The organism is Gemmobacter megaterium, assembly GCF_900156815.1.
GTDB lineage: Bacteria > Pseudomonadota > Alphaproteobacteria > Rhodobacterales > Rhodobacteraceae > Wagnerdoeblera > Wagnerdoeblera megaterium.
In genome coordinates this window covers 56,860-97,258 of record NZ_FTOT01000008.1, presented here as the reverse complement: position 1 = coordinate 97,258, position 40,399 = coordinate 56,860, and the positions used below count along the sequence as shown (strand labels likewise).

At 62.9% G+C, this 40,399-nt stretch carries 43 protein-coding genes and 1 pseudogene (1 of these 44 cut by a window edge); 31 read left to right on the top strand and 13 right to left on the bottom strand.

The window, feature by feature from the left end; translation table 11 throughout:
* Positions 1-155 precede the first annotated feature (155 nt).
* The 12 genes from BW970_RS16775 to BW970_RS16730 all read right to left on the bottom strand — a co-directional run bounded on the left by BW970_RS16775 (position 156) and on the right by BW970_RS16730 (position 6,181).
* On the bottom strand, positions 156-416 hold the full coding sequence (locus tag BW970_RS16775; RefSeq protein ID WP_076533616.1) for a hypothetical protein: 261 nt from the start codon (positions 414-416) through the stop codon (positions 156-158).
* A complete protein-coding gene (locus tag BW970_RS20790) occupies positions 417-572 on the bottom strand; it encodes a hypothetical protein (RefSeq protein ID WP_159441458.1) in 156 nt (51 codons plus the stop codon). It lies immediately after the preceding gene.
* Between the two features lie 2 nt (positions 573-574).
* Positions 575-829, bottom strand: a complete 255-nt coding sequence (locus BW970_RS16770) for a DUF2312 domain-containing protein (protein ID WP_076533614.1) — start codon at positions 827-829, stop codon at positions 575-577.
* Positions 830-844: 15 nt separating this feature from the next.
* Positions 845-1,129, bottom strand: a complete 285-nt coding sequence (locus tag BW970_RS16765; protein WP_076533612.1) for a hypothetical protein — start codon at positions 1,127-1,129, stop codon at positions 845-847.
* A complete protein-coding gene (locus BW970_RS16760; protein WP_076533610.1) occupies positions 1,116-1,487 on the bottom strand; it encodes an HNH endonuclease in 372 nt (123 codons plus the stop codon). Before BW970_RS16760 ends, BW970_RS16765 begins: the two co-directional genes overlap by 14 nt.
* 55 nt (positions 1,488-1,542) lie before the next feature.
* A complete protein-coding gene (locus BW970_RS16755; RefSeq protein ID WP_076533608.1) occupies positions 1,543-2,703 on the bottom strand; it encodes a recombinase family protein in 1,161 nt (386 codons plus the stop codon).
* Positions 2,700-2,978 (bottom strand): hypothetical protein, encoded by a 279-nt coding sequence (locus tag BW970_RS16750; protein WP_076533606.1) that lies wholly within the window; start codon positions 2,976-2,978, stop codon positions 2,700-2,702. Before BW970_RS16750 ends, BW970_RS16755 begins: the two co-directional genes overlap by 4 nt.
* Entirely contained in the window at positions 2,975-3,739 is a 765-nt protein-coding gene (locus BW970_RS16745) for a hypothetical protein (RefSeq protein WP_076533604.1), read from the bottom strand. Before BW970_RS16745 ends, BW970_RS16750 begins: the two co-directional genes overlap by 4 nt.
* Positions 3,730-4,107, bottom strand: a complete 378-nt coding sequence (locus BW970_RS16740) for a hypothetical protein (protein WP_076533602.1) — start codon at positions 4,105-4,107, stop codon at positions 3,730-3,732. The genes BW970_RS16745 and BW970_RS16740 overlap by 10 nt, the downstream gene beginning before the upstream one ends.
* Entirely contained in the window at positions 4,107-4,514 is a 408-nt protein-coding gene (locus BW970_RS16735; RefSeq protein ID WP_076533599.1) for a hypothetical protein, read from the bottom strand. The genes BW970_RS16740 and BW970_RS16735 overlap by 1 nt, the downstream gene beginning before the upstream one ends.
* Before the next feature lie 314 nt (positions 4,515-4,828).
* The gene (locus tag BW970_RS20610) at positions 4,829-5,410 is read right to left on the bottom strand and encodes a hypothetical protein (RefSeq protein WP_144038994.1); all 582 of its coding nucleotides are present in this window, start codon (positions 5,408-5,410) and stop codon (positions 4,829-4,831) included.
* A gap of 162 nt (positions 5,411-5,572) precedes the next feature.
* Entirely contained in the window at positions 5,573-6,181 is a 609-nt protein-coding gene (locus tag BW970_RS16730) for an XRE family transcriptional regulator (protein ID WP_076533597.1), read from the bottom strand.
* 92 nt (positions 6,182-6,273) lie between these two features.
* On the opposite strand from BW970_RS16730, the gene BW970_RS16725 reads away from it, so the two are divergent.
* From BW970_RS16725 to BW970_RS16610, 24 genes and pseudogenes are all read left to right on the top strand, one after another.
* The gene (locus tag BW970_RS16725) at positions 6,274-6,525 is read left to right on the top strand and encodes a helix-turn-helix domain-containing protein (protein ID WP_144038993.1); all 252 of its coding nucleotides are present in this window, start codon (positions 6,274-6,276) and stop codon (positions 6,523-6,525) included.
* Entirely contained in the window at positions 6,522-6,773 is a 252-nt protein-coding gene (locus tag BW970_RS16720) for a hypothetical protein (RefSeq protein ID WP_076533592.1), read from the top strand. The genes BW970_RS16725 and BW970_RS16720 overlap by 4 nt, the downstream gene beginning before the upstream one ends.
* 119 nt (positions 6,774-6,892) lie before the next feature.
* Positions 6,893-7,123: a hypothetical protein gene (locus BW970_RS16715; RefSeq protein WP_076533589.1), complete on the top strand. Its 231-nt coding sequence runs from the start codon at positions 6,893-6,895 to the stop codon at positions 7,121-7,123.
* A 12-nt stretch (positions 7,124-7,135) separates the two neighbouring features.
* Positions 7,136-7,411, top strand: coding sequence for a hypothetical protein (locus BW970_RS16710; protein WP_076533587.1), 276 nt, complete (start codon positions 7,136-7,138; stop codon positions 7,409-7,411).
* Positions 7,408-7,944: pseudogene (locus BW970_RS21350) on the top strand (DNA cytosine methyltransferase); the annotation flags it as partial. The gene BW970_RS16710 and the pseudogene BW970_RS21350, both read left to right, overlap by 4 nt.
* Positions 7,945-7,969: 25 nt before the next feature.
* Positions 7,970-8,482, top strand: coding sequence for a hypothetical protein (locus BW970_RS21135; RefSeq protein WP_234978504.1), 513 nt, complete (start codon positions 7,970-7,972; stop codon positions 8,480-8,482).
* Between the two features lie 34 nt (positions 8,483-8,516).
* Positions 8,517-8,882, top strand: coding sequence for a hypothetical protein (locus BW970_RS16700; protein WP_076533582.1), 366 nt, complete (start codon positions 8,517-8,519; stop codon positions 8,880-8,882).
* A gap of 76 nt (positions 8,883-8,958) precedes the next feature.
* Complete coding sequence (locus BW970_RS16695) at positions 8,959-9,948, top strand: DUF1376 domain-containing protein (RefSeq protein WP_076533579.1); 990 nt, start codon at positions 8,959-8,961, stop codon at positions 9,946-9,948.
* On the top strand, positions 9,945-10,199 hold the full coding sequence (locus BW970_RS20785) for a hypothetical protein (protein WP_076533577.1): 255 nt from the start codon (positions 9,945-9,947) through the stop codon (positions 10,197-10,199). Before BW970_RS16695 ends, BW970_RS20785 begins: the two co-directional genes overlap by 4 nt.
* Positions 10,196-10,783 carry an MT-A70 family methyltransferase gene (locus tag BW970_RS16685; RefSeq protein WP_076533575.1) on the top strand — a complete coding sequence of 196 codons (588 nt, stop codon included), beginning with the start codon at positions 10,196-10,198 and terminating at the stop codon, positions 10,781-10,783. Before BW970_RS20785 ends, BW970_RS16685 begins: the two co-directional genes overlap by 4 nt.
* Positions 10,784-10,797: 14 nt before the next feature.
* Positions 10,798-11,133, top strand: coding sequence for a hypothetical protein (locus BW970_RS16680; RefSeq protein ID WP_144038992.1), 336 nt, complete (start codon positions 10,798-10,800; stop codon positions 11,131-11,133).
* Positions 11,134-11,138: 5 nt separating this feature from the next.
* Complete coding sequence (locus BW970_RS16675) at positions 11,139-11,384, top strand: hypothetical protein (RefSeq protein WP_076533569.1); 246 nt, start codon at positions 11,139-11,141, stop codon at positions 11,382-11,384.
* A gap of 126 nt (positions 11,385-11,510) precedes the next feature.
* Positions 11,511-12,071, top strand: a complete 561-nt coding sequence (locus tag BW970_RS16670; RefSeq protein ID WP_159441457.1) for an HNH endonuclease — start codon at positions 11,511-11,513, stop codon at positions 12,069-12,071.
* Positions 12,068-12,445, top strand: coding sequence for a hypothetical protein (locus BW970_RS16665; RefSeq protein WP_159441456.1), 378 nt, complete (start codon positions 12,068-12,070; stop codon positions 12,443-12,445). The genes BW970_RS16670 and BW970_RS16665 overlap by 4 nt, the downstream gene beginning before the upstream one ends.
* Positions 12,442-13,851, top strand: coding sequence for a terminase large subunit domain-containing protein (locus BW970_RS16660; protein WP_076533567.1), 1,410 nt, complete (start codon positions 12,442-12,444; stop codon positions 13,849-13,851). The genes BW970_RS16665 and BW970_RS16660 overlap by 4 nt, the downstream gene beginning before the upstream one ends.
* Complete coding sequence (locus BW970_RS16655; RefSeq protein ID WP_076533564.1) at positions 13,848-14,345, top strand: hypothetical protein; 498 nt, start codon at positions 13,848-13,850, stop codon at positions 14,343-14,345. Before BW970_RS16660 ends, BW970_RS16655 begins: the two co-directional genes overlap by 4 nt.
* Positions 14,338-16,596 (top strand): portal protein, encoded by a 2,259-nt coding sequence (locus BW970_RS16650; protein WP_144038991.1) that lies wholly within the window; start codon positions 14,338-14,340, stop codon positions 16,594-16,596. The genes BW970_RS16655 and BW970_RS16650 overlap by 8 nt, the downstream gene beginning before the upstream one ends.
* Positions 16,593-17,486 carry a hypothetical protein gene (locus tag BW970_RS16645; protein WP_076533559.1) on the top strand — a complete coding sequence of 298 codons (894 nt, stop codon included), beginning with the start codon at positions 16,593-16,595 and terminating at the stop codon, positions 17,484-17,486. Before BW970_RS16650 ends, BW970_RS16645 begins: the two co-directional genes overlap by 4 nt.
* Positions 17,487-17,755: 269 nt before the next feature.
* Positions 17,756-18,850, top strand: coding sequence for a N4-gp56 family major capsid protein (locus BW970_RS16635; protein ID WP_076533554.1), 1,095 nt, complete (start codon positions 17,756-17,758; stop codon positions 18,848-18,850).
* A 68-nt stretch (positions 18,851-18,918) separates the two neighbouring features.
* On the top strand, positions 18,919-19,362 hold the full coding sequence (locus BW970_RS16630; protein ID WP_076533551.1) for a hypothetical protein: 444 nt from the start codon (positions 18,919-18,921) through the stop codon (positions 19,360-19,362).
* 59 nt (positions 19,363-19,421) lie between these two features.
* Entirely contained in the window at positions 19,422-19,826 is a 405-nt protein-coding gene (locus BW970_RS16625; RefSeq protein WP_076533548.1) for a hypothetical protein, read from the top strand.
* A 41-nt stretch (positions 19,827-19,867) separates the two neighbouring features.
* Positions 19,868-20,587 carry a phage adaptor protein gene (locus tag BW970_RS16620; RefSeq protein ID WP_076533545.1) on the top strand — a complete coding sequence of 240 codons (720 nt, stop codon included), beginning with the start codon at positions 19,868-19,870 and terminating at the stop codon, positions 20,585-20,587.
* Between the two features lie 16 nt (positions 20,588-20,603).
* Positions 20,604-21,269 carry a phage adaptor protein gene (locus BW970_RS16615; protein WP_076533542.1) on the top strand — a complete coding sequence of 222 codons (666 nt, stop codon included), beginning with the start codon at positions 20,604-20,606 and terminating at the stop codon, positions 21,267-21,269.
* Between the two features lie 3 nt (positions 21,270-21,272).
* Positions 21,273-23,975 carry a hypothetical protein gene (locus tag BW970_RS16610; RefSeq protein ID WP_076533540.1) on the top strand — a complete coding sequence of 901 codons (2,703 nt, stop codon included), beginning with the start codon at positions 21,273-21,275 and terminating at the stop codon, positions 23,973-23,975.
* 218 nt (positions 23,976-24,193) lie between these two features.
* Here BW970_RS16610 and BW970_RS20600 read toward each other — a convergent pair whose 3' ends face one another.
* On the bottom strand, positions 24,194-25,171 hold the full coding sequence (locus BW970_RS20600) for a hypothetical protein (RefSeq protein WP_144038990.1): 978 nt from the start codon (positions 25,169-25,171) through the stop codon (positions 24,194-24,196).
* 51 nt (positions 25,172-25,222) lie between these two features.
* Here BW970_RS20600 and BW970_RS16605 point away from each other — a divergent pair, with 51 nt between their 5' ends.
* The 7 genes from BW970_RS16605 to BW970_RS16575 form a co-directional block, all read left to right on the top strand.
* A complete protein-coding gene (locus BW970_RS16605) occupies positions 25,223-29,437 on the top strand; it encodes a hypothetical protein (RefSeq protein ID WP_144038989.1) in 4,215 nt (1,404 codons plus the stop codon).
* Positions 29,438-29,563: 126 nt separating this feature from the next.
* Positions 29,564-30,778 carry a phage tail fiber protein gene (locus BW970_RS16600; RefSeq protein WP_076533536.1) on the top strand — a complete coding sequence of 405 codons (1,215 nt, stop codon included), beginning with the start codon at positions 29,564-29,566 and terminating at the stop codon, positions 30,776-30,778.
* Positions 30,778-31,236 (top strand): GNAT family N-acetyltransferase, encoded by a 459-nt coding sequence (locus BW970_RS16595; RefSeq protein WP_083701337.1) that lies wholly within the window; start codon positions 30,778-30,780, stop codon positions 31,234-31,236. Before BW970_RS16600 ends, BW970_RS16595 begins: the two co-directional genes overlap by 1 nt.
* Positions 31,237-31,277: 41 nt before the next feature.
* Positions 31,278-32,204, top strand: a complete 927-nt coding sequence (locus BW970_RS16590) for a tail fiber domain-containing protein (RefSeq protein WP_076533532.1) — start codon at positions 31,278-31,280, stop codon at positions 32,202-32,204.
* Entirely contained in the window at positions 32,201-32,929 is a 729-nt protein-coding gene (locus tag BW970_RS16585; RefSeq protein ID WP_076533531.1) for a hypothetical protein, read from the top strand. The genes BW970_RS16590 and BW970_RS16585 overlap by 4 nt, the downstream gene beginning before the upstream one ends.
* Positions 32,930-33,534: 605 nt before the next feature.
* Complete coding sequence (locus BW970_RS16580) at positions 33,535-34,941, top strand: hypothetical protein (protein WP_144038988.1); 1,407 nt, start codon at positions 33,535-33,537, stop codon at positions 34,939-34,941.
* A gap of 96 nt (positions 34,942-35,037) precedes the next feature.
* A protein-coding gene (locus BW970_RS16575; protein WP_076533527.1) for a PLxRFG domain-containing protein crosses the window boundary here: on the top strand, positions 35,038-40,399 show its 5' portion. Its footprint extends 9,290 nt past the window's final position; only the first 5,362 of its 14,652 coding nucleotides appear in the window; its start codon is at positions 35,038-35,040; the stop codon falls past the right edge of the window.

Below are 40,399 nucleotides of genomic sequence, written 5' to 3'. Positions count from 1 at the left end.
CCTTTCTGAGGCTCGGGACCGGGAGCCCGGTCGCGGTGCTGGTCTCTCCGGTCCGCACCGTCATGGGACGGTGATCGGCTGGATTGACCGGCGTGGTGGTCACAGGGCCTTGGGCCAGGGAATGTGCGCCGATCTGGACGCAGCGGATCGGGCCGTCACGCATTGGCGACCCCCACCTGCACGGCAACGATCTTTGAGCCCGGCCGCAACTGCGACAACAGTTTGACCATGCAATCACAATCCACGTTCTGGCAGGTCGATACGACCTGGAGACCTTGCACCAACATGGCATTGAAGGCGGCCATGTTGCGGGTTTCCGTCACCGTTCTGACATTCAGAATGCCGTCGATCACGGCAGCGTAGCCCGTGGCGGTGCTGGCGAGTCTCTGCGAAAGGGAGGCGGCAAGATCTGCCATCTACAACTCCTGAACCTTGAGGGTGGTGGCGCCGGTCGTCTTGGCAAAACCCCTGACAACCTGTTCCGCGCGTGCTTTGGCGACCGCTTCATTCGCGGCATGGACCGTCACCTTGACGACGATCACCTGCTTCACGGTGGCGAGGTACTTGGGCATGGTCAGCCCATCCCGAGGGCGGCCCGGTACATATCCAGAACCGCTTCTTCCTCAGCGATGTCGTCGGGCTTGCGTTTGCGCAAGGCGATGACCTTCTTCATCACCTTCGTGTCGTAGCCCCGGCCCTTGGCCTCGGCGAACAGTTCCTTCTCCTGTTCGGCAATGTCCTTCTTTTCGGCGGCCAGTTGTTCGGCACGTTCGATGAACTGGCGCAGTTCGTCGGCGGTCACCGCATAGGCATCGGTCGGATTGCTCATCACTGCGGCTCCTGCTTACGCCCAGCGGGGCGCGGATTGGGGTTCAAGGGAAACTTCCTGATCCTCACCGATCAGGGGCACGTCGATGGCGTTGGGCGTCTCGGACCGGAAGCGTCCAATCCACCCCTTGCCCCGCGCAATGCTGATCACTGTTTGCCGGGGAAAACCGAGTGCATCGGCCACGCTCTGGAAGGACTGCCCCCAGCCGCGCGACTGGCAGTGCGCCCAGATCAAGTAGGCCTTGGTCATCATCAGCGGCGACATTTTCAATGGACGGCGCCGTGTCTCATGCCCGCGCATTGGGGGCTCCTTTCTGTCGAATAAGCACCGTGCCGTTCAGGCACTTCTTGAACCGGCTCGTCCTGGAGCCCGGAACGATGCGCCTTGGCGGCCTGAACTGGCCGGTGTGTTTCAGGTTGACGCGCTTTGCCTTGGCGATGTGGGTCACATCGGCCCGTGTCTTGGCGGCGTGGCACGAGGCATGGGCCGGTCGGACATTCGACCATTCGTCTGCCCCGCCAAGCGCGAGGGGAACCACATGCTCGACCTCCATGCGGTCGGTATCGAGGTCGATGGGTTCACCGCAGATATGGCAGACGCCAGCATGGGCCTCATAGAGTCGCGCCCGCTGCGCCTTGGTCCAGTTCCGCCGTTTCATCGGAATGCTCTCTGCTACGCGAGGGTGTGGCCCGGCCCGAAGGCCGGGCGGCGGATCAAGCCGAGGCCTCGATGTCCTCGGCCTTGCGGATCAGTGCGCGGTAGCCTTCGGCAGAGGTGCGCCGCAGATTTTCAAGCGACGGCTCATGCAGACTGACCGCCTCCTGCAAGCCAACGGCATCAACATCGGCAAGGAACTGGCGCGCGATGGGCGTGGAGAGGAAGTCCGGCTCGTTGCTCCGTTCACCCTGGAACAGGCCACCTTGGGCCATCGAGTCCTGCGGCTGGGGGCCATCCAGCGCCGTCGCCAGCTTGGCGTGAAGGTTCGGAAATGCCCGACGCATCAGGTCGATCTGTTCAGAATAGGTCGAACGCACCACGTCCGGCCCGGCCTGTGCCAGTTCGGCCAGCATCAGATCCAGCAGGCCCTGCATCTGGGCCTCGGTCGGCCCTTCGGGTTCCTTCTGCCTTACGGCTTCGGCAGGCGCGGGCTTTTCGGATGCCGTGCGTTGCTGACGTGCAAATTCCTTCTGGATCTCGTGCCTGCTGCGCCGCGGGGGATCGGCCTCGACCGCCTCCTCGGCCTTTGCTTCAACGGGTGGTTCCTTGTTGGCCTCGACCACGGGCGCATCATTCGGTGACACGTCGCGCATGGTCTCGAGTTCATTCTCGACCTGCATGGGCACGCCAATCATCACCTCCGGGCAGTAGAGGCGGATCAGGAACGCGGCACTGCGATAGCGCAGCATCTGCTCCGGCATGGACTGGTACTTGGGATTTTTCGTCCAGCCCTCGGCCTTGGCCATCGCCATGTCGCAGGTGATCTGAACCCGCGTGCCGGTGGCCTTGAGGATGCCGAAGGCGGTGACGGACAAGCTTTCGCCTTTCCCGGTCACTTCCCAATCAATGGGATCGCGGAACACGCCGTGCTGGTTGGCCTTGCCGATCATGTAAGAGGTCGACCAGCCCGGCTTTCCACCCACGAAATAGATTTGCTGGGCGACCGTCAGCGGATCCTCGTTCAGCCGGTTCGCCATGTTCAGCACCAGCACTGCGTTGGCGGTGGCAGGATCCAGCCCGCCTTTGCGCAGGTGTTCGGGGAACAAGGGGGACAGGGCAAACATCCTGCCGATCCGCTGCATGTGCTCGAATTTCTGGACGTCCATGAGCAGCGACAGCGCAGGATTCTGCGGCGCCGCAATGAGGGCGGTGTTCATTCTTCGGATTCCTTGTTGAAGGCTTGAAGCCGCTCGAAGTCGAGCAGCAGGAGTTCGTTGCCATCGATCGGCACAAGACGGACGATGCAGTAGCGGATTGCGCGCCTGTCCGTGCTGATCCGCTCCACTTGCTCCATGCAGGACCGGAACGACGAGTCGCAGCCCTCACGCTCCAGCAGGATCGGCGCCTGACCGGCGTATTCGACAATCACGCCATAGACGCCTTCCTCGCGCCGCGCGTAGGTGTCGATGGTGATCGTGCGACCGAGGCTCATGCGGCCACCGCCGTTTCCCGAATGCTCACCCCGAACAGGGCAGCATTCGCCTCGGTGATTTCACCCGACCGCACATCGGCATTGGCCAGCGATTGCAGAACGTCCAGCACCTTCGGATGATCGGCGTAGCGCAAGAACAGCGCACGGGCGTTGGTGATTTCCGCGCTGCGCACCTTCCGGGTACTGACTGTGCGCCCGGCGCCGGTGGCACTGCCAACCGAGACCTTCACCTGTTTCGCGGCCCGCTTCTCGGCCTTGGCCGCTTCCTTGGCCAGCCGTTCGGCCTCGATTTCAGCGTCGATGTTGCCAGTAGCGGCTGCCTGCGCGGCTGCGTCCTCGGCGGCTTTGCGTGCGGCCTCGGCCTCTGCCGCCTTACGCGCCTTTTCGGCCTCGGCCTCGGCCTTCTTCTTGTCCAGCCAGCCTTGCATGACGACAAGCATCGCTTTGGCTGCCCGTTCAAGACGCTCCTCAAGCGGGCTGAACGCCGCCACAACTGCCTTACCCGCCTCGTCATGCGGTGCCTTGTCAGCCTTCTTTTGCGCCTCGACCTGCTTTTTGAGGCCGCGCAAACCGGCGATCAGGTCTGAAAGGTGCTGGGCATTCTCCTCGCTGGTGATTTCCCCTGCCGCGCGCACCTCGTTGCAGGTCGCCATGAACTTCTCAACGCGGGCTGCCAGATCGGCGTGCTTGTCAGGGTCGTATGGCGGGGGGTTATTGTGTCCGGGCGCGGCGGGCGCGCGGCCTTCTTCGATCACATCCATCGGATGGGCTCCTTTGTCAGGTCCAGGGGTTTTTGGGAATCGGCCATGCCCGGCACGATGCTTTGCCGGTACAGCAGTGCCTCGTAATCCGACCGCGTGATCGGAGTCAGATAGGTCCAGTGGCGGGCCGGATCGTCCAGCTTGCCATCCACATCGGCCACGAGGATTTCCGGCCCGAGCAGTTCGCCGGTATCCATCTCGATTTCGCGCCGCACGAAGATGCGCACCGGCACCCACGGGCCGCCCTTGACGAGACGGCGCTTGAACCATCCGCATTCAGGAAGGCCATCATGGATCGGAGGGGCCTCACCGGCGACGGCAGCGCGATGCCAAGCGTAAAGCTCCGCCGCAGGGCTGGGTTGCCGCATCACCATTCCGCAGCACCCGCAGCAATCTGCAATTCCACTGCACGGGTCGTCACGTCGACAGACACCCAGCCCATGCCGAAAATCAGGAGAGCAAGCGTGCCCCCCGCCAGCCCCGCCGCCAATGGGGCGACAATGCCAGTGCTGGTATCGAGATCCGCCGCAATCGCGCTGATCGTCTCCGGTTCATCCTGAACCTCGACAAAGGGCGCCTCGCGCTGCTCCTTGCGGATCTCGATCTGGACTGCCTTGACCACGGTATCGGCAAACTGCCCGGCCTTCACCGGGCCGAACCGCCGAACAATCCATGCGCCAAGGGCATAGGCCATGCCGTGCGGGCTTGCGCCAAGGCCATCCAGCGCGTGTTCCAGCATCACCGTGCCGGGCTGAACATGGTGGCGGTGCAACATTCCCTGTCCTCCACAATGGGGTCAGGCGATATGTCGCATATGGCGACATTAGACGTCAAGGAAAATGTCGCCATCTGCGACATTGATGCTCGAATCAGATAGCCCCGCCGAAGCGGGGCTGCTGCATTTCGATCACGCATGTGCTAGCTCAGACCCAGATCAGGAGGCCAAAATGGACCATGACGAAATCAGGTCGAAGGCGTTCGACAAGTCAGACGGTAGCGAAGGATGGCGCATCCGACGCGATGGCAACGTCGAGTTTCACGATCTTCTAAGATCAAGTGCTGCCGGTGCGGGGCATCACAGCCAGACTTCTACGGATAGATCGGCGGAGGTAGGCCCTCAATGATCTGAAGGTAGTGGTTGAGCCTACTGTTGTAGTCCCAAGATGCACCGCAATCTCCATCAAGCTCGAACGTCTCGTTTTCGACGCCAGCCAAGCAGGATCTCGTGTCATTCATGGTGCGAATAGCCCATCTCCTCGCCGTCTCCACGTTTCTCTGGCGAGGCCGCTTCTTCGTATCATCGTCGGCGGACTGGCGCACTTGCGGCACTTCAGGCACCGGTTTGGGCTTTGGATCAATCACATCAGCTATCCGATATGCTTCTTTTATGACAGCCTCGCACTTGGCGCTGTCCCCAATTTTCGCGCAGATTGCCCCGGCCAGATCGTGGCCAAGTGCCACAGAAGCCTCAAGTTCTCTGCCTGAAACTTCCGAAATGCAAAGTATCGACTTACGATCTTCCGCTCCAGCCAGTGATGCAATGGCCAGAAGAACATTGACTGGAACGTAGTAAGTCACTGCAATCCTGTTAATTTCACCACGCAGCGGCGGCAGCGCACTGTCATCCAAAACGTCGACAGCAAAGACGTTGCCCCCCGACCGTCGCCGCATTGACCGGCACAAGCCGTTGTCACCATACTTCTGAAGTAAACCCTGAAGCGATCCGTGAGATGGGGCAGTGAGTATATCTGAAATTGCACCTGCGAAGACCGGAGGTGGCGATACCAGTGCAAATGAGACCGCTGTAGCCGCAGCGCAAAAGTGCCGCCTCATTCATATCCTCTCTACAAGCTCTGCTGGCAGCGCAAACCGCACCCTTGCGGCCCATTTGATCGGCACATCCCATACCGACTCTGCGTCAGGATTAAGGCTGATCAGGTTCCACCGCCCCGGCTCGGAGCCGCGCTTGACCATCTTCACCCAAGCCATGCCGCTTGCATCCTCGACCACACAAGGACGGCCAACATCTTCCTCCGGGATACCTTCGTGCGTGTTGCGCGAGAAAAACAGGACGTGCCCAGGCTGATACATCGGCGCCATGGAGTCGCCCTCCACCTCGACTGCGACAACACTCTGCCCCGCCAACTGGGGTGGCCTAGCGACGTGATACAGCCCCCCGCCTTTCGCATACATATCGACCAAGGGAACACGCGCCCCTGCGCCAACCTGACCAGCAACAGCAACGGGGGTTGGCTCTGACGCGAAAAGGTCAGTCACTTCTACCCCGAGGGCTCTCGCCACCTGCTGCAAGCGGTTCGCATTGATCGTTTTCGCGCCAAGCTCAAGTTCGTTCAGGTATGACCGGCTGATCCCTGCTTTCTCGGCAAGTTCTTCCAGTGTGAGGCGCCGTTCCTGGCGCAGTTGTCGGATCAAGAAGCGCATGACCTGAGTTTCCACACAGGCCGCAGAATGTCGCGTCGATAATAGCGACAATCCGCCTTGCACGAAATGTCGCTATGTGCGACGTTTGCGCCATGATGACCCTCAACGAATATACCAAGCAACATCCCGAGCGGACCCAAGAGGATTGGGCGCGTGCCTTCGGCATGTCCCGCTCCTTCTTGAGCGAGATTCTGGCGGGCAAGAAGTTGCCCGGCAGGGAAACCATGCTGCGGATCGAGCGAGAATCTGACGGGCAGGTGCCCGTGCTCGTCTGGTTCAAACACCCAACTACCCCTCCCTCTGATTCTGCCTCTGACCAGCGCAACATGGAGGGGTTTGTATGAAAAATCTTGCGCAATCGCAGGGTGTTGACGGTGCGCGTGCATGGTTTGCCGCGCTTTTGTGGCGGGCATTTCCGGGCAGGTCCGAGCGCGAGGTTGCGGTCAAGGCCGCCCGAGTTCTCGGGGTGTCGTCTCGGCAAGTCCAGAACTGGCTGCGTGGCGAGAACGACGCCTCGCTTCGCCATGTCGTCGCGGTCCTCGTGATCGCTGGCGCCGAAGTTGTTCTCACAAGGATCGAGGGTCAGGGATGAGGGTGATCTGGTACCTGCTTGGACGCTGGAACGAGGCATTAGCCCGGCGCGCGGAGCGGCGAGGACGACAGCGCCGCGCCAAGGCCGCAGCCTACTTTCTGCGACTGGACGGCTGACGCATGGCCAACCAGACGCCCAGACAAGCTGCCGATCTGCGGGAGGTTCTAGCCCGCATTCAAGAGGCTGCGGACCTGACCGGGGTGAAGCCCGGCACTGTCACGAACCTCCTATTCAAGGATTACCGACTGCCGGAGCGGATCGAGCGGCAGATCGAAGCCACCGAGGCCCGCACCGCCTCGCTGGAGGAATACCTCGCGCGACTGCGCAACCAAAATCAATCATCGGAATAAGGGGGTCAGGTGATGCGTCACGCTGACAAGATTGTCCTGTGGAAGCGGCCAAAGAACTGGGAGGACTGGCAGAACAGCCTGCATGACGCTGCCCACAGTCTGCCGCCGGGCAAGATGCTGGTGTATTATGAGGGGCTGTATGGCTGTGCCCCGGACAAGCTGTGCGCCACCGCCGCAAAGGTTGCGGGGGTGATTGGCCTTGCCCTCGTTCAGTTCCCGAATGGCGGGGTTGATACCCCGATGCGGCGTTGGTGCTACGCGATCCAGAAGCGGACGGCGCGGGCATGACCGCACCCCGCGCTTACTACAACGACAATGACCCGCAGGCTTGCGCATGGCTGCGCGAGCTGATCGCGCGCGGGCACTTGCCTGACGGGGATGTAGATGAGCGGTCAATTCTCGATGTTCGATCTTCCGATCTGGCAGGATACAGCACCTGCCATTTCTTCGCGGGCATCGGCGGCTGGCCCTATGCCCTGCGCCTCGCCGGGTGGCCAGACTGCCGCCCGGTCTGGACAGGCAGTCCGCCTTGCCAGCCGTTCAGCGTTGCAGGCAAGAGCCTTGGACGAGACGATCCCCGACATCTCTCCCCCAAATTTGCAGGACTGGTCGGGGCCGCCCGCCCCCCAATGCTGTTTGGCGAACAGGTCGCAAGCGCGGATGTGTTCGGACCGGCTGCAAAGGGCAATCGACCGGCATTTGAAGGCACGCCTCCATGGGCGTGGCTCGACGATCTATCGGATCGTCTGGAAGCGGCACGATACGCCGTTGGGGCGTCAGATATTCCGTCTGCGGGCATCGGCGCCCCGCACATCCGGCAACGCACGTTCTTCGGAGCCGTCGATCTTGACTGGCTGGCCGACTTGCACGGCGACGGATGCGCTGAAAGGCGGTGCAGTTGGCCCGCGCAAGAACATGATGGCACTGCCCGAGACGGCACAATTGGCAGGCTGGGCGACAGCCAGCAGCCGGGACTGGAAGGACACGCCCGGTATGGCGATCGAGGCCACGAACCCGGACGGATCGGCCCGGCTGCGGCTGGACCAGCTACCCCGGCAAGCACAACTTGCCGGATGGCCGACAGCAGCGGCATCGGATGGTTCGGGGGGCGGCCAGGCAAAGCGGGCCATGAACCCGGAGCGCAGCAACGATCTGATGGATTTCGCAATGCTGGCGGCGAACAGCCCGGCCCGACTGACGGCTTCTGGTCAGATCCTGACTGGCTCCTGTGCCGGGATGGAAAGTGGCGGCCAGTTGAATCCGGCACATTCCCGTTGGCTCATGGGGTTTCCGCCCGTGTGGGACGACTGCGCGGCTACGGCAATGCGATCAACCCGCACGCGGCGGCAGAGTTCGTAAGGGCATTCATGGCATCGGTGAGGGAGATCCGGGCATGATCCAGATCGACCTGCCATGGCCCGACAAGCGCCTGACGCCGAATGCCAAGCGCCGCAAGCACTGGTCCAGATACCTGCGCCCGGCCCGCGAGGCAAAAGAAGCGGCCTGCATCCTGACGCTGGCAGCCATCGGGCGGCGCCGCTTCGCCCACCCCCCGCTGGTCGAGGTCCATTTCCATCCACCGGATGACCGCGCCCGTGATGATGACGGAATGATCGGTGCCTTCAAGCACGCCCGCGACGGTATCGCGGCGGCGATCAGGCACGACGATTCCACATGGCGTCCATCCTATCACATCCACCCACCCCACCGGCCAAACGGCAAGGTGGTCGTGGTGCTGATCGAAAGAGCAGGACCGTGAAGCATTCATTCGCCAAGGAGGCCGGCCTGCGCGCGGCATGGGAGGCGCCCACGCCAGAGGTCCAGGGGGTGATGATATGACCTCCTCCAAGCGTGCCCCATTCGATGCCCAGGCCGCCCGCGCCAAGCGTCCTATCCCGCTCTGGGCCGATGCCTTCCTGCGCGATACGCAGGAACTGCAAGCCGATGAAGTCGGGGCCTATCTGCTGATCCTGATGGCGATGTGGCGCCGCCGAAGCTGTGATCTGCCAGACGATGACCGCCGCCTGGCGCAGGTCGCCAAGGTGTCCACGCGGCTGTGGAACGCCCGGATCGGACCCGTCATCCGACCCTTCATGCTGGTCGAAGATGGCATGATCTTCTCGAAGCGCCTGAAATTTGAGGCGGCTTACGTTGAACGTGAGGTTAAGCGCCAGAGTGACAAAAAAAGATCTGCGGAACGTGACGAAGATAAACGCGAAAATTCCCGCAAGGCACTGAAAACAAACAAACTGGCATCATCCACGGATATATCCACGGATAACACCGCAGACGCATCCGCAGATGATCCACGGAACCATCCGCGGCACTATCCTTCCCAACAACCCAACAACCCAACATATGGTGGTAGAGAGTATTCTTCTGACGAAGAATCCTCTCCACCACCAATGGCGGCGGTGGATCAGGATTTCCTGTCAGAGATTGCGACAGCCTGCGGATACCAGTCCGAGGCAATACCGGGGGCATGGCTCGGCACGAAGGCCGCCGACCTCGTCTCGGGATGGCTCATCGCCGGGCTGACCGAGGACGCCATCATCGACCGGGCACGGAAAAGCCGGGAGGTCCACCCGGAACCACCGGCAACGCCGCAGGCTCTCTCCGGCTTCATGGCCGCGCCGCAGAAGGCCCAGCGGCGGAACGATGCACCTCCACCGTCAAAGGCCGAGGTGCTGCAACTCAAGGCAAGGATGATCAACAGCGGCGGGTACTGCCCGCCCAGCGTCGTCACCCCGGTTCAGGCCCGTGACCTGCTGGCCATGGGGCTCGTCGAGCCGGAAACGCTCAAGGTTCGGGGGATCGCATTTTGAGGCAGCCCCTTCGCGCCATCCCGACCCGAGACCGCAAGCGCATCATCCTCGCCAAGGCCGATTGGCGGGCGACAATCCAGGCCAGCGACCTGCCGAACTGGATCGCCCTCTACCGCCGCCTGCGGGATCGCATGGCCAGGACCGATCCCAAGGGCAGGATCATCGAACCCGGCCCGTGGCATGGCTTCTACGCCGCCGATACCGCCGCCCTCGAAGCCGCTCAAGCCAAGCTGAGCGAGGTAGCACCATGACCATCTACCCCATCACCCTGCGGCCCGGCGATGCCGTGCAGGCGCAGGAAATCCGGCCCGCAGGCGGCTTCCAGATCATTCTGGCCGACCCGCCGTGGAACTTCGCAGGCAACAGCAAGAGCAAGCCGGGCCGCAATGCGCGCCGCCACTACGACACCATGCCGCTGGCCGACATCGAGGCGCTGCCCATCCGGGCGATGTCCGCCGCCAACGCCCTATTGCTGCTCTGGGTCACGGTGCCATTTGCCGAACATGGCTTCCGTGTCCTGCGCTCGTGGGGCTTCCGGTACAAGTCGCAGCTGGTCTGGACCAAGGCGCGGAACGGCACAGGATATTGGGCAAGGAACAGGCACGAAATCGTCCTGATCGGGCGGCGCGGCAGGTTCCCCTGCGAAATGCCAGCCTTGTTTCCCACCAGCGTCATTCCCGGCGCACAGGGACGACACAGCGCCAAGCCTGACTGGATCCATGAAGTTATCGACGCCCGGTTCCCCGAGGCGTCCAAGGTCGAGATTTTCGCCCGCGCACCGCGACCGGGCTGGACCGCAATCGGCAACCAACTCACCCACGCCAAGGAGGATTGAACATGCAGCCTGTCATGGTGCGCGACTATACCCCCATCCGCCGAGACCTCGGTCAGACCTCCGCCCCAATTCGTCTCCCCGCCGAACCATGGTCAACAGAGGCCCGGCCCTTCGCCAAGCAGGCAGTCAAGGCGACCGCAGACATGCCACGCGCCGAGGCCGTACTGAACCATTTCAAATCCAGTCCGGCAGGAACCAGGCTGACCGCAGCGCGCACAGCCAAGGCCATTGGCGAACCGAGCATGATGGTCAGCAAGACGATGGACGCAATGTGGCGGCAAGGAACACTGTCGCGCACCCGTCAGTATCTGCGCGGCCATTGGGTCGTCGAATATGCGTTGCCAGAATGAGCCGGATGCGTATCGCCGCCAAGGTTCGCAAGAACCCCGATTACCTCGCAGCCTCGTCCTATCTTGACCAGATCGGCCTGCGCTTCGAGGTCGTCAACCATCCGGGCAAGGGCCATCCATTCCTGCGCATCACCTTGCCACACGGCGATACGATGGCCTTCACCATTGCCTGCACACCGCGGGGCCGCATCAATCAGGATGCGGTCGTCGCCCGACTGAAACGCGCAATCAGGCTGGCCATGGGCGCGTAGAAGGCACATTTCACCTTGCCTGTCGGGCCATTCAGTTCCCCCAGCTAAGCGCAAGCCTCAGCCCCATTGCCCGAGTCCGCCAAAATGATGCACAATGTGCACCACATGGCGGATGGAGCACAGGACGTGGCGCGCAAGGTCGGAGCACTCAACGAGCGGAACATCGTAGATCACGCCGCCTTCGCGGCGGAATACCAGGTGAACGTCGAACGGTTTTGGTCCAAGGTAGACCGCCCATCCCCGCAATCATGCTGGGAGTGGTCTGGCGCCCTGAACAAGGGCTACGGACAATTCCATGTCGGGAGGTCTAGTTCGTCAGTGATGCTGGCGCACAGGATTGCCTACGGGCTCGCCAACGGCAAATTGCCGGAAGCTGTCTGCCACTCTTGCGACAACCCGAGATGCTGCAACCCCGCGCATCTTTTCGGCGGAACACGGGCCGACAACAACCTCGACATGACCAGAAAAGGCCGACACGCCAAGGTCAAGAATGCCATTCGCGGGGAAAAGCACCCGCAGGCAAAGCTGACCGATACCGAAGTCGCAGCCATCCGAGAGAAATACGCCCGTGGTGGCGCAACACAGCGGCAATTGGCGGCAAGACATGGCGTCTGCCAGCGAACAATCGCGAAAGCGGTCTTGGGCATCAGCTTCAAGAACGTCGCCCGGCAATGGGTGATGAATTGAAAAAAGACGAGGAAATCAGCGCGCCCAAAAAGCGCGGCGGAAAGCGCCCCGGCGCTGGCCGAAAGCCTGCTGCTCACAATGTCCTCAAGAAGGCCATCCGCGAGCAGGCTCAAGAGCATGGCGAAGCCGCCCTGCAAGCACTTGTCACGATTGCCAAAAGCCGCACCGCGCCGCCGGCCGCGCGTGTGTCAGCCGCAACGGCTATTCTCGACAGAGCCTATGGCAAGCCGCTGTCCTCGGTCGAACACACCGGCAAGGGCGGGAAACCCATCGAGCATGACCACAAGGTCAAGGTGCGCGTGATCCTTGTCCCGCCCAAGGTCGAGGCGCCAATCGAAACCCGGCCACTCAGGCGCGAGGATGATGCTCAATGAGCATGTTGCGCCCTGGTGAGTGGGACGCTGATCCAGACACCTATGAGGTGATCTGGAAGCCCACGCCCAAGCAGGCCGTATTTCTGGAATGCGACGACTTCGAGGTGCTCTATGGCGGGGCGGCCGGCGGGGGAAAGTCTGATGCCCTGCTGATTGATGCGCTGTGCCTGCAACATGACGGCATCGACAATCCCAACCACCGCGCCGTCCTGTTCCGCCGCAGCTTCCCCGAGTTGCGCGACCTGATCGGGCGCAGCTTGGAGGTCTACAAGGATCTGGACCCAGGCGCCTCCTACAACTCCACCGAAAAGGTCTGGACCTTTTCCAGCGGTGCCAAGGTCGAATTCGGCTATCTGCAAAACGACAGCGACCGCCTGAAATACCGGGGCCGGGCCTGGAACTACATCGGCTTTGACGAACTCACCCTTTGGCCGACGCCGACCTGCTATCTCTACCTGTTCTCACGCTGCCGCAGCACCGACAAGACGCTGCCCCGCTACATCCGGGCCACCACCAACCCGGATGGTCCCGGCCAGAAGTGGGTGATGGAACGCTGGGGCATTCAGGAAGATGGGAAGGCAACCTGCATTCCCGTCGACATCGTGGATGAAGAACTCGGCACCATCACGACGATGTTCCGCCAGTTCATCCCGGCGCGCTTGTCCGAGAATACCCATCTGGGCGGCACAGGCTACCGCGAAGCCCTGTTGCAGCTTCCGCCCGAGGAACGCGATGCCCTGCTGATGGGCCTCTGGCGGCAGGGTCGCATCCGGGGAGCCTACTATGCCAACGAGATGCAGAAGCTGCGGGCCGAGGGCCGAATCCGGCATGTGCCCTATTCCACCGGCCTGCCGGTCCATACCTTCTGGGACTTGGGCTGGAATGACACCACCGCAATCTGGTTCATGCAGCAGGTTGCGGGTGAGACACGCTTCATCAAGGCATACGAGAACAGCGGGGAGAGCCTGGAGCATTACGCCAAGTTCCTGCTGGCCACCGGCTACAATCTTTCCGGCACGCATTATCTGCCGCATGACGCCGCCAACAAGAGCCTGCAAACCGGCAAGAGTGCGGTCCAGCTCCTGCAAGAGCTGCTGCCCGGCCTGCGCTTCGAGATTGTGCCCCGCGTGCAGGAAGTGCTGACCGGCATCAACCAGACCCGGCTGGCCCTCGGCCACAACGTGTATTTCGACGCTGACGAGTGCGGCGACGGCATCGTGGCGATGGATAACTACCGCAAGAAGTACAACGCCCGGCTCGATGCGTTCACCGACGAACCCGAGCACGACCGCTATTCGAACTATGCCGACGCCCTCCGTCAGTGGGGCCAGTCCGTCGATTTCCTCCACCCCAAGAACAACTCCGCGAGCAAGAGGCCGCGCCGAACGTCAGGATTGACTGCGTGACCGAAATGCTCATTCCCCGCGCCATGATCGAGGCACCAGCCCTTGATCTGCGTCGGCGGCACTTCGACGGCGAACGCAATGGCATCGTCGTCGTCGGATCGTGGATCCGTACCGATGCAAGCCCCTTGCCAGAGCCCTGCATGGTGCTGCTGCACCCACTGCGCCCTATCGCCCGCGGCAGAACGGTCCCGGTCGTGATCCCGCTGAGTGAGGCATGGCGATGGGCCGCACATGGCGATGTCGGCGACCCAGAGCATTGCGGGGCACGCACATTCCAATGGCTCGCAGATGGCCTGCTTCCCGGCAATGCTCACAGCCCGCGCGACCGCCTGCGCGTCCTGGACACGATCAACCACTATCTGCCCGATCTTCTGTCCATGCCGCCGGCACCGGCGCTGGATCGCCGCAGAAGCGGCCCGTCCTTCGGTGAGATCAAGATCACCAACACCGTCACCGGCGAAACCCGCCAGTCGGAGATCTCCCGCGATGTTTGATCCACAGGATACCAACCCGCGAAACATGGTGGAGTATGACCCGCGCAGGCCAGCGCAGGCGGGCGACGGCTATTTCGAGCGAATGCAGGCTCAGCACAGCGCCGACAAGGCATCCTCCAAGATTGAATGGATGGACGGCCCCCAAGGGCAGGCAATGCATGTCCGTGTGCTGGGCCACTACACCCGCGAACTGGAACGCCAGAACGAAAATCGTCTGCAAATGGCGATGGACGAGGCAATGTACGACCACCAGCAATGGACGGACGAAGAACTGGCCGCCCTGGCTGCACGAGGTCAGGCCCCCATCGTGTTCAACATGATCCAGACCTCGGTGAACTGGGTGCTGGGCAGCCAGCGCCGCGCGCCGATGGATTACAAGGTGCTGCCACGCCACAGGGACGGGCTGAAGCAGGCGGAAATCAAGTCACAGTTGCTCGCCCACCTGCGCGACGTGAACCGCAGCGAATTCGCCTATGCCCAGGCATTCACCGATGCGGTCAAAGCCGGTGTCGGCTGGGTCGAGACGGGCCAAGGCGATCCAGAGGACGGCACTATCGTGTTCGACCGCTGGGAATCGTGGCGATCAATGCTGTGGGACAGCACCAGCACACGCATGGACATCGCAGATGCCCGCTATGTCATGCGGGCCAAGTGGCTCGATCTGGACCTGGCGACCGCTCTGTGGCCCGAACGGAAGGGCGTGCTGCTGTCGGCGGCAGATGATGTGACACCCGGCCTGCTGACACTGGACGATCTGGGTGATGAGGCCATGGATGCGCAGGAACTGGCACACTTCGATACCAGCGGCCCGGTCAACCGACATTACGACACCGAACGCCGCCGCGTGCGCTGCATCGAAGTCTGGTTCAAGCGCGTCCAGCCCAATGCCAAGATCATCCGGGGCGGGCAGTTCAATGGCGAGCTTCTGGATGAATGGAGCCCCGGTCACTGGCAGGAACTGGCCACTGGCCGCGCAACCCTCGTCACCCGACCGCGCGAGGTTGTTCATTGCGCATTGCTGACCGATGCGGGCTTTCTCGATATTCGGGAGTCGCCCTATCGGCACAACCGCTACCCATTCACCCCGATCTGGGGCTACCGCCGAGCCTCGGACGGAATGCCCTATGGCCTCATCCGTGGCCTGCGCGACATTCAGCGTGACCTGAACAAGCGCGCCTCCAAGGCGCTGCATCACCTGTCCACAACCCGCGTCACTGTCGAGGAAGGTGCCGTGGATGACATCGAGGAACTGCGCGACGAGGCAGGCAGGCCCGATGCGGTGATCGTTCACAAGCCGAACCGAACGCCGCCCAAGATCGAGACTGACACCAACCTCGCAGCGGCACATATCGACCTGATGAGCCGGGACGCCCAGATGATCCAGCAGGTGTCTGGCGTTACCGATGAAAACCTCGGGCGCAAGACCAATGCTGCCTCCGGCAAGGCGATCATTGCCCGTCAGGAGCAGGGCCAGCTTGCCACCTTCATCTTCTTCGAGAACCTGCGCCAGGCCCGCATGATCCATGGCGAAAAACTGCTGGTGAACGTCGAGCAGTTCTACACCGAGGCCGACGAATTCCGCATCACGGACAGTCGGGGAAACCCTCAGTACATCAGCATCAACAATGGCGATCCGAACACCGCCATCGCCAACTCGAAGGCGGATTTCGTCATCACCGAAGATGACTGGCGTGCGACCGCCCGGCAGGCTCAGGCCGAAGAATTGCTTGGGCTCATGGAACGGTTGGCCGCCACTGCGCCCCAGATCGTCCTGCAAACCCTCGATCTGGTCGTAGAGGCTCTGGACGTGCCCAAGCGCGACGAACTGGTCAAGCGCATCCGTCAGATCACCGGCGCCGAGGATCCCGATGCGGACCCGAATAACCCGACGCCGGAAAAGCAGGCCGCAGATGCCGCAAAAGCCGAAGCGGACGCAATGCAGAAGCGCGCGGCCGAGGCCGAACTGGCCGAGAAGGAAGCCAAGGCCGCAAAGACCCGCGCCGAAGCCGAAAAGGCCGCTGCCTCCCTGCCTGCCGACCAGATTGCCAAGCTGAAAGCCGCCTTCGAAGCCGCCGTAGCCATCGCGGGCGCCCCGGCCGTCGCCAGAGCCGCTGACCAGATCCTCGCCAATGCCGAAGCCAGCGGCGCCCCGCCAGCGGCAGCGCCAGCCGCCGCCACGATCCCACCCGGTGCCGTCCAGCCCACCGAGCAACCTACCGCACAACCCGCCGCACAAGGAGCGATCCAGTGACCGACACCACCACCGAAACCCCGAACCCGAATAAGGCCCTCAACGCGGCGGGGCTGCCCGACGCCTTCTCCATGGATGGCCTGAAGGCATTCCTCGATGAAGGCGAGATTGCCGCGCTGACCGAAGGCGAGGACTCCGTTCTGGCCGCCCTCGAAACGCAGGAAGAACCCGCCAAGGACGAGACGCCTCAGACCATCGAAGCGAAGCAGCCCGAGCCGGAGCCGGAACCGGCACCTGCAGCCACGGCTGTGCCGCTGCCTGACGTGTCCGCAGCACAGCAGGCCCTGGCCGAAGCCGATACCAAGCTGGCAGAGCTGGTCCAGAAATACGATGATGGCGACCTCACCCGCGCTGAATGGGATGCACAGCAAGCCGAATTGGTGCAGTCCAAGGCCCGCGCCATGGCCCAGATCGAACTGGCACAGACCGTGCTGAACCAGCAGCAGCAAGCCCGCGCCCAGGCATGGTATGCCAAGCTGGACGCCTACCATACCCAGCACCCCGATCTGGCATCAGAGGCTCATATCGACGGCTGGGACGCCGCATTGCGGTCTGTCACCGGCAGCGCCGCCTATGCAAGCCTGCCCATGGAGAAGCAGATCGAACTGGCCCACCGGCTCTATGCTGATCATGTGGAGGTGACGACAGGACAGTCGATTACCCGCCCGAATGCCACCAAGCAGGCCAAGCCTGACGACGCCGGCCCACGCACCGATCCGCGGCCAGAACCGCCCCGCACCTTGACCGGCCTTTCCGGCGCTGAACCGGGTGCAGATGCCGATGATGGAACCTTCGCAGCCATCGACCGCATGATGGGCGTGGATCCTGAACGGGCGGAAGCCATGCTGGCTCGCCTCCCGCCCGAACGCCAAGCCGCATACCTGAACTGATAGGGAGGTGCACGCCGTGCTTGTTCGCAATATCTTGATGGGGACCGGCGCCAAGATCAGGGTGGGAGACGTCACTCTCGACCTGATCAAGGCCGGTGACAGACGTATCCGTGTCGCAGTTTCGGCGCCCCCAGACGTCAAGATCACAATGTCGGATGGCGGAGATAATCCGCCAGTTGATACACACACCCAACATGTGGTAGGGGACTCCTAAGCCAAGCATAGGACGTGCCTGGGTCAAACCTCTCTTGACCAAAGGAGCGTCCGATATGCTGACGACTGTTGGCGTAAACTCCCCCCAGGCGGTGAAGCGGTGGGCCACGTCGCTGGCCCTCGAAGCCGACAAGCAAACCTACTACCAACGCTTCATCGGCTCCGGTGAAAACAACATCATCGAGCGCCGCACCGACCTCGAAGACGATGCCGGTGACGCCATCAAGTTCGACCTGTCGGTGAACCTCCGGGGGGGCGTCACCACAGGCGACAATGTGGTCGAAGGCACCGAGGAACCCCTGACTTTCTACCAGGACGAAGTGAAAATCGACCAGGTACGCAAAGGCGCCTCGGGTGGCGGTCGCATGACGCGCAAGCGCACCTTGCACGACTTGCGCCGCATCGCCCGCGACCGCACCGCGACCTACATGGCCGAATGGGTGGACGAGGGATTCCACGTCTATCTGTCCGGCGCCCCCACCGCGGCCAACCAGGACAGCAAGTTCTCGGGCGAGTTCGCAGGCAACCCGATCCAGGCACCCGATTCCGACCACCAGCTTTACGGCGGGACCGCTGTTTCCAAGGCCACCCTGACCGCCGCCGACAAGATGAACGTCGCCCTGATCGAACGGGTGACGGTCAAGCCGCGCATGATGAATGCCACCAACCCGGACGTGATGAAGATGACGCCGGTGAGCATCGAAGGCGCGAAGCGGTTCATCCTCCTGATGAGCCCCTTCCAAGCCTACGACATGCGCGTGGAAACCGGCGATCTGTCGTGGTCCAAGATCCAGCAGGCGCTGGCCACCAGCGAGGGCCGCAATAGCCCCATCGTGAAGGGCGGCCTCGGCATGATCAACGACACCGTACTGCATCAGCATGAAGGCGTGCGTCGTTTCAGCGATTACGGCGTCGGCGGCAACGTCAGCGCGGCCCGGTCGCTCTTGATGGGTCGGCAAGCCGGTGTCGTCGCCTATGGCTCGGGTGGGCGCGGTACCCGCTTCACATGGGTCGAGAAGATGTTCGACGCCGACAACCAGGTGGCCATCTACTGCGGGGCGATCCTCGGGATGAAAAAGACCCGGTTCAACGGCAAGGACTTTGGCGTCATCGCCGTCGATACCTCCTGCCGCGACCCCAACGCCGCCTGATCTGATCCGGCAGGGGCCGCCCGACCGGCCCCGCCATCCAGCAACCGGACAGCACAAGGATCGCCACCATGGCCACGAAACAGTCCACCTATTTCAAGGGCAATGCCCGCACTCCCATTCCCGTGCCGAACAAGGCAGGCGTGGTCTGCGAAGTCATCATCACCCACACCTTCACCGAGGCCGTTGCCGATACCGATGTGCTGGAACTGGCGCCGCTTGCTGCCGGAAACCGCATTCTGGCGGTGGATGTTGCAACCGAGAACCTCGGGGCCATCACTCTCGACGTGGGCTTCATGTCCGGCACGCCGGGCGATGTGGAAAGCGCGCGGAGCTGCGGCGCGGAGTTGTTCAACGACCAGGCAGCGGGGACACCGGCGGCAAAGCCCCTGATCGGCATCGTCGGGCTCGCGGTTGCCGGCGAACATCGCAGCATTGGTGTGGTGCCATCGGCAGCCATCACCCCCGCAGCCAACAAGAAGCTGCACCTGCGCCTGCGCTACGCATCGGCGTGATGAGCCTCCGCCGCGCCTCGCTGCGGCAGGCGCGGCCCATCTGAAACGGGAGAACTGCCATGTTCATTGAATCCAAGATCAAGCGAGTCGACGGAAGCCGCGTCACCATGGCGGATGGTGCGACCTATCATTTCGCCCCCGATCCCGAAGGACGGCATGTCGCGTTCGTGACGGTGCCCGAGCATATCGAGCGTTTCCTGTCGATCACCGAAGGATATCGCATCGCCCCCGGCACTGTGCAGGCCGCTCCGGCAATCGGCGCGAAACCTGCGCAAGCCACGCCTGCTGCGATCACAGAGCCCAGTGAGCCGACCGAACCAACAGAGCCGACCCAGCCCACGGATCAGCCTCTGAACCGCGAGGCGCTGGAAGCCCTCTACCTCAAGGCGACCGGCAAAAAGCCCCACCCCGCCGCCAAGGACGAAACCCTGCTCACGGCAATCAAGGCGGCCCGCCAGGGCTGATCCTCCCTCCCACCGGCACCGCTCAGAAGGAGTGACCCCAGATGCCGTTCCAAGCCAAAGATGTGATGCACAGCGCATCTGTCACGCTGCAAGACTTTGGCAACGTCCATTGGACGGCGCCTGAACTGCACACCTATCTCAACGACGCGATGCGCGAGATCGTGGCCCTGAAACCCAATGCCAAATCCGGCACCGTCACGCTGGAACTGGTAGAAGGCACACTCCAAAGCCTTCCGGCGGAATACACTGTCCTGTCGCGCGTGACGCGCAACCTCGTGCTCGGCCACGATGACGTTGGCGGGCCGACAGGCGGAAAAGCCATTCGGACCCTTGCGCGCCGCGAAATCATCGACGCCCAGATTCCCGGCTGGCAAGCCGCCGCCACGCTGCCCTTCGCCGTCGCGGTAGAGAACGTGATCCACGACATGGCGGATCCACGCTCGTTCTATGTGGTGCCCGGAAACGATGGCACCGGCAAGATCGAGGCCATGGTCGGAATGGTTCCGCCCAGCGTCACGCCGCCCGCAGCACCGGCGAACCTCGCAATCGAGAACTACACCGAGACGGTCGATTTCCCCGACATCTATCGCAACGCAATCGTGGACTTCATCCTGTACCGGGCCTTCTCGAAGGACAGCGGTGTGCCGAACGCGGCGAACCGGGCCGGTGCCCATTTCACGCAGTTCCGCGAGGCCATCGCGGCCATCAACAATGGCGAAATGGGCATGGCGCTGGCCAACTACGGGCGAGCCTCCACCTGATCCAAGGAGATAGCCGGTGGCTCTGCCTGTCATCAGAACGGCGGTTTTCCTGCCGATCATCCTGCCGCAGGCCCCCGGCTGCCCCCGCTTCTTCGCAGAGCAGGCCGCACGGCTCGCGGCCATCGAGTTCTGCGAGCGCACCCGGTGCTGGCGCCACATCATCGAGGTGAGCTTGACCGCCAATGGTCAGGCCATCGTCGCCCCGGACTATTCAGCCATCCATGAAATCGAGGAAGCGACCCATGACGGGGCTCCGCTGACCCCCACTCAATGGACGGATACGGACCCAGACGAGTTGACCGGGGCCGTCCAGATTGGCCGCCCGAGGTACCTTACTCAGATCGACCAGAACACGGTGTCCATCTATCCGTTCCAGGCTGGCCTGCTGCGTGTCTCGCTGTTCCTGAAACCCCGTAGCGGCCAGCTATTCGGAACAGACCCCAACGACCCGCTGCACGATGCCTACAATGTCGTGCCGGAGTTTCTGTCAATTCAGAAGGCCGAGGCCATCACCGATGGCGCCCTCGCCCGCATCCTCGCAACACCAGAGGAACGCTGGACCGATCCAAAGCGCGCCATGTTCCACCTCGAACGCTTCGAACGCGCCTGCAACTCTGCCTTCTCGACCCACATGCGCACGCAAACCCGCGCGAAGATCCGCACCACCGCCAGATGGTTCTGAGACATGAAGATCACGTTCGAAGGGTTCGCCGGTGAAATCCCGAAGCTGAATCCTGCCTATCTGCCCCCGCAGAACGCCGCCGCCGTCAGCAATGCCAAGCTGACCAATGGCGATCTTGCCCCCATGCGGGGGAACGCGCAGGCGACCGTGCTGGGGGCCGTCGCACAGCGCATCCATTTGCACGGATCGACATGGCTGGGCTGGAACCATGATGCCGATGCTGCTGCCGGTCCCGTGGCTCAGGATCGCCTTTACATCACCCGTGGCGCAGCAGGTGCCCCGCAGATGCTCTACAGCGGGGTCTACTATGGCCTGGCCCTGCCTGCGCCCAACGAAACACCCGGTGTCACTGCCCCGGCAATCGCTGAGCGAGAGACCCTGGCCACGGACGGGGCCGCTCGCAGTTTCACCCATGACGGGGAGAAATGGGTCTCAGCCGCCGCGACAATTCCGGTCACGCTGCACGCATCCGGTGCCGATCTGGTGGCAGGAACCGTCAACATCGCCAACCCGAAATCCGCAAACAAGCGCCTCGTGGCCTGCCTGCCCGCTGCGCCCACTGGCGGCGATTGCGTCGGGGTTGTGAACGAGGGCACCGGGATCGTCAGAGTCCACCGCAATGGCAGGGCCATCGTCGGCAGGGCCGGTGACATTTCCCTTGATGGGGCTGGCCAGCGTCTGGCGTTGCTGTTCAACGGCACGGCATGGATTGCAATACTGATCGCGCCGCCAGGAACAATCCTGACGCCGCCGACCAGCGAAGACTCGACCTATGCCCACGCCGCCGCTGCTGGCCAGAATATCAGCGTGAACGGAGCCCGGGGTGTCGCTGTCAGCCTGCCGGCAACTTCTGGATTGCCAGCCGGATCGACGGTCTCCGTGGAGCGCAAGGGCGCTGCTGCCGTCACTGTGAACGCTCCCGGCGCCAGCTTCTTCGGTGGGGGTGCATCATTCACGATTTCCGCTCAGGGCGACCGGCACGCCTTCATCTGGACCGGCACGAACTGGCGTGTCCTGAAGATCGGTGGCGCCTTCGACGATAGCTACCTTTCCACCGCAGCCGATGCCGCGCTGGAAACGATGAAGGTGCGACGGTTCCTGACCACCTCCGCTCCCGAAACCATCATCTTCTCCATGCCGCCCTCCGGCAGCGTGGGCGATACGATCGATGTAGGCGTGCTGGGCGACCGCCGGGCTGTGATCCTCCCGATGGGAACGCAGATCAACGGGGCCGCGCTGCCAGCGACGATCTATCCGGGGGGTGCCTGCACGCGGTTCACCTACTCGGGGAGCGAATGGATCACGACCGCCTCGACATACCGGGCAGTCACGCGCGACACATCGGCAACTTCGGGCGAGACGATCATCGCAGTCACGTCCGACCAGGCAGTAGCCATTTCCTTGCCATCGGCGGCCAATGATCCGGTGAGGATCAAACGTATCGGCGCCATGGAGGTCGAGGTATTCGGCATGGCAGGCGATCTGACCACCGAAACGGTCCTCTATGCCTATACCTATGTCACATCGCTGGGCGAGGAATCGCAGCCCTCGCTGGCAAGCGCCCCAATCGACGCCCACGACAATCAGATTGTGACCGTCACCATGTCGGCGGCAGCACCTGCGGGCCGCCTGATCACCCACAAGCGCGTCTACAGGTCCGTTACCAGCGCAGCGGGCGCCACCGAGTTCTTTTTCGTGGACGAGGTACCAGCCGCCACGACGATCTATACGCACGATCCAACCGTCAAGCCCCCGCAGGAGGTGATGCCAAGCACGGATTTTGACCCGCCGCCGGCCGATCTGGCCGGTATCATCGCAATGCCCAACGGGATCATGGCCGCATTCAGCGGGCGCAAGGTCTGCTTTTCGGAACCCTATCAACCCCATGCCTGGCCCGAGAAGTATGTCTTGACCGTCTCAGATCAGATCGTCGGACTTGCCGCCTTCGGCACATCACTTGCCATTCTGACAACCGCCACGCCCTACGTCGCCCAAGGTCTCCACCCTGACTCCATGGCACTCACCCGCATGGAGGTGTCCCTTCCGTGCCTGTCCAAGGCAGGCATCGTCGATCTGGGCCATTTCGCGGTCTATCCATCCACGGAGGGCCTCGTCCAGATCAGCCAGAGCGGGGCATCAGTGGTATCGCAAGCCCTCTGGGATGTTGATCAATGGCGCCAGATAGCGCCGGCCACCATCCACGCCGCCGCCTCGCGCGGGCGCTATGCGATGTCATATCAGCCCATCGGCAGTGCAAATCGCCAGCTTGCCTATGTCGATGTATCAGGCCAGCAGCCCTACCTGGTGCCAGCGGCACCTGTCGGCCTGACATCGCTGATCCACCACCGCGAGACCGGGCGATTGTTCGCGTTGCAAGCTGATCGCCTCACTGTGGTCAGCGTCGATGATCCATCGGAACAGATCGGCACCTATCTCTGGCGGTCCAAGCCCATGCGCCTCCCTGGCCCGGTGAACTTCGGCTGTATCATGGTTGATGCAAAACCCTTGGCCGGCGCCGTGCCAGCACTGGATTTCAAGGTATGGGCCGATGGCAACCTGATCCGCGAGACATCCGGCGCATCAGCCTTTGGCCGCATCGAGCGGCTTCCCCCCGTATTGGCAACCGAGTGGCAGGTCGAGGTCGCAGGCAATGTATCGACCACTCGTATCGTGCTGGCCGGAGTGCCCGATGAGGTGTGGCAATGAGGGATGATCCGATCCTCAAATCCAAGGTGGAAACCCTTCTGGGGGAACGTGGCAAGCAGCCCGACCATGCCGTCAGGTTCCGCGACCTCAAGAAACTGACAGCCGATCTGCAATCCATGGCAGACCTGACCGCCAGAAAGGCGGCGGCAGCGATTGGCGCCGCCAGTGCCGGTGGCAGTAGCACCAGTGCAGAAGGGCTGGCCCAGCAGGTGGCCGATCTACGGGCCGCCGCTGATGCGGCAGCGGCGCAGGCACGGCGCGCGGCTTACATATCCCAGCAGATCAGGGAAGAACTGGACGCCCTGACCGAGGGATTCACCTCCAACCTGTCGCAGTTGATCGACCGCGTGCAGGCCGAATCCGCCGAGAGCCTGGGCTATGTCCGCGCCCAGATCGACAAAGACCTCAATACCCTGCGCGCTGACGTTGACCTGATTGACGAGGAAGTCACAGTTGGCCTGGAACAGGCCGCCGAGGCAATCCAGCAGACCGCGCAGGCACTGAACGATCTGGAACAGGTCGTGGGCAATATGGCCGCCGAGGTCGCAAGCGACATTGCCGACCTTTCCACCGAAATCGACATCGACCGGCTGCGCATCTGGCGATCCGAGGATGCCGTTGACGCAATCTATGACCGGCTGGCCGGATTGCAGGCCCTCCAGTTCGCCACCGAAAAGCGCATCACCGACGCAGGCATCTGGGTAGACCCCGCAAATGGCCGGGTTCGGATCGCTGGTATAGACACCATCGAGGATCGGGTTTCGCAGGCCCAGATCAACCTGGACGCAGTGCAGGCCGAAATCTCCCTCAAGGCTTCGGTCGCCTATGTGAACACCGCAATCAGCAATGCGGTGCTGGACCCGACCCAGATTCCGATCATCGAAGATCTCGATCTGCGCATCACGACCGCCGAAATTGGCCTGAGCGGTGCCCTCGCCGCCATCGAACTCAAGGCTGACAGCCTCACCGTGTCGGATATGACGGTGCGGCTGACCCAGGCAGAAATCGACATTGACGGGCTGGAAGCGGAAATAGCCCTGCGCGTCACAAATTCCGAGTTCCAGGGGGTCGAGTCCCGCCTTGACGCGGCAGAGATTACCCTGTCCGCCTTGGATGGCCCGTCCATCATCCAGACTGTCCAGTCCGCACGCAGCACCCTTGCCGGTGTCGAGGCCGGCGATCTTTCCAACCTCCATGCACTGTTGCAGGCCCACATGGAGGGCGAGGCCGCGCGGGAAGACCTTGCTTTGGCGCAGACCCAGATCCGCGCTTATGTGGATGATGGCCTGCTGGCCGAAGCCAGTGCGCGAACCACGCTGGCCGCGACCCTCAATGGCTCCGTAGCCACCTTGCAGCAGGAAATGACCCTGCGCATTGATGAAAACGCATCCATCGCCGCCCAGATCACCTCTCTGGGAACGACGATGGGCGACTTCAACGCAAACCTCGCGCAGAACTATTACACCAAGGCCGCCGCCGACACTGCGATCAGCGCGGCAACCCTTGCGCTCAAATCCTCAATGGAGGCGCCAGAGGGTTCTATCGGTGGCCTGACAGCGACCTTGACGAGCGACTATTACACCAAAACCCAGGCCGATATGGCGATGTCCGCCGCCACTATGGCGCTGGAAAGCGGCCTGACGGCACCCGAGGGCGCGATTGGCGGTCTCGCCGCAAACCTTGCGGAAAACTACTATACCCGCACACAGACCGAGGAATTGACGGCGGAAGCCGCCTATGAGCGAAGCCTGATCGCCACCGGCCCGATCTATCGGGGCATGGCAGCCGATGACATGACACGACTCATGCTGGCGCTGTCAGAGTTCGTGGGCGAGCAAAACGCGGCGACGGAACTTGCCACCGCTGTCCAGCAGACGCGGGCATTCGTTCAAGAAGGGGTGGAGGCCACCTCCACCAACCTGCAACTGCTATCGGCGCGTTTGAGCGGGGCCGAGACCGCAATCAGGACCGAGGAGGTTGCAAGAGCCACCGCCGATACTGCGATGGCCGCCCAGATGACGAGCCTGCTGGCAGATGTCGACGATGTTTCGGCCAACCTCTCAGTGAACTATTACACCAAGTCCGGCGCGGATGCCGCTATCGCCGCCGCAACCATGGCGCTGGAAAGCAGCTTGACGGCACCAGAGGGGGCGATTGGCAGCCTGACGGCAACCTTGTCCGCAGACTACTATACCAAGACTGCCGCGGACCTCGCCATTTCGGCGGCCACCATGGCACTGGAAAGCAGTCTGACCGGACCAGAAGGCGCCATCGGCGGCCTCGCCGCCACTCTGAGCAGCGATTATTATACAAAGACCGATGCAGATGCGGCCATTTCGGCTGCGTCCACCACCTTGAAATCCACCATGGAAGGTGCAGGCGGATCGGTGAAGCAGGCGCAGGACGCGGCGCAGGCGGCCTCGGACCTCGCAGGCGGCAAGGGCAAGGTGTTCTTCCAGTCCGCAGCCCCTGCCGCATCGGAACGGTTGGCACAGAACCTGTGGATCGACACCACGGGCGGGGCGAACACCCCCAAGCGATGGAACGGCAGCGCGTGGGCAGCGGTAACGGACAAGGTGGCGACGGATGCGGCAGCAGCGGCAGCAGCGGCGAATACAGCGGTGGGAAATGTCACCGCCGATCTGGAGCAGAACTATTACACCAAGACCGCTGCGAACGAGGCCATAGCGGCGTCGCAGTTGGAACTGCGATCCGTACTGACCGCGACCGCGCCGAAAAGCGACTTCCTGGCCGGAGCGGCTGACTGGACCAGCAGCGCCAGCGCCGCCCCGGATGTTGCAGCCGCGCTGGATCCGGCATGGTCAGTTGCTGATGGAAAAGCCTCCGTCGCAATCGGCGCGGCCAATACACCGGCGCTGCGGACCCGAGGCGTCCTGCCCGTGCGGGAAGGCGAGACGATCCGCATCACCGTCAGGGTGCGCGCAATCGGCGGCAGCGGGGGCAACAACGGTCTTCGCATCCAGTGGACCTGGATTCCTGCCGGTTCGTGGACCGCGCTTTCCTCTCAATCCAACGACCTCTCCGTTGCTCCCGGCGCTGCATGGAGCGTCCACACCATCGACCGCGCGGCGCCGGCTGGTGCCGGATATGTGCGGCCGGGCCTCCTGTTTCGTGGTGCGCAGTATGCGGGGGCGCCTGTTGCTGAAGTCGATATCATCAGTGTGGCAAGCGTCGGCGCTGCCGCGGAAGTCGCGGCGACATTGACCAGCGACTATTACACCAAGGTCGATACGGACGGCGCCATCGCAGCCAAGGTGGATGAACTCAATTCCGCCCTTCGCAACCCGAATGGGCAGATCAAGGCTGGCATTCTGACGAACTACTACACCACAGCGGCCACGGATGAGGCCATTTCCACCAGGATCGAGACCTTCGAGGCGGAATACTTCACCCCGGAAACCGGGCAGGTGAAAGCCGCGGCCCTTTCGGCCTACATGACATCGGCCAGCACGAATGATGCTATTTCGGCCTCCGCAAACGCGCTCACGGCCTCGATCGACAACGTGGCCGACACGATTCAGGGCTTCCAACGCACCCTCGACACGCTGGCGACATTGACCGCCGGTGAAGCCGTCACCCTTTCCCTTGGTGGGTCGGCACTTGGGCAGGTCGGCACGATCATCGTTGCGGAAGGAAGTGCCCCTCGCGTTCTGACAGGCTACACGAATGGCGCTTATGTGCAGATCCCCATGGCGCGCGCCGTGCTGTTCGCCGGGCAACGCATCAAGGTCGGCGTCCTGGCGAAGCGACCATCGAGCAATCCCGCGACCCGCTTTGGCGTCTGCTATTCCACCAATGACAACGGGAACTCCGGGTATGTGGCGTCTAACCAGAACCTGACGACTGCCTGGGCATGGCATGTCTTCCACCTGACAATCCCGCCTTCCATCAGCGGTGGGCCGGGGTATCTCGGGATCTTCGGAGACCACGACAAGGCTGGCCGGGCTGTTCAGATTGCCCGAGTGTTCATCGAGATTGCATCGGTCGCAGGGGAACTGCCGGAAATCAGCAGCCTGTCCGGGCAGATCTCCGATGTTCGTGGTCTCGACATGTCAAAGCTGAACGGGACCGCGCTTGGCGTCCTGCTGACGCAGCTTGATGTGGACGCGGGGGGAAGCTCTGCGAAGATCACCAGCCAAGGCACCGCGATTGCCACCCTGCAAGACGGGGCGTCAGCCGGATATCTGATCAAGGCGCAGGCGGGAGGTGCCGTTTCGCTTCTCGATCTGATCGCAGCGGATGGCTCCAACGGCACAGCTTCGGTGGCCAAGCTGAAGGCAGACGACATCCTTCTGGATGGGTCCGTTGCCGCGAAGCAGTTGGTCATCACCGATTTTGATGGCAGCAGCATACCGAACGGGCGATTCCTCTATGGTGATCTCCGAGGATGGGAAGCGGTGCCGGCGACATTCTCCGTCGCGGCGCGCGAGGGGGCGAACGATCCGGCAGGCCAGTCGGCCCCGACTGCGCATTTCCTTCGGATCGGCAGCACGGGCTCCACCCGGACCGCCACCATGGCGACGGGCGTCGCGGCGCGCGAGGGCGACAGGTTCCATGCGCGGTTCAGCTATGCAATGCAGGGAGCCACACCAAGATCCGCCACCCTGCGCTTGCTGTTCAGTTGGTTCGGCCCGGACGGGGAGGCGCTTGGGCAAAACGTGATTGGTGTCGCCAACGCCTCGGCCACCTCTTGGGCGACCTTCGCGGAGGACATATCCGTCCCGGCAAATGCGGCCACGGTGGACATCGGGCTGCGCCGTGGCGGCGGAGGCAGCGGAAACGCATTTGTCACCAATATCGAGGTGGTTCGGCAGCGGGATGGTCGCACCTTTCTGACGCCAAACAGCATCACCACCAACCTGATCGACACCATCGACTTCAACGCCTCGGGCCTTGCCGTCTTTGGCGGAGAGTTGCGATCCGCCAATTACTCTGCCGGTCGATACGGCGATGGATGGAGGATCGACAGTTCCGGCAACGCTGAATTCGGCACACTGGCGCTGCGTGAGGGCGCTGTCAGCAATACCACCGCCAGTTTTGCACCGGACGATGTGCAGATCGTGGATGACTTCACCACGCTCATCTCCGTCACCACCGAGACGGACGGCAAACCTGTATCCACACTTCTGACAATGGGCATCAATGATGGGGCGTGCGACATTGAAGTGGTCAGGAACGGGATCGTCCAGCGAACCTTTCGCGCGTCATCGAATATCTGGCAGCTGACAACCGGCGCGACGGGGTACGTCACCGGCGGCAACAACGTGAACGTGGATGTCTACACGCAATACATGTACGAGGAGCAGATCGTGACATTCGGGCTCATCGTTCAGGCCGGCGCGGCGTCGATGATGACGATAGAGGTGCGGGCGAAGCGCGTTGCACCATATAGTCCGAGGGTCAAAAACGTGTTCATGCAGACGACAGAAATGAAGCGCTAGGCTGATCGCTACCTTTGGTAGGAAAACTGGTCTAGACTCGCAGCATTCCCGGCATAGCCGAACCTGAAACCGCCCGCCCCGCCAGTTTTGGCCGGGCGCGCATAGTCATGTCCGCAGGAGACAGAAGTGTCGAATTGGTATCGCACAGGAACGATTGCCGTGACCAACGGCAACACAACCGTCACCGGCACTGGAACGGCATGGATCGCCAACGCGGCTGTGTCCGATGCAATCCATCTACCCGATGGCCGCGTCTACGAAATTGTCGGGATCTCCAGCAATACTACCCTGACTCTGGACAAGGGGTATCTGGGCTCCAATGCCTCGGGGCAAACCTATGCGATCCAGCCGACGCGCGGTGTGGTCAGGGAAACCTATGACCTGTTGAACCAGGTTCGGGCGAACCTGTCTGGATATATGGCCGGCGCCTTGGCAGGGAAGTTTCCGGCAGGGACGAACGCACTGCCGGGTGTCAGCTTCGCTGGTGATGTAGACACCGGCCTGAACAACCCCGCCTCAAATCAACTCGGCTTTGTTGCCGGGGGCACGCGCAGGGCGCTGCTGAGCAACGCCGCATTCCAGGTCGATGTGCCGCTGACGGGCGCCGCCGTGACCCAATCTTCAACCGATGCCACAGCGGGGCGCGTCACCAAGGTTGGAGATTTCGGCTGGGGGTCGCTTGACAGCGCCCCGGTGAACATCGGTTCGTGGATACGCACAGATGCGCCAAGCGGGGTCTATGTCTTTGGACCAGGGACGGCGGATCAGACCGACATGCCTCCGGGCTTTGTCAGCGGTAACTACGGCAGCGTCGTGGTCGAGCGATTCAGCCCGACGTTCTTCACCCTGCGCGTTATGCGGGCGGCTATGGCCAACTCGGACGAGACTTGGATGCGCCGTTACGGGAATGGCGTCTGGAGCAGCTGGCACCAGGTGCGCAACACGGCAAACACCACTGTCGATGTCAACGGCTTTGTGAAATCAGCCTCGCCCATTGCGCGCGTCGGCGGCGGGGCCGACGCAGGCCAGGGCTTTGCGGCAGCGGGCGATGGCGCGGTCAACTCGGACGCCAGCGGTGTTGCCATCACCCGCAGCGAAACCGGAGTCTACCAGATCACCGGCAGCCTCGGCCTCGCGCAATCCGGCTGGCAGATCGAGGTGCCCCGTGATCACAACGGGAACCGGCTGTGCCATGTAACCACCGGCTGGGCGGATGGTGTGCTGACCATCACCGTCGCGGAGCCTGTCTGGGACAATGGCCTCTGGATCGCAGGCAATCCGATAGACGTGCCCGGCGGACGTTGGGTCGATGTCAGGCTGCATGAAGCAGAGGTGGCCTGATGCACTTTTCTCGCATGGATCAGACCCGGCTTCTTGAGACCGCCCTCCACCTCACCCACTCGACTGGCTGGCGCGCGGATGTGGTCGCATGGGGCATCTATGACGCGCCTGACGGCGATCTGCTCGGTGTTGCGGTGTTCCAGAACATGGACGTGAACGGTGCTGAGTTCCATTTCGGCCTCGCGCCCGGTCGTCGGCTGACACGCGGCATCATCGAAAGCCTGATCGCCATGGCAACGCATCCGCGAGGGATGAACCTGCCGCGACTGTTCGCTCATATCGCCGCGGACAACCGGGCTGCGCAAGCCGCTGCCCTGAAATGTGGTGCCAGCTTTGAATACCGCATCCGGGGTGGATTGAGGGGTGGCAGGGATGCTATCGTGATGGTGCTGGAACGAGGGGATGCGCTCCAGCGCACTGCCGATGATGCAACCGATCCCGCTGTGCGCGGGGTGTGAGGTAAGCCATGGGTGGAAGTGCGCCAGCTCAAGATCCGAATATGGGTATCGCGGCCAAGATGTCGGCTGAAACGGGCCGCGAAATGCTGGCCTGGATGCAGCAACAGGCCACGACCACCAATCGTTGGGCCGATGAGGACCGGACGCGCCAGCAGCGTGTCTTTGTTCCATTGCAAGATCAGTACATTGCGGAAGCCCAGACTTGGGACAGCCCGGCCCGACAGCAACAGGCCGCGCGGGAATCGGTGGCCGATGTCCAGCTTGCATCGTCGCAAGCGCAGGACCAGCAGCGCCGAGCCGCGATGGCCATGGGTGTGTCCCCGGATTCTGGCCGGTTCGCAGAAGCTTCGCGCACGCAGGGCAATGCGGTTGCGCTGGCATCGGCCGGCGCCGCCAATACCGCGCGCCGCAATGTCATGCAGGAGGCGGAAGCAAAGCGCGCCAATGCCATCAACATGGGGTCCGGGCTCGCCGTGAACCCGGCAACCTCGATGGGGCTGTCGAACGGCGCCTCACAGGCCGGGTTCTCCGGCGCCATGAGTGGGTATGGGCAGCAGGCCAATATCTTGAATCAGGACCATCAGAACCGAATGCAGGCATGGCAGGCCAATCAGCAGGGCATCGGCGGTGTTCTCGGCGCGCTGGGGACATTGGCGGGCGCATTCATCCCATCGTCGAAGGAAATCAAGCACGACAAGCAGGCATTCGACTCGCTCGGGGCGATCCGCAAGATGCCGGTGGAGAAATGGACCTATAACGAGGGTGCCGGAGACGGTGGAACCCATGTGGGCCCCTATGCCGAAGACTTCGCCGCTGCCACTGGCAAGGGCGATGGCACGGCCATTGACCCGATCACGATGATGGGCGTGACGATGGGCGCGGTTCGACAGCTTGATGCCAAGGTGGAGAAGCTGACCCAGACTCTTGGGGCCAAGCGCCGCCCGTCCGAGGCGAGGGCCGCAGCGTGAGCCTCGCAGGTCTCGGTGCCTTTGCCGAAGGATTTGCAAGCGCGCGGATAAAGCGAAAGGATCGGGCCGAACGGCTGGCCGACGCCGAACGCCAAGACCGGCTTATCACCGCCCTTGGCGCACGTCCCGACACCGAACTGCTCAGCGGCGGCGGCGGTATGGGCAACATGATGGGCAGTGCTGGCGCCGATACCCTTGGCGCCGCGCCGCGCACGCCAGTCAATGGCGATGGAACACTGCTTGGCCTGATCGACCAGACTGAAGGTGGCGGCAGCTTCTCCACCCTGTTTGGGCATTCGCAGAATGGCGGGCGATTCCATGGAATCGACGTGTCGAGGATGACACTGGCGCAGCTTGGAGATTTCGCGGACCCGAACGGCGAATATGGCCAATGGGTGAAAGGCAAGGTCGGGCGTGTTGCCACCCCCATGGGCCGGTATCAGATCGTCGGCACCACCCTGCGCAATGCGGCGACTGAGATGGGTCTGTCTGGCGATACCGTATTCAGCCCACAGACACAGACGGCAATCGCAGAGCATCTGGCCCGCAAGCGCTTGTCATCAGCCCGGAGCCCGGCTGCGAAACGCATTGCCATGCGCGCGGAATGGGAAGGGTTCAAACATGTGCCGGATTCGCACCTGGATCAGGCAATCGCACAGTTCGAGGCCGGCGGCGGATCGTTCGGCCCGCGGGCGCTAGGCGCAATCGGAGGCCAGCCGCAATGAGCACATATGGATTTTCGGCGTTTGTCGATGGGTTCTTCAAGGGCCGTGAGTACCGTGATGGCCGCGAGGATCGGAAGCACCAGATCGAGCGTCAAAAGCGCATGGATCAGATCCTCGAAAGCCGGGAAGGACGTGCTGCCGAGGCCCACGGCCTGGACATGCAAGGGCGCCGTGTGCGTCTCGATGCCGACAAGCTGACGCTGGACTCAGCGCGGCGACAGGCCGCCAATGAGGAAGAGTATCGCCGTATCATGCAGGAAGGCATGGCGGAGCCAGAGGCGCCCGCGTCCCTCGGTGCCCGCCCACCTGCGGCGAAATCCGGCACCCCGGAGGCCGGGGCTGCGGTCGCTGGCGTGGCTTCAAATCTCCCTATGGTTGGCGCACCGACGCGCGCGGCTGATGCGTTTGTTCGTGCCGTGCCCTTGGAAAGCCTTGGGGCGAAAAAGCAGACACAGGCTGGCGGTGCGGATGCCGACACGCTTGCCGGAGGTGCAGGTTCCGATGTGATGGGCGGGCAGATTGGCGCCGGTACCCTGCCTCCGGTACCGCCTTCGCAAACCGGACATGACCCCGTTTCTGGCCTGCCGCGCCTTCAGGACGGAACATTGGTCGCACCTGCGCCTTCCGCCGCAATCGCCGATGAGCTCCATCAGCAAGGCCCGGTCGGCGCCCGCTTCATTCCGCCGGATCGCCAGATTGATCCAGGCGTTCAGCCGATGCCGGAACAGAGGCCAAGCCTTGGTGCCCGTGTTAAGGCGGCCTTGAAGCCGGGCGCTGATGCCTGGGCCAAGGCCATGCAGCCGAACTATGATCATCAGTTCGGGCAAGATGGCGGGATGATGGGTGATGCTGCGGAGCTTGTCACTCGAGCGCCGCGTGTGGCTGGGGCTGTCGTCGGTGGCGTAAACGAGGCCGTGGACAAGGGGGTGATCGAGCCCATGCTGGGTGGCGCCGCCAATGCGGTAAATCGTGCAATCAACCCCTTGGTGCGCTACGCGACCGGAAAAGAAGTCCCGTTGGTCAAGGATGCTCCGTTCGGGCCGGGCAGTGTGATTGATCAGTTGGCCGGATCCTCGCCCCCTGCACCAGATGCACCCCTGGGTGCACGACCCGCGCCACCGGCCAGCCTACCCAATGACACGGCGACACCGGGCGCGCGCCTTGGTCCGACCGTCGAAGCAGCCAGGCAGAAGGAAGTTGCACAAGCGGCTCAGGCTGTAGGGCCAGCCGCCGCAATCGCAGTCGAGGAGGCGCAAAAGGCAGGCGGCGCCCCTCTCGGCGCGTCCGACCGCAAGCCGTTGTCGTCCCAGCAGCGAGACCGCGCGGCAACCTCTGCAATGGATCGGTACACAACCACTGTCGTACCCAAGCTGATCGAGGCGATGGTCAGGAACGGCGACATCGACCGCGCGGTGAAGTTTCAGGAGTTCATGCAGACCGCCGAGACCAAGCGCGCGATGAAGGATTATGTCCATATGGTCGTCGCCGCAGGCGAGCAGGACATGGAGACCTTTGGCAGACACTTCATCGCGGCCTACAATCGGCTGGGCTACTACAACGATGGAACGACCATCGTGCCTGAGCAATCGCGGTTTACCATGGATGAGGCCGGGGCAGTGAATGGCGCGGTCATCACCTTCCGCAACGAGGCTACGGGCGATACCTACGAACGTGTCTATGACGATCCGAACCAGCTATACATGGTTGGCTTGTCTGCCGCCGATCCCCTCAATGCCTTCACCGAGACGGCAGCCAGGATCAAATCCGCCAACGAGGCCGCGCTTGGAGCGAAAAAGGCAGCGCGTGATGATGCGAAGGCGGCTGAGAAGGATCGCGAAAAGCGCATCTTCGATGTGGCGAAGATGATTTTCGAGCAGGCAGGCAAGAATGTCCTTCCCGGACAGCAGTCCCCGATCACCTTCGATATTGCACTCGAAGAAGCCCGCCGCGCCTTCCCGAGCGCCGGGCAATCCGCAGCATCGGACCCACCCCCCTTGCTTCGAAAGAACTGACGCGCTTGTCGGCGGGGGCCATCATACGGTATCAGGAGGGGAACAGGCTGCCATAGGATGTGACAGCCATAGACCGAACCGTAAGGGGGCCGTTCTATGGCAGGAAACATCTTTGCTGGCGACTTGGTGCAACCACTGGGCGCCAAGCGCCAGAGTGCTGATGCAGATCCGAAAGTATCGCTGAACCGGATCGCTGCGAAGCATCGGATCCCTGCCAACGCCATTCTGGCTGTGTTGTCCACTGACAAGGATCGCAGCGAGGCGCGCGCAGAAGCCCTCGCTGCCGAGATGGCGGCACAGGTGAAAGCCGGGCGCGGGATCGAGGACGTGCTTCGTGAGCGGGGCGGCGACGATCTATTGGATGTGGCCTATCGCATCGCGGACGAGCTTGATCCACAGCCAAAGGCCGCGACCGCCAAAGATGGCCCATCGCTGGTCAAAGACCTTGGCGCCGGGGCGCTTGGTGCCGCAGTGCGCGGCGTTGGCGGGGCCATCGACTACGCCGGAAACCTGGCCGACCGTGCCCTGAATTCCGATCCTGCGCAGCGGATCATTCAAGCCGCGACTGGCCGACAGGAGCCTTTGGGGGCTGTCGCAACCCGCCTCACCGACCCCGCGAGCAAAGCCGTGAAGGGTGCTGGCGAGGGCATCCTGTCGGCGGTTTCGCCAGAGGCGCGGGCAGCCTCGGAAAAGACCTTGCCGACAGGTGACCCGCTTGATCCATCGACATGGAAGGCGCCGGAGGACTTCTCCTGGCGCGGTCTGGCACAGGTCAGCGCAGAGGGGCTTGGAAGCCTTGCCCCTGTCGTCGCCACGGCCATTGCTACTCGTGGCAGCAGCCTTGCCGCAGCCAGTGTCGGCGGGGCGATGGCGGGCGGAGAAGGCCGTGAAACCGCCGCGCAGGTCATTGACGATCTGTGGAAGGCCAAGGGCGAGGACGGCACGCCGGAACTAGCCCGGCAGTCTGATGTGTTCCGCGAATTGACCGCGCAGGGCATGGACCCGAATGCGGCCTATCAAGAGACCCGGCGCCGCGCCATGGACGCCGCAGGTGACATTCAGGCTATGATCGGCGGCGCCGGTGGCGCCATTACCGGCGGGCTTGTGGCCAAGGGTCTGCCGCAAAGCCTTGCCGGAAAGAGTCTTGCCGGGAACGTCGCCCGAGGTGTTGCCGTTGGCGCGACCGAGGAAGGCTTGCAAGAAGGTCTGGAAAGCACTGGCGCCCGGATCGGGATCAACCGAGGTGCCGGGACCAGCTTGAACCCGACCGAAGGCGCGATCGAGGCTGCCGCTGCGGGTGCTTTGGCCGGTGGACCCATGGGCGCGCTTGGCGCCCGCCGTCCGCAGCAGGAGCCTCAGCCGGAGCCGGAAGCCCCCACACCGATGCTGGCCCTTCCGGCACCGATGTTGGAGCTTCCATCGCCGGTTGATGGAGGAACGGTCTTCGCAGATGGCGCTTCCGCCCCTGATGGAACCCCACCAGCATCCCAGCCAGCAGGTTTCCGCCCGCAATCCGCATACCCCGGCGATGGCAGCGCCGGGGGGCAGACCGCCGCGCCCGATTCCCCTCCGGTGAGTTCTCCCTCCGGTGTGGGCGCGGCGGTCGACGAAATCCCTCCTGCCGGACCCATCGAGGCTGCGGCGCGCCTCGCACCTGATCTGACGCCCCAACCGGAGCCGGTTCCGGCACCACAGATGTTCCCTGACCAGAAGCCCGGCGGGGCCGTTCGTGTCTATGACGACGAGGCCGGGCTCGTCCGCGATGTGGTATTCCAGCGCGAAACACCGGACGGTAATGTAGTGATCCGCGTTGATGGCGTCGAAATCGACCTCGACCCGGTGGCATTCGATACTGCGCGCCGTCAGGCGGCTGACATGGACAAGGCCGCGGAACAGGCCACCAAGAGCAAGCCGAAGGATCAGGAACAGCCGACCGCGCAACAACCAGCCGCTGAATCGGAAGCCAAGCCCGCACCGGCGCAATCCACGCCCATGCCGTCGCCAACGCAGGAAACCCTGCCCGCCGCGCCGGAAACCGAGGCACTGTCCCAACAGGCATTGGGCAAGGTCAAGCCGCCCAAGGAAAAGAAGCCAAAGCAGCCTGTCACGCCTGATGAAGCGATCAGGCAGATGCGCCAGATGGAAGATCGTGCGCGCGAAGGCGGCTGGACTGGGCCGATGAAGCGCAAATACGACGCCTTGGGCAAAATCGCGGAGACGGCCCCGCAGTTTGACCAGGACACCGGGGAGATCACCGATCCCGGCACCGAGCCAGAGGCCGCGCCGACCCGCCCGCGCCCGACTGTCGAGCCGATCCGCACGCCACCGGAGCAGCGTGTCCAGCCCGATATGCTTGGCGGCAAGTCGGTCACGGAAGCCGACATGGCGGCAAAAGAGCGGCGGCGCCGGGAATGGGGGCGCGTTCTGGGCGTGGCCTCTGGCCGCAGCAGCGACGACACAACGCTTGAGGGGCGCGATGTTCTGATCCGCCCGAACAAGATTGTGATCCGGGCGACCCCCAATGGTCGCAGCGATCTGGACTATACAATCGACACCGATGGCATGGACCGCGACACCATCGCCGCACGGATGCGCGGTGCCTTGCAGGAACTGGACCGGGTGGCGCCTTTGCCCAAGCCTGCAACCGTCAAGCAATCCTTGACCGATGAGCAGGCCGGGCCGGGCGCAAGCTGGGTCATTCGCAACCGGGAGACCGGCGAAACCGTCATGGAGACATTCGACCGCAAAAAGGTCGATGCCCTGAACACCGCGAAATATGAGGCTGTGCCGGCGCGCGAGCATCTGGAAAGCCTGAATCGCAAGCCTACTACCGTTGCTGACAGCAAACCGGCCCAAGGTGATCCTCAAACGGCATTGCCGCCAACGAATGAGCCTCAAAAGCCGGTGCCCACCCGTGAACAGTTCGAGGCCGCAGCCGCCGAGACCAACCCTGACCCGACCCCGGCCCAGAAGGAGGCCGAGAACTACAAGACGGCGAAGATCGACTGGCAGGGGATGCGCCTTTCCATTGAAAACGCCAAGGGCAGCGAGCGCAAGGGCACCTCGCCCGACGGCACCGAATGGAAGGTGACGATGCCGGCCGAGTATGGCCGCATCCTGCGCACGACAGGCGCCGATGGCGACCATGTGGATTTTTACATGGGGCCGAACACTGCCAGCGAGTCCGTCTGGGTGGTGGATCAGATCGACCCGGACAGCGGCACGTTCGATGAACATAAAGTCATGCTGGGCTTCGACACCCCGGCAGATGCCAAGGCCACTTATCAGGCCGGGTTCAGCGACGGGCGCGGGGCCGCACGCATCGGCGGCATCCGCAAGATGGCGCTGCCCGAGTTCAAGGCATGGCTGGATTCTGGCGAGACCGACACGCCGGTGAGCGGAAAGGCAAAGGCAGGCGGGAAAATTTCCCCTCCCCCGGCTTCGTCCGAATCCATCTCCCCTGTCATCGAAAACATCCGCGAAAAGGCCGCAGTCCTGCGCGGGGTTCCGAAGGATCAGCCGCCGGCTGTTTCCGGTGTCAGCCTGAAATGGGACGACAAGGAAGGCGGCTTCATCTTTTCCCGCAAGCACGCTGACAAGGTGCGCGATGCAGTCATGCCGAAGCCTGCGCCGAAAGAGGGCACGCCCGGCGTCCTGATCCTCAACAGCTTGCAGACCGGCAAGACGCGCATTGTCGATACCGGGCCATCCCAGCCGCGCCGTCCAGGAGCCGCTGATGTGAAGGTCGAGAACGAAGGGGAGCACTCCGTGGCGTTCCGCCTCGGTGATGCTGCCATGATTGCCTTCCCCGACGCAGCTTCCAAGACATTGCAAGCTGACGTGACCGAGGTTCGCGAGGACATGCAGCGTCAGGGTGTCTCGACCGCACTGCATGACAAGGCCATCGAATATGCCGCAGAGCGCGGCTGGCGGTTCCTCTCTGGCTACGAACTGACCGAAGATGGCCGGGCGTTCTATGATGGGCTCAAGCGCAAGGGCTATGATGTTCGCCTTGTCGACCTTCCGAATGGCGAACGGGCATATGAGGTGCGCCGCCCCGAGGCCAAGCCGCTGGATGGCGAAATCATCACGCCGCAGGACGATGCTGATGTGCGTCAGGCTGGCGCCAAGGTTGCCGGTATCGACCTGCAAGCCGCGCCGACCCCGACCCGCGCCCCATGGTGGGACAATGCCGACAAGGCGATGCGGGATGCGATCCTGAAGGAAGCCGGGCCAAAGGCGGAACGCGAGTATCGGCAAGGCATGGCGTGGGATGGATTGTCGGATGACGGTAAGCGCGCGCTGACCGATGCCTTCGGGCGACTGTACCGCGCCGGGACGCTGGAAAACACCGGAACCATTGAAGCACCATCCTATCAGATTGCAGGACAGAAACCTGCGGTCGGTCTTGGCGATCTGCTGTCTGGCTACGAACGAACCAGAGACGCATTCGGGGAGCCGACAACCGATCAGGCCCGCGTGACCGATGATGGCTATGTGGTGAAGCGCCAGGTCAATCGCACCACGATCACGGACCCGAAAGGCCGCCAGATCTTCGCTGGCACCCACAATGTGGACGAGGCCAAGATCGAGTCCGTGATTGCTGATGCCCGCAAGCCTGAACAAGCAGCGCGCAGGGAAACGCCTGTGGGCAGCAAGGCCAGCGATGCACCTGTCCCAATCAGCCCGCAGCCCACCGGCCCGCGCCGCTTTGATTGGTGGTGGACCAACAACCGCGACCAGCGGCGCGAAGCCCTGAAAAATGCCGGGCTGGACACGACCGTCTCAACAGGACTGACCTCCGGCGAGGTGGCTGATCGCCTTACCGGCGAGCAGATGGAAACGTTGCGCACAGCGATCTTCGGGCCGGAATCGGCGGGGGCACAGAGGCGCAAGCCTGCAAGCGGCATCCTCTCTGCCCTGTCGGAGGACAAGCAGAAGCGTGCCGACGAACTGAAAGCACGCCTTGCAGCCAAAGCGCGCAATCAGACCAGCAGCGGGCTTGACCCGGAATACATCACCCTCGGGGCGGAACTGGTCGGGCTCTACATCGAGGCCGGAACCAAGCGGTTCGGACAGATGCTGCGTGATTTTGCGGAAAGCACCGGCCTGACCATGCGCGAAGCCCAGGCTCCGATGCGCGCCGCTTACAATCATGTCCGCGATACCATGGACCTCGACGGGCAAGACGTGTCGGACATGGACGATGCCAAGGCCGTCCTGGACGAGGTGCGCCGCGCGATGGCCGAGGCAGAAGCATCGCAAAGCAAGGTGCATTCTGAGCCGGAATCCCGTAATGTTGGCGTCGATGCCGAACCGGAGAACCGCCGCGATGATAACCGCAATAATGCAAGCGATGATCGACCGAGCCCCCAAGAAGGCGCGGGAGATCTCCAAGCGGGGACCGGACAAGCTGGAAGCCTACGTTCGGATGATCGTACAGCAGGCAGACCAGGAA

Coding starts and splice junctions, on each gene's coding strand:
- BW970_RS16775 (WP_076533616.1), bottom strand. CDS start 416: ATGGCAGATCTTGCCGCCTCCCTTTCGCAGAGACTCGCCAGCACCGCC.
- BW970_RS20790 (WP_159441458.1), bottom strand. CDS start 572: ATGCCCAAGTACCTCGCCACCGTGAAGCAGGTGATCGTCGTCAAGGTG.
- BW970_RS16770 (WP_076533614.1), bottom strand. CDS start 829: ATGAGCAATCCGACCGATGCCTATGCGGTGACCGCCGACGAACTGCGC.
- BW970_RS16765 (WP_076533612.1), bottom strand. CDS start 1,129: ATGCGCGGGCATGAGACACGGCGCCGTCCATTGAAAATGTCGCCGCTG.
- BW970_RS16760 (WP_076533610.1), bottom strand. CDS start 1,487: ATGAAACGGCGGAACTGGACCAAGGCGCAGCGGGCGCGACTCTATGAG.
- BW970_RS16755 (WP_076533608.1), bottom strand. CDS start 2,703: ATGAACACCGCCCTCATTGCGGCGCCGCAGAATCCTGCGCTGTCGCTG.
- BW970_RS16750 (WP_076533606.1), bottom strand. CDS start 2,978: ATGAGCCTCGGTCGCACGATCACCATCGACACCTACGCGCGGCGCGAG.
- BW970_RS16745 (WP_076533604.1), bottom strand. CDS start 3,739: ATGGATGTGATCGAAGAAGGCCGCGCGCCCGCCGCGCCCGGACACAAT.
- BW970_RS16740 (WP_076533602.1), bottom strand. CDS start 4,107: ATGCGGCAACCCAGCCCTGCGGCGGAGCTTTACGCTTGGCATCGCGCT.
- BW970_RS16735 (WP_076533599.1), bottom strand. CDS start 4,514: ATGTTGCACCGCCACCATGTTCAGCCCGGCACGGTGATGCTGGAACAC.
- BW970_RS20610 (WP_144038994.1), bottom strand. CDS start 5,410: ATGCGGCGACGGTCGGGGGGCAACGTCTTTGCTGTCGACGTTTTGGAT.
- BW970_RS16730 (WP_076533597.1), bottom strand. CDS start 6,181: ATGCGCTTCTTGATCCGACAACTGCGCCAGGAACGGCGCCTCACACTG.
- BW970_RS16725 (WP_144038993.1), top strand. CDS start 6,274: ATGATGACCCTCAACGAATATACCAAGCAACATCCCGAGCGGACCCAA.
- BW970_RS16720 (WP_076533592.1), top strand. CDS start 6,522: ATGAAAAATCTTGCGCAATCGCAGGGTGTTGACGGTGCGCGTGCATGG.
- BW970_RS16715 (WP_076533589.1), top strand. CDS start 6,893: ATGGCCAACCAGACGCCCAGACAAGCTGCCGATCTGCGGGAGGTTCTA.
- BW970_RS16710 (WP_076533587.1), top strand. CDS start 7,136: ATGCGTCACGCTGACAAGATTGTCCTGTGGAAGCGGCCAAAGAACTGG.
- BW970_RS16700 (WP_076533582.1), top strand. CDS start 8,517: ATGATCCAGATCGACCTGCCATGGCCCGACAAGCGCCTGACGCCGAAT.
- BW970_RS16695 (WP_076533579.1), top strand. CDS start 8,959: ATGACCTCCTCCAAGCGTGCCCCATTCGATGCCCAGGCCGCCCGCGCC.
- BW970_RS16685 (WP_076533575.1), top strand. CDS start 10,196: ATGACCATCTACCCCATCACCCTGCGGCCCGGCGATGCCGTGCAGGCG.
- BW970_RS16680 (WP_144038992.1), top strand. CDS start 10,798: ATGGTGCGCGACTATACCCCCATCCGCCGAGACCTCGGTCAGACCTCC.
- BW970_RS16675 (WP_076533569.1), top strand. CDS start 11,139: ATGCGTATCGCCGCCAAGGTTCGCAAGAACCCCGATTACCTCGCAGCC.
- BW970_RS16660 (WP_076533567.1), top strand. CDS start 12,442: ATGAGCATGTTGCGCCCTGGTGAGTGGGACGCTGATCCAGACACCTAT.
- BW970_RS16650 (WP_144038991.1), top strand. CDS start 14,338: ATGTTTGATCCACAGGATACCAACCCGCGAAACATGGTGGAGTATGAC.
- BW970_RS16635 (WP_076533554.1), top strand. CDS start 17,756: ATGCTGACGACTGTTGGCGTAAACTCCCCCCAGGCGGTGAAGCGGTGG.
- BW970_RS16630 (WP_076533551.1), top strand. CDS start 18,919: ATGGCCACGAAACAGTCCACCTATTTCAAGGGCAATGCCCGCACTCCC.
- BW970_RS16625 (WP_076533548.1), top strand. CDS start 19,422: ATGTTCATTGAATCCAAGATCAAGCGAGTCGACGGAAGCCGCGTCACC.
- BW970_RS16620 (WP_076533545.1), top strand. CDS start 19,868: ATGCCGTTCCAAGCCAAAGATGTGATGCACAGCGCATCTGTCACGCTG.
- BW970_RS16610 (WP_076533540.1), top strand. CDS start 21,273: ATGAAGATCACGTTCGAAGGGTTCGCCGGTGAAATCCCGAAGCTGAAT.
- BW970_RS20600 (WP_144038990.1), bottom strand. CDS start 25,171: ATGGAGGTTGGAAAGATCGCCGGCCTCGACACCGGCAAGGGTGCTGCG.
- BW970_RS16595 (WP_083701337.1), top strand. CDS start 30,778: ATGCACTTTTCTCGCATGGATCAGACCCGGCTTCTTGAGACCGCCCTC.
- BW970_RS16590 (WP_076533532.1), top strand. CDS start 31,278: ATGGGTATCGCGGCCAAGATGTCGGCTGAAACGGGCCGCGAAATGCTG.